This is a genomic window from Paenarthrobacter sp. 10L412 (assembly GCF_056395565.1).
On sequence record NZ_JBFTJT010000011.1, the window covers coordinates 109605 to 164591 of the forward strand.

The 54987-nt window shown below is 62.2% G+C and carries 54 protein-coding genes, 4 tRNA genes and 1 riboswitch (2 of these 59 running past the window's edge); of the genes, 35 read left to right on the top strand and 23 right to left on the bottom strand.

The annotated features are described in order from the left end of the window. On the top strand, positions 1 to 549 hold the 3' portion of the coding sequence (locus AC1DD7_RS16665; protein WP_477515852.1) for an O-methyltransferase. It extends 123 nt beyond the left edge of the window; 549 of the gene's 672 nt are visible here — the last part of the coding sequence; the start codon falls outside the window, past its left edge; the stop codon is at positions 547 to 549. A 3-nt stretch (positions 550 to 552) separates the two neighbouring features. Beyond that, complete coding sequence (locus AC1DD7_RS16670; protein ID WP_477515853.1) at positions 553 to 1056, top strand: N-acetyltransferase family protein; 504 nt, start codon at positions 553 to 555, stop codon at positions 1054 to 1056. Between the two features lie 18 nt (positions 1057 to 1074). Here the strand turns inward: AC1DD7_RS16670 and AC1DD7_RS16675 are convergent, their stop codons facing one another. Beyond that, positions 1075 to 1329: a hypothetical protein gene (locus AC1DD7_RS16675; protein ID WP_477515854.1), complete on the bottom strand. Its 255-nt coding sequence runs from the start codon at positions 1327 to 1329 to the stop codon at positions 1075 to 1077. Between the two features lie 119 nt (positions 1330 to 1448). On the opposite strand from AC1DD7_RS16675, the gene AC1DD7_RS16680 reads away from it, so the two are divergent. Then, positions 1449 to 2366, top strand: a complete 918-nt coding sequence (locus AC1DD7_RS16680; RefSeq protein ID WP_477515855.1) for a spermidine synthase — start codon at positions 1449 to 1451, stop codon at positions 2364 to 2366. Here the strand turns inward: AC1DD7_RS16680 and AC1DD7_RS16685 are convergent. Further along, complete coding sequence (locus AC1DD7_RS16685; RefSeq protein ID WP_477515856.1) at positions 2355 to 3245, bottom strand: LysR family transcriptional regulator; 891 nt, start codon at positions 3243 to 3245, stop codon at positions 2355 to 2357. The two genes, AC1DD7_RS16680 and AC1DD7_RS16685, sit on opposite strands and share 12 nt — an antisense overlap. A gap of 149 nt (positions 3246 to 3394) precedes the next feature. Here AC1DD7_RS16685 and AC1DD7_RS16690 point away from each other — a divergent pair, with 149 nt between their 5' ends. Beyond that, positions 3395 to 4783, top strand: a complete 1389-nt coding sequence (locus AC1DD7_RS16690) for an MFS transporter (RefSeq protein WP_477515857.1) — start codon at positions 3395 to 3397, stop codon at positions 4781 to 4783. Between the two features lie 4 nt (positions 4784 to 4787). Continuing rightward, the gene (locus AC1DD7_RS16695; protein WP_477515858.1) at positions 4788 to 5537 is read left to right on the top strand and encodes a 3-hydroxybutyrate dehydrogenase; all 750 of its coding nucleotides are present in this window, start codon (positions 4788 to 4790) and stop codon (positions 5535 to 5537) included. A gap of 90 nt (positions 5538 to 5627) precedes the next feature. On the opposite strand, the gene AC1DD7_RS16700 is transcribed toward AC1DD7_RS16695, so the two are convergent. After that, complete coding sequence (locus AC1DD7_RS16700) at positions 5628 to 5993, bottom strand: winged helix-turn-helix transcriptional regulator (RefSeq protein WP_091464815.1); 366 nt, start codon at positions 5991 to 5993, stop codon at positions 5628 to 5630. 106 nt (positions 5994 to 6099) lie between these two features. On the opposite strand from AC1DD7_RS16700, the gene AC1DD7_RS16705 reads away from it, so the two are divergent. Further along, positions 6100 to 6963, top strand: a complete 864-nt coding sequence (locus AC1DD7_RS16705; protein WP_477515859.1) for an SDR family oxidoreductase — start codon at positions 6100 to 6102, stop codon at positions 6961 to 6963. An 80-nt stretch (positions 6964 to 7043) separates the two neighbouring features. Here the strand turns inward: AC1DD7_RS16705 and AC1DD7_RS16710 are convergent, their stop codons facing one another. Further along, positions 7044 to 8480 (bottom strand): amino acid permease, encoded by a 1437-nt coding sequence (locus AC1DD7_RS16710; protein ID WP_477515860.1) that lies wholly within the window; start codon positions 8478 to 8480, stop codon positions 7044 to 7046. 239 nt (positions 8481 to 8719) lie between these two features. On the opposite strand from AC1DD7_RS16710, the gene AC1DD7_RS16715 reads away from it, so the two are divergent. Both AC1DD7_RS16715 and AC1DD7_RS16720 read left to right on the top strand, forming a co-directional pair. Beyond that, a complete protein-coding gene (locus tag AC1DD7_RS16715) occupies positions 8720 to 9922 on the top strand; it encodes an ALF repeat-containing protein (protein ID WP_477515861.1) in 1203 nt (400 codons plus the stop codon). Further along, the gene (locus AC1DD7_RS16720) at positions 9858 to 10793 is read left to right on the top strand and encodes a hypothetical protein (RefSeq protein ID WP_477515862.1); all 936 of its coding nucleotides are present in this window, start codon (positions 9858 to 9860) and stop codon (positions 10791 to 10793) included. The genes AC1DD7_RS16715 and AC1DD7_RS16720 overlap by 65 nt, the downstream gene beginning before the upstream one ends. A 7-nt stretch (positions 10794 to 10800) precedes the next feature. On the opposite strand, the gene AC1DD7_RS16725 is transcribed toward AC1DD7_RS16720, so the two are convergent. After that, the gene (locus AC1DD7_RS16725; RefSeq protein WP_431117688.1) at positions 10801 to 11910 is read right to left on the bottom strand and encodes an ATP-binding protein; all 1110 of its coding nucleotides are present in this window, start codon (positions 11908 to 11910) and stop codon (positions 10801 to 10803) included. A 114-nt stretch (positions 11911 to 12024) separates the two neighbouring features. Then, the gene (locus tag AC1DD7_RS16730) at positions 12025 to 12696 is read right to left on the bottom strand and encodes an alpha/beta fold hydrolase (RefSeq protein ID WP_477515863.1); all 672 of its coding nucleotides are present in this window, start codon (positions 12694 to 12696) and stop codon (positions 12025 to 12027) included. A 102-nt stretch (positions 12697 to 12798) separates the two neighbouring features. Here AC1DD7_RS16730 and AC1DD7_RS16735 point away from each other — a divergent pair, with 102 nt between their 5' ends. From AC1DD7_RS16735 to AC1DD7_RS16745, 3 genes are all read left to right on the top strand, one after another. Next, positions 12799 to 13785, top strand: coding sequence for an ABC transporter ATP-binding protein (locus tag AC1DD7_RS16735; protein ID WP_477515923.1), 987 nt, complete (start codon positions 12799 to 12801; stop codon positions 13783 to 13785). Position 13786: 1 nt separating this feature from the next. Beyond that, positions 13787 to 15409: an ABC transporter permease gene (locus AC1DD7_RS16740; RefSeq protein WP_477515864.1), complete on the top strand. Its 1623-nt coding sequence runs from the start codon at positions 13787 to 13789 to the stop codon at positions 15407 to 15409. A gap of 172 nt (positions 15410 to 15581) precedes the next feature. Then, positions 15582 to 16388 (top strand): IclR family transcriptional regulator, encoded by an 807-nt coding sequence (locus AC1DD7_RS16745; RefSeq protein ID WP_216922359.1) that lies wholly within the window; start codon positions 15582 to 15584, stop codon positions 16386 to 16388. A 23-nt stretch (positions 16389 to 16411) separates the two neighbouring features. Here the strand turns inward: AC1DD7_RS16745 and AC1DD7_RS16750 are convergent, their stop codons facing one another. Beyond that, the gene (locus tag AC1DD7_RS16750; protein ID WP_477515865.1) at positions 16412 to 16900 is read right to left on the bottom strand and encodes an SRPBCC family protein; all 489 of its coding nucleotides are present in this window, start codon (positions 16898 to 16900) and stop codon (positions 16412 to 16414) included. A gap of 208 nt (positions 16901 to 17108) precedes the next feature. Between AC1DD7_RS16750 and AC1DD7_RS16755 the strand changes: the two genes are divergently transcribed. The 3 genes from AC1DD7_RS16755 to AC1DD7_RS16765 all read left to right on the top strand — a co-directional run bounded on the left by AC1DD7_RS16755 (position 17109) and on the right by AC1DD7_RS16765 (position 20879). Continuing rightward, positions 17109 to 18836, top strand: a complete 1728-nt coding sequence (locus AC1DD7_RS16755; RefSeq protein WP_477515866.1) for a urocanate hydratase — start codon at positions 17109 to 17111, stop codon at positions 18834 to 18836. 4 nt (positions 18837 to 18840) lie between these two features. After that, positions 18841 to 20433 (top strand): histidine ammonia-lyase, encoded by a 1593-nt coding sequence (gene hutH, locus AC1DD7_RS16760; RefSeq protein ID WP_477515867.1) that lies wholly within the window; start codon positions 18841 to 18843, stop codon positions 20431 to 20433. Positions 20434 to 20630: 197 nt separating this feature from the next. Continuing rightward, positions 20631 to 20879, top strand: a complete 249-nt coding sequence (locus AC1DD7_RS16765; protein ID WP_216922354.1) for a hypothetical protein — start codon at positions 20631 to 20633, stop codon at positions 20877 to 20879. An 82-nt stretch (positions 20880 to 20961) separates the two neighbouring features. Here the strand turns inward: AC1DD7_RS16765 and AC1DD7_RS16770 are convergent, their stop codons facing one another. The 6 genes from AC1DD7_RS16770 to AC1DD7_RS16795 all read right to left on the bottom strand — a co-directional run bounded on the left by AC1DD7_RS16770 (position 20962) and on the right by AC1DD7_RS16795 (position 29526). Then, positions 20962 to 21183, bottom strand: coding sequence for a hypothetical protein (locus AC1DD7_RS16770; RefSeq protein WP_442002819.1), 222 nt, complete (start codon positions 21181 to 21183; stop codon positions 20962 to 20964). Positions 21184 to 21286: 103 nt separating this feature from the next. Then, a complete protein-coding gene (locus tag AC1DD7_RS16775; protein WP_477515868.1) occupies positions 21287 to 26221 on the bottom strand; it encodes an NAD-glutamate dehydrogenase in 4935 nt (1644 codons plus the stop codon). A gap of 109 nt (positions 26222 to 26330) precedes the next feature. Further along, positions 26331 to 26401 (bottom strand) — tRNA-Cys (locus AC1DD7_RS16780). Between the two features lie 104 nt (positions 26402 to 26505). Beyond that, positions 26506 to 26979, bottom strand: a complete 474-nt coding sequence (locus tag AC1DD7_RS16785; protein ID WP_477515869.1) for a hypothetical protein — start codon at positions 26977 to 26979, stop codon at positions 26506 to 26508. A gap of 71 nt (positions 26980 to 27050) precedes the next feature. After that, the gene (hutG, locus tag AC1DD7_RS16790) at positions 27051 to 28010 is read right to left on the bottom strand and encodes a formimidoylglutamase (RefSeq protein ID WP_477515870.1); all 960 of its coding nucleotides are present in this window, start codon (positions 28008 to 28010) and stop codon (positions 27051 to 27053) included. A 73-nt stretch (positions 28011 to 28083) separates the two neighbouring features. Next, positions 28084 to 29526 carry an NCS2 family permease gene (locus AC1DD7_RS16795; RefSeq protein ID WP_224094928.1) on the bottom strand — a complete coding sequence of 481 codons (1443 nt, stop codon included), beginning with the start codon at positions 29524 to 29526 and terminating at the stop codon, positions 28084 to 28086. A gap of 113 nt (positions 29527 to 29639) precedes the next feature. On the opposite strand from AC1DD7_RS16795, the gene AC1DD7_RS16800 reads away from it, so the two are divergent. Beyond that, positions 29640 to 30263: a copper resistance CopC family protein gene (locus AC1DD7_RS16800; protein ID WP_477515871.1), complete on the top strand. Its 624-nt coding sequence runs from the start codon at positions 29640 to 29642 to the stop codon at positions 30261 to 30263. A gap of 174 nt (positions 30264 to 30437) precedes the next feature. Then, a riboswitch (cyclic di-AMP (ydaO/yuaA leader) is annotated at positions 30438 to 30606 on the top strand. A 3-nt stretch (positions 30607 to 30609) separates the two neighbouring features. Next, complete coding sequence (locus AC1DD7_RS16805) at positions 30610 to 31374, top strand: NlpC/P60 family protein (protein ID WP_477515872.1); 765 nt, start codon at positions 30610 to 30612, stop codon at positions 31372 to 31374. 144 nt (positions 31375 to 31518) lie between these two features. Here the strand turns inward: AC1DD7_RS16805 and AC1DD7_RS16810 are convergent, their stop codons facing one another. Continuing rightward, positions 31519 to 32211 carry an FAD-binding protein gene (locus AC1DD7_RS16810; protein ID WP_477515873.1) on the bottom strand — a complete coding sequence of 231 codons (693 nt, stop codon included), beginning with the start codon at positions 32209 to 32211 and terminating at the stop codon, positions 31519 to 31521. A gap of 428 nt (positions 32212 to 32639) precedes the next feature. Here AC1DD7_RS16810 and AC1DD7_RS16815 point away from each other — a divergent pair, with 428 nt between their 5' ends. Together AC1DD7_RS16815 and AC1DD7_RS16820 are read left to right on the top strand one after the other, a co-directional pair. Then, on the top strand, positions 32640 to 33677 hold the full coding sequence (locus AC1DD7_RS16815) for a universal stress protein (RefSeq protein WP_477515874.1): 1038 nt from the start codon (positions 32640 to 32642) through the stop codon (positions 33675 to 33677). Between the two features lie 20 nt (positions 33678 to 33697). Next, positions 33698 to 36469: a PEP/pyruvate-binding domain-containing protein gene (locus tag AC1DD7_RS16820; RefSeq protein WP_477515875.1), complete on the top strand. Its 2772-nt coding sequence runs from the start codon at positions 33698 to 33700 to the stop codon at positions 36467 to 36469. Here the strand turns inward: AC1DD7_RS16820 and AC1DD7_RS16825 are convergent. Both AC1DD7_RS16825 and AC1DD7_RS16830 read right to left on the bottom strand, forming a co-directional pair. Next, positions 36466 to 37386, bottom strand: a complete 921-nt coding sequence (locus tag AC1DD7_RS16825) for a cation diffusion facilitator family transporter (RefSeq protein WP_477515876.1) — start codon at positions 37384 to 37386, stop codon at positions 36466 to 36468. The genes AC1DD7_RS16820 and AC1DD7_RS16825 overlap by 4 nt on opposite strands. A gap of 10 nt (positions 37387 to 37396) precedes the next feature. Beyond that, a complete protein-coding gene (locus tag AC1DD7_RS16830; protein WP_477515877.1) occupies positions 37397 to 37921 on the bottom strand; it encodes a metallopeptidase family protein in 525 nt (174 codons plus the stop codon). Positions 37922 to 38079: 158 nt separating this feature from the next. Here AC1DD7_RS16830 and AC1DD7_RS16835 point away from each other — a divergent pair, with 158 nt between their 5' ends. Then, complete coding sequence (locus tag AC1DD7_RS16835; protein WP_477515878.1) at positions 38080 to 39003, top strand: carbohydrate kinase family protein; 924 nt, start codon at positions 38080 to 38082, stop codon at positions 39001 to 39003. 1 nt (position 39004) lies between these two features. Here AC1DD7_RS16835 and AC1DD7_RS16840 read toward each other — a convergent pair whose 3' ends face one another. Next, positions 39005 to 39940, bottom strand: coding sequence for a DMT family transporter (locus AC1DD7_RS16840; RefSeq protein WP_477515879.1), 936 nt, complete (start codon positions 39938 to 39940; stop codon positions 39005 to 39007). A 220-nt stretch (positions 39941 to 40160) separates the two neighbouring features. Here AC1DD7_RS16840 and AC1DD7_RS16845 point away from each other — a divergent pair, with 220 nt between their 5' ends. The 5 genes from AC1DD7_RS16845 to AC1DD7_RS16865 all read left to right on the top strand — a co-directional run bounded on the left by AC1DD7_RS16845 (position 40161) and on the right by AC1DD7_RS16865 (position 41462). Then, positions 40161 to 40742, top strand: coding sequence for a hypothetical protein (locus AC1DD7_RS16845; protein ID WP_477515880.1), 582 nt, complete (start codon positions 40161 to 40163; stop codon positions 40740 to 40742). Next, positions 40742 to 40963: a helix-turn-helix domain-containing protein gene (locus tag AC1DD7_RS16850; protein WP_477515881.1), complete on the top strand. Its 222-nt coding sequence runs from the start codon at positions 40742 to 40744 to the stop codon at positions 40961 to 40963. The genes AC1DD7_RS16845 and AC1DD7_RS16850 overlap by 1 nt, the downstream gene beginning before the upstream one ends. Before the next feature lie 143 nt (positions 40964 to 41106). Then, positions 41107 to 41179 (top strand) — tRNA-Glu (locus AC1DD7_RS16855). Positions 41180 to 41264: 85 nt separating this feature from the next. After that, positions 41265 to 41338: transfer RNA gene (locus AC1DD7_RS16860), tRNA-Asp, on the top strand. Positions 41339 to 41386: 48 nt separating this feature from the next. Then, positions 41387 to 41462: transfer RNA gene (locus AC1DD7_RS16865), tRNA-Phe, on the top strand. Between the two features lie 111 nt (positions 41463 to 41573). Here AC1DD7_RS16865 and AC1DD7_RS16870 read toward each other — a convergent pair. The 3 genes from AC1DD7_RS16870 to AC1DD7_RS16880 are packed head-to-tail and all read right to left on the bottom strand — an operon-like array spanning position 41574 to position 44839. Beyond that, positions 41574 to 42941: an ABC transporter substrate-binding protein gene (locus AC1DD7_RS16870; protein WP_477515882.1), complete on the bottom strand. Its 1368-nt coding sequence runs from the start codon at positions 42939 to 42941 to the stop codon at positions 41574 to 41576. Positions 42942 to 42998: 57 nt separating this feature from the next. Beyond that, positions 42999 to 43880: a carbohydrate ABC transporter permease gene (locus tag AC1DD7_RS16875; protein ID WP_477515883.1), complete on the bottom strand. Its 882-nt coding sequence runs from the start codon at positions 43878 to 43880 to the stop codon at positions 42999 to 43001. After that, positions 43877 to 44839: a carbohydrate ABC transporter permease gene (locus AC1DD7_RS16880; RefSeq protein WP_477515884.1), complete on the bottom strand. Its 963-nt coding sequence runs from the start codon at positions 44837 to 44839 to the stop codon at positions 43877 to 43879. Before AC1DD7_RS16880 ends, AC1DD7_RS16875 begins: the two co-directional genes overlap by 4 nt. 463 nt (positions 44840 to 45302) lie before the next feature. Between AC1DD7_RS16880 and AC1DD7_RS16885 the strand changes: the two genes are divergently transcribed. Further along, positions 45303 to 46019: an MgtC/SapB family protein gene (locus AC1DD7_RS16885; protein ID WP_477515924.1), complete on the top strand. Its 717-nt coding sequence runs from the start codon at positions 45303 to 45305 to the stop codon at positions 46017 to 46019. A 9-nt stretch (positions 46020 to 46028) separates the two neighbouring features. Continuing rightward, positions 46029 to 46856 carry a glycerophosphodiester phosphodiesterase gene (locus AC1DD7_RS16890; protein WP_477515885.1) on the top strand — a complete coding sequence of 276 codons (828 nt, stop codon included), beginning with the start codon at positions 46029 to 46031 and terminating at the stop codon, positions 46854 to 46856. Positions 46857 to 46910: 54 nt separating this feature from the next. Here the strand turns inward: AC1DD7_RS16890 and AC1DD7_RS16895 are convergent, their stop codons facing one another. Both AC1DD7_RS16895 and AC1DD7_RS16900 read right to left on the bottom strand, forming a co-directional pair. Continuing rightward, positions 46911 to 47528 (bottom strand): hypothetical protein, encoded by a 618-nt coding sequence (locus tag AC1DD7_RS16895; RefSeq protein ID WP_477515886.1) that lies wholly within the window; start codon positions 47526 to 47528, stop codon positions 46911 to 46913. 337 nt (positions 47529 to 47865) lie between these two features. Next, on the bottom strand, positions 47866 to 48546 hold the full coding sequence (locus tag AC1DD7_RS16900; RefSeq protein ID WP_477515887.1) for a DUF6318 family protein: 681 nt from the start codon (positions 48544 to 48546) through the stop codon (positions 47866 to 47868). 176 nt (positions 48547 to 48722) lie between these two features. Between AC1DD7_RS16900 and AC1DD7_RS16905 the strand changes: the two genes are divergently transcribed. From AC1DD7_RS16905 to AC1DD7_RS16940, 8 genes are all read left to right on the top strand, one after another. Further along, positions 48723 to 49292 carry a hypothetical protein gene (locus AC1DD7_RS16905; protein WP_477515888.1) on the top strand — a complete coding sequence of 190 codons (570 nt, stop codon included), beginning with the start codon at positions 48723 to 48725 and terminating at the stop codon, positions 49290 to 49292. Positions 49293 to 49383: 91 nt separating this feature from the next. Then, on the top strand, positions 49384 to 49821 hold the full coding sequence (locus tag AC1DD7_RS16910) for an Asp23/Gls24 family envelope stress response protein (RefSeq protein ID WP_477515889.1): 438 nt from the start codon (positions 49384 to 49386) through the stop codon (positions 49819 to 49821). Then, entirely contained in the window at positions 49818 to 50009 is a 192-nt protein-coding gene (locus tag AC1DD7_RS16915; protein WP_216922303.1) for a hypothetical protein, read from the top strand. Before AC1DD7_RS16910 ends, AC1DD7_RS16915 begins: the two co-directional genes overlap by 4 nt. After that, positions 50006 to 50386: a hypothetical protein gene (locus tag AC1DD7_RS16920; protein ID WP_431117739.1), complete on the top strand. Its 381-nt coding sequence runs from the start codon at positions 50006 to 50008 to the stop codon at positions 50384 to 50386. Before AC1DD7_RS16915 ends, AC1DD7_RS16920 begins: the two co-directional genes overlap by 4 nt. Continuing rightward, positions 50383 to 51027: a DUF6286 domain-containing protein gene (locus AC1DD7_RS16925; protein ID WP_477515890.1), complete on the top strand. Its 645-nt coding sequence runs from the start codon at positions 50383 to 50385 to the stop codon at positions 51025 to 51027. The genes AC1DD7_RS16920 and AC1DD7_RS16925 overlap by 4 nt, the downstream gene beginning before the upstream one ends. Beyond that, positions 51024 to 51635: a hypothetical protein gene (locus AC1DD7_RS16930; protein WP_477515891.1), complete on the top strand. Its 612-nt coding sequence runs from the start codon at positions 51024 to 51026 to the stop codon at positions 51633 to 51635. Before AC1DD7_RS16925 ends, AC1DD7_RS16930 begins: the two co-directional genes overlap by 4 nt. A gap of 172 nt (positions 51636 to 51807) precedes the next feature. Beyond that, the gene (locus AC1DD7_RS16935) at positions 51808 to 52143 is read left to right on the top strand and encodes a hypothetical protein (RefSeq protein ID WP_477515892.1); all 336 of its coding nucleotides are present in this window, start codon (positions 51808 to 51810) and stop codon (positions 52141 to 52143) included. 145 nt (positions 52144 to 52288) lie between these two features. Beyond that, a complete protein-coding gene (locus AC1DD7_RS16940) occupies positions 52289 to 52999 on the top strand; it encodes a DNA alkylation repair protein (RefSeq protein WP_477515893.1) in 711 nt (236 codons plus the stop codon). On the opposite strand, the gene AC1DD7_RS16945 is transcribed toward AC1DD7_RS16940, so the two are convergent. Continuing rightward, positions 52996 to 53400 (bottom strand): helix-turn-helix domain-containing protein, encoded by a 405-nt coding sequence (locus AC1DD7_RS16945; RefSeq protein WP_477515894.1) that lies wholly within the window; start codon positions 53398 to 53400, stop codon positions 52996 to 52998. The two genes, AC1DD7_RS16940 and AC1DD7_RS16945, sit on opposite strands and share 4 nt — an antisense overlap. 275 nt (positions 53401 to 53675) lie before the next feature. Here AC1DD7_RS16945 and AC1DD7_RS16950 point away from each other — a divergent pair, with 275 nt between their 5' ends. Then, positions 53676 to 54987: the 5' portion of an ABC transporter substrate-binding protein gene (locus AC1DD7_RS16950; protein WP_477515895.1), read on the top strand. The gene runs 29 nt beyond the window's last position; the window shows 1312 of its 1341 coding nt (coding positions 1–1312); its start codon is at positions 53676 to 53678; its stop codon lies off the right edge, out of view.

The window sequence follows — 54987 nt, forward strand, 5'->3', positions numbered from 1 at the left end:
CAGATTGAAGTGGCGCCGAACGCCGGCAAGCTGCTCAAGATGCTGGTGCAGTTATCCGGTGCAAGGCACGTCCTGGAGATTGGCACCTTGGCCGGTTTCAGCAGTATCTGGATGGCGCAGGGGCTTCCCGACGACGGCAGGCTGGTGACGTGCGAGTACCTCCAAAAGCATGCTGACGTCGCGCGGGCGAATGTGGACGCGGCCGGAGTGGGGCACAAGGTGGACATCAGGGTGGGTGCCGCTTTGGACACGCTTCCCACACTGGTAAACGAGGAATCGTTCGATTTTGTGTTCATCGACGCCGACAAGGAGAACGACGCCAACTACCTTGACTGGGCCATCCGTCTTGGCCACCCGGGCACGGTGATCGTGATCGACAATGTCATCTGGGACGGCTCAATCCTGGAGCCTGAGCGGGACGAGGTAAACGCGCCGGGCATCGTCAAAGCCTTGGAAACGCTGGGCCAGGACCCGCGTCTTGATGCCACCGCAATCCAGACTGTGGGCAGCAAGGGCTGGGACGGCTTCGCTATCGCCCGAGTGCGGTAGCCGATGGATTTCACGCTGCGCCCGGCAACGGTTGACGACGCCGAAGCCATGACCATCATGCATGTCCAGTCGTGGCGGGAAAGTTATGGGCATCTGCTGCCGCCGGAATTCTTCGTAAAGCAGGAAGCTGCCCTGCCGGACAGGATCGAGAGGTACAGGGCGTCGATCGCGGCAGGCCATCCGCGGATGCTGGCCCATGATCCCGATGGTGGATTGGTAGGGATTGCGGCTTCAGGACCCGGAAGGGACGAGGACAGCCCCTGCGACGTGGAGCTGTTCATGCTCTACACCCTCCAACGGATTCATGGCCGCGGTGTGGGTCAGGCGCTGTTGGATGCGCTCCTGGGTGACGGTCCGGCATATCTGTGGGTCCTGGACGATAATCCGCGGGCCCAGGCCTTTTACCGCCGCAACGGCTTCGTGCCCGACGGCAAGCGGCAGCTTTGCGACCCCTCGTGGTACTCACTTCCGGAACATCGGATGGTGCGGCCCGCCGTCGGGATTTAACGTCTGGAGACCGAGCCGTCAGGCGTTGGGCGTTGCCCGCTCATGGTGGCGTGGCCTGGTACGCCGGGCAGCGCGTGGCTTGGCAAGGAGATGGCGTAGCCGTCCTTGCCGGGCTACTGGTGCCGGTTCCGTGTTGCCGGGTGGTTCCTCCTCGAGGGGTTCCTCCAGGAGGCTGGGCGGTTTGGGCACCCGGGCAATCAGTAGGCAGACCACGGTCAGCCAGGCGAACGCGACCGTAAACACCTCCACCCAAACCGATCCCAAAGCTTCCATGAAGAGATCTTATGGCCCAATGACACTAAATGGTAAGCACCCTTATTAAATGCTCCCGTGGAACGCGATGATGCGCTCCTCCACTAGGCTGGAACCATGACTCAGGCAGGGCGGTTTTAGTGGCCAAACCCGGTAAATCCAGCAAGGCAGGCAAGTCCGGCCGGGCGGGAAGGTCGACGGCGGGAGTCATCGAGGTGCCTCACGGCACCCGGCCTGACGGTCCGGTAGAAGGCGTCTATTACATCGACACCGGCGACTGCGAACTGCTTCCCGATCCTGACAACAACAACGGCTGGCTCCTGAAGATCAATGGCGTGCTGAGCTCGCACATTGACCTCGCCGATCCACTGTTCCTCGACTTCGAATACATGCGCTGGATTGCTGCGCTGGTGGAATCGAGATGGCCGAGGGAGGCCAAGCCAAAACTCCGTGTCCTGCACCTGGGTGGGGGAGCGTGTTCCATGGCGCGATACTTCAACGCGGCGTACCCGGATGCGCGGCAAGTGGTTGTGGAGCTCGATGGGAAGCTCGCCGAGTACGTCCGCGCCTGGTTCGAACTCCCCAAGGCGCCGCTGCTGCGGATCCGCGTCGGTGAAGCACGGGAAGTGACCGAGTCCCTGACCCCTGATACGCGGGACCTCATCATCCGGGACGTCTTCGCCGGAGCCTTCACGCCGCGCGCCCTCACCACCCGCGAGTTCAACACCCACGCCGACGCCGTCCTGGCCCCCGATGGCTTGTACGTGGTCAACTCGGGCGACGCGCCGGATCTGAAGAATGCACGCGCTGATGCTGCGACCATCGCCGATACTTTTGAGCACACCATGATCATCGCGGACCCCGCCATGCTGAAAGGCCGCCGCTACGGAAACATGATCATGGCCGGCAGCCACGTGCCATTCGGCGACGACCCAACCCTGGCCCGCAAGCTCTTGGGCGGGGCCGTCCCTGCACACATCTGGAACGACGCCCAAGTGCGGGCCTTCGCCGCCGGGACCCCGGTTCGGCACGATCCGCCGGCGGCTTCAGCCCAGTAGCTCCTCGCGCCGCCCTTCCGTCTCCTCGCGCAGAGCCTGCACGACGGCGGCTACCGCTGGGCGGCGCATCGAGTCGGGGCGGAGGACCATCCAGTAGGGGAGCAGCTCGGCGAAGTCGGATGGCAGGAGCCGCACCAAATCTGCGTGGCGATCGGCCATGAAACACGGCAGGAATCCCACGCCTGCACCCGCCCTCGTCGCCTCCACATGCACGAACACGTTGGTGGAGCTCAGGCCATCGCGCATGGACGGGACGAGCCTCCGTGGAGCGTCCAGATCATCCACCTGGAGCATGGAATCCACGAAGTAGACCAACTGATGCTGCGTCAGTTCCTCAATGCTGCCCGGCGTGCCATTGTCCGCGAGGTAGTCCCGCGAGGCGTACATTCCCAGGCGGTACTCGCCCAGGCGGATTGCCTCTGCGCGGTGAACCTGTGGCGTCCCGACCACTACCTCGATGTCCAGGCCCGAGCGTTGCTGAAGCGCCCGCCGCGTCACGGTGACAATCTCAACGCTGAGCCCAGGATGGTCGCGTCTCAGTTTCGCCACGGCAGGCGCAGCTATATAGGCGCTGAAACCATCGGTTGCCGTCATGCGGACGACGCCGGTAATGGGGTCGGGTGCGCCGTCGCTGGGTCCCAGTGCGCCCACCGCAGATTCAATGCGTTCAGCGACCAGTACGGCCTCTGCCCCCAACTCCGTCACTTCCCAGCCGCCAGCGGCGCGCGCGAGGACGCGGCCGCCCAGAGCCTTTTCCAGCGCCGCTATCCTGCGCGAAACGGTGGTGTGGTTCAGGCCCAAGGCTTGCGCCGCCGTCGTGAATTTTCCTGAGCGTGAAACGGCCAGGAGGATGAGGAGATCGTCCGGATTGGGCTTCATATCTGCAATTCTGCACACACTCGGTGCCACTTTGGTCATTGAGGCCGGATGAATCTGCAGTAATACTCAGTGGAGCATTTCGTGTTGTGGATCACAGCATGCATCAGGGCACTGTCAAAAGGGTCAACGAGGACACTGAGGAGATGGATATGAGCGTAGAGCAGCGCTCCACATCAAAGGCCGGGAACCAATCCGGCAAGGGCTCCGGCCTTAAGAAGATCGTCGCTGCGTCCATGGTGGGCACAGTGGTGGAGTGGTACGAGTTCTTCCTGTACGCCACCGCCGCGACGCTGGTTTTCGGCAAATACTTTTTCCCAAGCACCGGCAACGAATTGGACGGCATCATCCAGGCGTTCCTGACCTACGCGGTTGGCTTCGTGGCCCGCCCGCTCGGCGGAATCGTCTTCGGCCAGATCGGCGACAAACTGGGTCGCAAGCCCACGCTCCAGCTGACCATTGTGATCGTGGGCGTCTCCACGTTCCTCATGGGCTGCCTCCCTGGCTTCGCCGAGCTGGGCTACTTTGCACCGGCCATGCTGGTGGCGCTTCGCTTCATCCAGGGCTTCGCGCTCGGTGGCGAATGGGGAGGTGCCGTGCTCCTGGTAGCTGAACACAGCCCCAACAAGTCGCGCGGCTTCTGGTCATCCTGGCCGCAGGCGGCAGTGCCCGTGGGTAACCTCCTGGCCACGCTGGTCCTGTTCATCATGTCCACCACCCTGAGCAGCGAGGCATTCCTCGGCTGGGGCTGGCGGGTCGCCTTCTGGCTGTCCGCAGTGATCGTCTTCGTCGGCTACTACATCCGCACCCACGTCACGGAGGCACCCATCTTCCTCGAAGCCAAGGCCCAGGTGGAGGAATCCAAGGCCATCAGCTACGGCGTTGGCGAAGTCATCCGCAAATACCCCAAGGGCATCCTGCAGGCCATGGGTCTCCGCTTCGCCGAGAACATCATGTACTACCTGGTGGTCAGCTTCGCAATCGTCTACCTCAAGAGCGTCCATAAGTACGACACGTCATCGCTGCTGCTCGCATTGCTTATTGCGCACGTGATCCACTTCCTGGTCATCCCGCAGGTTGGACGTCTTGTTGACGCCTGGGGTCGCAAGCCCGTGTACCTGGTAGGTGCCATCGCCGGCGCAACATGGCCGTTCTTCGCATTCCCAATGTTCGATACCAAAAACGCCGTGGTGATCGTGTTGGCGGTGACCATCGGCCTATGCCTGCACGCGTTCATGTACGCAGGCCAGCCCGCAATTATGTCCGAGCTCTTCCCCACCCGCATGCGCTACTCCGGTGTTTCGCTCGGCTCACAGGTTACGTCGATCTTCGCAGGGTCCCTCGCTCCGCTGCTGGCAACGCAGTGGCTCAAGGACACCGGCTCCTGGCTCCCCACCGCGATTTACCTCGTCATCGCCTGCGCGGTCACCGTCGTCGCCGTCGTTTCGCTGAAGGAAACCAAGGGCATCGCGCTGCAGGACGTGGACGAAGCCGACGCCGTGCGACACGGTCTGACTACGTCTTCACCTTCGAAAGGCTAGTTCCATGGACAACTCCTTGAACGGGCGCAAAGCACTGGTCACCGGTGCTGCGAGCGGAATCGGCGCAGCCTGCGCCCGTGCGCTCGCAGCCCGCGGGGCGAAGGTGGTAGTGGCCGACGTCGATGCCTCCGGGGCTGCGGCTCTCGCCGACGAGCTGGGCGGCACGGCGTGGATAGTGGACCTGTTGGACGTCGATGCCCTGGCCGCCCTCAGCCTTGACTGCGACATCCTGGTCAACAACGCCGGCATCCAGAAAATAGCGCCGATCGAGGAGTTCGAACCTGCTGAATTCAGGCGGATACTCGCCCTGATGCTGGAGGCTCCTTTCCTCCTCATCCGGGCCGCACTCCCACACATGTACGCCAATGGGTTCGGCCGGATCATCAACATCTCCTCGGTTCACGGGCTCCGGGCTTCGGCCTACAAGAGTGCGTACGTCTCCGCGAAACATGGCCTCGAAGGGCTCAGCAAAGTCACTGCCTTGGAGGGCGGTGAGCGCGGAGTGACGTCCAACTGCATCAACCCCGGGTACGTCCGCACGCCCTTGGTGGAGCGACAAATCGCCGATCAAGCCCGGCTCCACGGCATCCCCGAGGCAGAGGTCCTGGCCAAGGTGATGCTGACGGAGTCGGCAGTAAAGCGGCTGGTGGAGGTTGAGGAAGTCGCGTCGTTGGCAGCCTGGATGGCCTCCGACGACGCCGGTATGGTCACCGGCGCGAGCTACACCATGGACGGCGGGTGGTCGGCCCGGTAACCCCCACCATCCCTTCGCCGAGGTGACAGTTAGTGCCAATGTTCCGCGCGAACATTGGCACTAACTGTAGTTTCGGCGCGGAGATCCAGGCTAACTTTGGCCGCCGATGATTGCCTCGGCATTATCAAAGGCCCAGGTCACCAGGGGTATAAGGAGTGCCGTGAGCTCGCGGCCGCGTTCAGTCAGGCTGTAGTCCACGCGCGGCGGGATGACGGGTTGTGCGTCGCGGCGTACCAGCCCGTCCCGTTCGAGCGTTTTCAGGGTTTGGGCCAGCATTTTTTCGCTGACGCCCTCAGCACGTCGGCGCAGTTCGCTCCATCGCTGATCGCCTTCGGAAAGCGAAAGCAGGATCAGCACTCCCCATTTGCTGGTGATGTGATCCAGTACTGTCCGGCTGGGGCAGCCGGCAGGGAAGACGCCGTCGGCGACGGTGGCCGGGAGGGTACTTACTTTCATGTCAGTACCTTACCTTAAAGTGCGTACTCTCTTTCGGGAAGTTATCTGCGGAAGCGTTGGTTGTGATCGGTGACCGTCCCATTAATTTCCTTGAAAGGAACCAGTCATGAGCATCGTCATTACCGGAGCAACAGGCCAGCTGGGCCGTCACGTCATAGAGGCCCTCCTTGAACGCAATGTTCCGGCTGACAGCATTGTCGCCACCGGGCGCTCCATCGAAAGGCTGTCCAATTTCGTTGCGCGCGGCGTTCGCGCCGCTGCAATGGACTACGACGACGCTGCGTCGGTCGCCCAGGCGCTTAAAGGTGCCACCAAGGTCCTTCTCATATCGGGAAGCGCCGTCGGCCAGCGGGTAGAGCAGCACCGCACGGTTATCGAGGCGGCAAAAGCCGAGGGTGTGGAGCTTCTCGCCTACACCAGCATTGCCAACGCAGACACCACCCGCATGAAGCTGGCTACAGAGCACCAGGCCACTGAATCCATCCTCAAAGAATCCGGCGTCCCCTTCGTCCTCCTTCGCAACAGCTGGTACATCGAGAACTACACCGACCAGTTGCCGGGAACACTGGCGCAGGGCGCGCTTGCGGGCAGTGCCGGAAACGGCAAGGTTAGCGGTGCCTCCCGCGCAGACTACGCGCAAGCTGCGGCCGCGGTTCTGGTTGCGGAGCACCAGGCCGGCAAGATCTACGAGTTGGGCGGTGACGAGGCATTTACCTTGGACGAGCTGGCCGCCGAAATTAGCGCTGCATCAGGCAAGTCCATCGAATACCGCGACCTCCCGGCAGACCAATACGCCGATCTCCTGACGGGCGCAGGGGTGCCGGAAGGCTTCGCACAGATCCTGGCCGACACCGATCTGGGCATTGGCCGCGGCGACCTTTTGGTGACCACCGGTGATCTGAGGAAACTGATCGGGCGCCCGGCAACTGCCTTGTCCGAGGCCGTGCGCTCCGCTGCTGCTGCCATCTGAGCCGAGCCCCCTCACGAGCTGACAGTTAATGCCAATGTTCCGCGCGAACATTGGCATTAACTGCAGTTTAGGCGCGGGTATCAGGCCGTCTCGTCCACGAGCTCTGCACGACGCAGGCCACCACCGCGAACCCATAGCTTGTAAGCGACGAACAGGAGGATCAGCCAGGTACCGCCGACATATAGGGCTACCCGCGTATCCTCGAAGACCCCGAGGATCACGATCACCATAGCCATGAACGCCATGGTCAGGATCGACGCTGCCGGCCACAGGGGCGAACCGAATTCCGATGCCGGAAGCCCCTTGCGCTTGATCTCCCCCTTCATGGCAACGTGCGAAGCAAGGATCATCACCCAAACCCACACTGTGGCGAACGTAGCAATCGAGGCGATCAGCACGAACACGTCTTCGGGAATCACGGCATTTAGCAGGACGCCCACCAGCAGGATTCCGCCCATCATCACCACGGTCATCCAGGGGACGCCGTGCCTGGAGATCTTGCCGAAGCTCTTCGGAGCATGACCTTGCTGGGCAAGACCGAACAGGATGCGGCCGGCTCCAAAGATGTCGCTGTTGATAGCGGAAAGGGCCGCAGTGATGACCACGGCATTAAGGATGTGCGGTGCAGCAGGGATACCCAGGCCGTCGAAGATCTGCACGAACGGGCTGCCGCTGCTGCCGATTTCGTTCCACGGGAAGATGCTCATCAACACGCCCAGGGTCAGGACGTAGAACAGCAGGACGCGGACTGGCACAGTGTTGACTGCCTGCGGGATGACCTTTTTGGGATCGGCAGCTTCGCCAGCGGTAATGCCGATTGTTTCGATCCCACCGAAAGCAAACATCACGACGGCGAACGCGGCCAGGAGCCCTTCGAAACCGTTCGGGAACAAACCGCCGTGGTTAACCAGGTTCCCCAACCCCGGTGCCACACCGCCGCCGTCGCCCGTTTGGAAGCCGAAAACGACGATTGCTGCGCCTCCGACGATCATGGCGATAATCGCCACCACCTTGATCAGCGAGAACCAGAACTCCAGTTCACCGAAGACCTTCACGCTCAACAGGTTCATGGCACCGAGGAAGAGAATGATCGCGAGGACCCAGATCCAGCGGTCCACCTGTGGGAACCAGAAGCCCATATAGATGCTGAAGGCTGTGACGTCGGCAATGGCCACAATCGCCATCTCGAACACGTACGTCCAGCCGGTAACGAAGCCGGCGAACGGTCCAAGGTACTTGCTCGCGTATTGGCCGAATGAGCCGGAGACGGGGTGTCGGACGGCCATTTCGCCAAGTGCGCGCATCACCATGAAAACGGCTGCGCCGCCGATGATGTAGGCCAAAAGGACGGCGGGGCCGGCCTTCTGTATGGCGGAAGCAGAACCGTAAAACAGTCCCGTGCCGATCGCGGATCCGAGTGCCATAAAGCGGATGTGACGGACGTTGAGGCCACGGCTCAGTGCCGTACCGGCGGCTTGGAGGACGGTGTCCTTCGAAGCCAGCATGGTTTGTTGCATGGTAAAACCTTCTCGTCTTTGGGAGGGGATCGCTATCCAGCAGATCACTTTTGGCCGCCCTGTGATTGGCCTCACGGGGGTTTGGTGTCTTTGATCGCAGACAGTGCGACAGGAGTCACAGTCGAATCTCAGATACGATGTCCGCGGACAGCTAGTCACCTCGACAGGTACTTCTTGAAGCCTCATCGCCGCCGGATGGCTCGGACACTGTCATCGCATCTTTCTTGGGGGACTCTTTGATGTCTGTTTTCGGCGCTGCTTCCATCCGTGCTGCCCGCCATCGTTGGACCGCGGCCATTGTTGCCTTGATGGCTGGGGCATCACTGCTCTTCGCAGCCCCCGCCCAGGCGCATGACGTTCCTGACTTTGAGATTCCCCTCGCCTCACAGGCTCCTGTTCCGTTCGTAGCGCGGGCTGTTAATGCGGCCGGTGTCCTTGATCTGTGGAGGACAGGTGGCCCGGCGACACGGGCGGCGGCCCAGCTTGCCTTGGTGGGCGGGCCCGCAGCCGTGCAGGCATTCCTTGACGGCGGACAGGACCTTGCGCTGGCAACGGACCGCAAGGAGCTGGTAACCAAGCCGACGAAGCGGGGAAGCGCGCACGTACGGTCTTCCGCGGAAGCGGCTCTCATCTCCGATGCCGCAACGGTTGCCTTCTTGTCCGAGGGCTGGGCGGGTGCCTGGGAACTTGATCTGAGGATCACTGCGACATGGTTCCTGGACTCGGAGGGAGCAATCCGCAAGGCCGCTTCCGACAGTTTGGACGCCGGCGGGGAAGCCATCGAGCAGTTCGTGCTTGAGGGCTGGCGGAAGATCGCCCAAGGCCAGGATCGGGAGGCGGTTTACTACCTGACTAATTCACCCGTGCCTGAGGTAACTCTCGGAGCTCAGGCGGCCCTCGATACGAACAGCCCTGATGCAATCGCTGACTTCCTGCGCTACGGGCAGTTTCTCGTCTCAGACCATCACACTGAGTCAGAGGCAATAGCCGCGCTGCTGCAGCAGGTCAAGGCAGACGTCGCAGCCAACCCGAACGGGGCTGCCGTCGCGGCTGAGAGGGCGAGGACCGCCGTCGGGCAGGCTCGGAGCACTGCAGCTGCTGCCAGATCGGCGGACTCATCGCGCCTCATCGCGGACAGGGACTTCCTTTCATCGTTGGCCTCGCCTCGGCAGACCACGGACATGGCGCTGCTGACATCCGAGGAGCCAGCAAAGGCCGCCTTCGCGAAGGCGGCCCGCGAAACTCCGGAGCTACTGGCAACCCTTACTGCACCGGGAACCGATCTCGATGCCCACATCAAGGAAGCCCGCCAAGCCACGCTGGATCTGGCGCTCACCGGCACCCCGAAGGTGAAGAAGGCCGCCGAGGCCGCTCTGCTTGGCGGGGAACCCCGCGATCAAGGCCTTCATCTCCAGTGGCTACGCGGCGGCGATCAAACTTGATGGCTCGGCTTTGGGCGCGGACCGGCAGCGTGTCTACCAGCTTCTCCACCTTGGCGCTGGGCATGTAAACGCAGCCGCCGACGCCGCTCTCAGTTCCGCCAACCACGCGGATGTCCGCTACTTCCTGGAATACGGATTCGATCAAGCGCTGCACCTGGATAGTCGGGTCCAAGCGACGTTCGCCTTGGATTCAACACCGGAGATGCGGGCAGCTTCCAGTGTCGCCCTCGACGGCAGTCGGGCCGACCTTCAGGCCTTTATGATTGGCGGAAAAGCCGCCGCCGCCGAGCGTGACAAGGCCACGGCCGCCCACGTAGCGTTGGTCAACGCGACGATCGCCGAACTCGCCGGACTGGCAGACAAAGCAGCGCTCGACGCCGGGACGGCGGCCGACGCTGCCAAGTCGGCTGAGGCGGCACGGCAGGCAGAAGCGGCACGGCAGGCGGAGGCCGCGCGGCAGGCACGAGCAGTCCAAGCTGCTGAAGGAGCGCTACCGCTTAGTGGCGTGCCGCAGGTCGCCGTTCACCAGTTGACCGGATCAGCCCCGGCCCCGGCCCCGGCGCTGGTGCCGTGGCAATCGGCACCCGCCGTCGTGATCCCCGCAACGGGCGAGACGGGTGCGTTAGCCACTGGCCTACCCGCGCTTCCCCCTCCTCCGGCTGGCAGCGCAAATCCGGGTGACATCGTGTCCGTGGAGCCGGAAGCCCAGGAAGCCGCCACAGCTTCCAACACGTCACAAGGCTTGAACGCTTGGACTATCGGGTTGATTGCGTTGCTGGTCGCTGCGGCGGCCGGTGGAATCACGCTCGTTCTGCGCCGGAAAACGTCGGCAAGTGCAGCGCTGGAGACGTCGGTCAAGGCCCAGCCTTAGGCGTGCCCTAGTGACGGGGATTCTTCCGCAGGTATTCCCGTAGCCCCGGGATGGCAAAGACAACTTTGCCGTGACCGGCTGATTCGATGAGACCAGCATCCAGCAGTCGTGTGCGGTACTTGGCCACCAACGTGGGTCGCGAGCCAGTTCTCTGCACGATGTCGGCGATCGTCGAAATGTCATCGTCGATTGCCATGGCGTGTAGGAATTCCAGGTCCTTCGAGGACGCCGACGAAAGGGCAGCTTCAATCACAACGCGTTCGTTTCGTCGGATTGCTGCTTCTGTTGCCCGGTCGACAGCAGCCGGAGTAAGGGAATCGTCGTGGTTCTCAGCCTCCCTCCAGAGAAAGTAGCCGACCAATTGAATGAGGAATGGGTAGCCACCAGTCGCAACGGCGGCGCGGTGAATCTGGTCGGGAGCGATAGCTATGTCGGCCCGAGCGAATGTCTCGGTGAACGACGCTTCGACATCCCGTATCGCGGCGGCATGGAGATCAATCTTGTCGGCCCTGCGAAGAAAAGTAGCAACTCCCTCGTTCAGAAGGTCCGACACAGCCGAGGGTAGGCCAGCAAAAATCAGAGCTATTGGCAGCCGGTCTTGGATGAAGTGCTGTACGTTTGCAGCCAACTGGGCCAGTTCGGAACGGTCGGCGGCGTGGATCTCGTCCACTGTGATGAGGAGGCCAGTTCCGTTTGCGTCCAGAAGCTGGAGGAGGTTCTCTCCCAGCTCCCTCCAGTCGACCTGCCGTTCTGGTGATAGTTGCGTCGTAACGCCAAACCCAGCGACTGTGACTGCCGTGATGCGTCGTCGCGCGTCGGGTCCGTCCCCCAATTCTTGGGTAAGGCGACGCATCTTTTCACCTATGCGCCCCATGAACGTGCCGGTCGCCGTCTCCGAAATCACAGCCCAACCATGTTCCCTGGCTACATCGTGGGCTGCCCCGAGCATAACTGTCTTGCCGATGCCGCGGGCGCCGGTAAAGATGGACAGCAGGCCAGGAGCCCCGGAACCTAGCCTGAGGCCGTATTCAAACTCGTCCAGGAGCCCTGACCTGCCGATGATCTCCGGAGGGGTTGCCCCTGCCGTAGGGCGAAATGGGTTCTCTGTTATGACCATGGCCCGATCCTACAGGTGAATCTGGGTGAATTTGGTGAATTTGGATAACTGGGTGAATTTGGTGAACATCCCGCATTGGGACCGACCTCCCGCGGGCATCTCCGGCAGTGCGGCTCAGCCCCGCAGCAGGTACTTCGCTACGCCCTCCGGGTTTGCCAAGGCCAGCAGGTGGCCGCCTGCGATGACGTCGGGCGTGAGTCCTAAGCGTTCTTTGGCCACTCGGCGCTGGAATTCCACGGGAAAGAACCGGTCGTCCCTCCCGCTGAGTACCCTTGTTGCGATGCTGGGCCACTCCGTGAAGTCGCAGACTGATTCGAAGACCGCATTGGCTTCCGGCCGCTGATACGGTTCACCCGCTGCAGCGACGTCCGGTGGAACGTCGTGCAGGAAATCTGTGGCAACGTCGAACTCGGGACTGTAACCGTGGGCCGCAGCAGCGCTCTCCCTCGCGGCGTCCCAACCTGTGTTCGCCCACCAGTCGCCAGGGGTTTCGCCCGGCATTGGGATCATCGCGTTGACGAGGACGAGCTCGCGGATGATTGACGCACGGTCGCAGACCAACGGCGCGGTAAAACCGCCCAGTGATTGGGCCACGAGCACGACGTCGGTGCGGGCGCCAATGGCGTCCAGAACCAGTCGCGTGTACTCCGGCAGGCCAGCACGTTCGTCGTCCCCAGGGAGGTCGACCGCGACGGCCTCGTGTCCGGCACGCTCCAGCAGCGGAACCACCCGGCTCCAATACCAGGCTGTCCCGCCGGCTCCCGGGATCAGGACGAACGTACTCACGGCAGTTCGGGCCGCACGCAGTGGCGAGGGTGAAACACGGTGGAATTCATGTCCCTATTGTCTTCCTTCACAGGGGCGCCGATTCTGCGTAACGTCGGCTCCATGGACCCTGTCATCCAGACCACCGATCTCCATAAGAATTTCGGCCGGGTCAAGGCACTGGACGGCCTCGACCTCGAAGTCCCCGCGGGGCAAGTCCACGGGTTCCTCGGCCCGAACGGTGCTGGGAAGTCCACTACGCTGCGTATCCTGCTGGGCCTGGCACGGGCCTCGTCCGGCAGTGCGAGAGTCCTTGGATTGCACCCATGGGCTGACGCCGTTGAACTCCACCGGCGTGTTGCCAGCGTCCCGGGCGATGTCAGCATCTGGCCGAATCTCTCAGGGGGAGAGGCCGTTGATTTCCTCTCGCGGCTTCGGGACGGCGGGACAGATCGCGCTGGGTATCGACGCAACAAGGAGCGCTTGTGCCAGCTCTTCGACTTTGACCCCACCAAGAAGGGCCGTGCCTACTCGAAGGGAAATCGCCAGAAGGTTGCGCTCATCGCAGCCTTGGTTGCCGACGCCGAGGTCTACCTTCTGGACGAGCCGACAAGCGGCCTGGATCCCCTCATGGAGGCCGTCTTTACTCGCGAGATCCGGAGGCTCGTCGCCGAGAAAGGGGCCACTGTCCTTCTTTCCAGCCACATTCTCTCCGAGGTGGAACAGCTTGCCGATAGTGTCAGCATCATCCGGGCAGGTCGGATCGTTGACGGCGGGACTCTGGACTCCCTGCGCCACCTGACCCGCACAGGGATCTCTTTCGCGCAGGACCAGGTGGACGTCCAAGCCCTCCAAAGCCTTTCCCAAGTCCACGACCTCACCTTGGCCGCAGGCCGGATCAAGTTCAATGCCGATTCGGACCGTGTCCACGAGGTCCTGCCGCTTCTTGGCCGTCTGGGAGTTCAGGGCCTGCTGGTCGCTCCACCGTCGCTGGAAGAGTTGTTCCTCCGGCACTATGGGGATGCCCTTCCGCCGCAATCAGAAGAAGTGAAGCCCGACGGCGGCACTCACCATGGGCGGAGCCGCCCGCCCGCTGGGACGGGCCCTTGAGATGAGCCGCTTTCTTGACTTGTATTGGCAGCGGCTCCGCCGCGACCGTTGGCAACTCCTGAGCTGGGTTGCTTCCATCGGTGCGCTCGCATTTTTCGCCACAACAGCAGTGGCTTCGGCATACGGCGACGATGCTTCCCGCGCCGAGATCCTGCATGTTGCCACGGCGACTCCTGCCATTTTGATCCTCCGCGGACTGGTCCGGGGCCCCGCTCTGGATGCGTTTACGTTTTTCCAGATCTTCGCCTTCTTGGGTGTCCTCGCTGGGCTGATGAACACTTTCATGGCAGTGCGGCATACGCGTGCCGAAGAGGAAGCGGGCCGGGCTGAGCTCGTCGCGTCCACGGCCGCGGGCCGTTGGATGCCGCTGACGGCGACCGTGACTCATGGGCTCGTTGGAAACGTACTGGTGGCCGCGGCAGTCACGTTCGGCTTTATCTCCGGCGGGCTCGATGCCGCGGGCTCGCTGGTTGCCGGTCTTGCGGCCGGAGCCATTGGATGGGCGTTTCTCACGGTCGGATTGCTCGCGTCCGAGTTCATGAGTACCTCGCGTGGGGCGAACGGAGCGGCGGCAGGGCTGGTGGTCGCCGCCTATCTTCTGCGTGGTTTCGGGGACGCGACCGGCGACGTCAGCCAGGACGGCCTGACGGTAACGGCAGCTTGGCCGAGCTGGGTTTCGCCCATCGGCTGGGGGCAGCAGACTTTTGCCTACACAGGAAACCGATGGTGGCCCCTGCTGCTTCCGCTGGGCCTTGGCATCGCATGCGTCTCACTGACCGCCGTCATCATGTCCAAGCGCGATGTAGGCGCGAGCGTGCTGGCCGGACGACGAGGCCGGACGAACGCCCGATCCTCGCTCCGCGGGCCCTTCGCCCTGGCACTACGACTCCAGCAGGGCGCGATCGTCAGCTGGTGCATTGGCGGGTTTATCGCAGGCCTGCTCACCGGCGCCCTGGGCGCTGCCATCCAGCAGGTCAGCATCACGAATTCCTCGGTCACGGCGATCCTTAGGGCCATGATCGAGGCGCAAGGCACATCCATGACAGAGTTGGTCATTGCTGTCCTCTTTGAGATCGGTGGCATCCTGGCGGCGGCCTGCGGACTCCAGGCCGTTCTGCGATTGCGGCAGGAGGAAGTGGCGGGCACTGCAGAACTGGTGCTCTCGCAACCACTCGGCCGCATTCGTTGGTTTGGCAGCTTTCTCGGCCTTGGGGCGGTCTCGGTGGTACTCGTCATGGTGTTCGCGGCGTTCGGTGCCTGGTATTCCTTGTTGGTCTCCGGTGAAACAGCCGTTGACGTGGGCAACGTGTGGGAGACTGCCGGTGCTCAAATCCCGGCTGCGCTGCTTTACTTGGCCTTGCCCGCTGCGGTTTTTGTAACCGTTCCGCGCGCTACTGTTCCGATCGGTTGGGCGTTGCTGGCGTTGGGCGTCGTGCTGGGTGTCTACGGCGGAATGCTGGGCTTCGACAAGACCCTCAGGGACATTTCGCCCTTCACGCACACGCCGGTGGTTACCACCACGGGAACCGATTGGAGCGGCGGCTTTTGGATGCTCGGGATTGGAGCGGCGCTAGTGGTGTTCGCGTTCGTCGCCGTACGGCGCCGGGAGGTTGGCACGGTCTGAGCCGCTCTAGACATAAGACCGGTAGTTAAGTCTGGTATTTCAGACACCGCATGGAGGGAGTGGTCTGGCGTTGCCGCACTTAACAGGGCACGCTTGAGTACGGGATACCGGACACATCGCCCCGGAGAGGCTGAACGGTGTCCGCTTCAGCAGTCTTGAGCAGTGAGGAACCATGACAACCACGCCACTGGCACCAGGCAAGGCCACGTCCAAGGTCCCTGCCGCCGAAAATACGCTGCGCATCCTGAAACTGTTGGCCTCCCGCCGGGGTCCGATGGCGGCGTCGAACATTGCGACGGCGCTCGGCTTGCCCCGCTCCAGCGTCTACCACCTGCTCGGTGTCATGGAGGCCAACGGCTTCGTCCTGCATCTGCACGAAGAGCAGCGCTACGGCCTCGGCATCAGCGCCTTTGAGCTCAGCTCGGCCTATTCGCGGCAGGAGCCCTTGTCGCGTCTCGGGCGGCCCATGTTGGCCTCGCTGGTGGACGTGATCGGCGAAAGCGCGCACCTGGCCGTGCTTCACGGTCGCGACGTCCTCTACATCGTGGAGGAACGCGCCAAGAACCGCCCAAGCCTGGTGACCGACGTCGGAGTCCGCCTGCCCAGCCACCTCACGGCGTCGGGCCGCGCAATCCTGGCCGCCCTGCCAAAGTCGCAGGTTCGCGCCCTTTACCCGAACGCCGCCGCCTTCACATCGCGCCACGAAGTGGAATTTCCGATCATGAAGTACTCCGCCCTGTCCTCCCATCTGGACCAGGTGCGGCAGCGTGGCTACGCCACGGAAAACGGCGAGATCACGCCCGGATTCGGCTCAATAGCCGCCGCTGTGACTGACCACGTTGGATGGCCGACGGCGGCAGTCGCCGTCACGTTCTTGGAGGACAAAGTGCCGGCTGAGCAATGGCCGGTACTGGCTGCGCGCATCCGCAAGGCTGCCGACGAATTATCGGTGCGCATTCACGGACGACCGGCTGGCTAGGCCGTTCGCATAGTGGATTCGCCCTAGTCGCCACGCGGCTTCGGTTCGCCGGGCTTCGGTTCGCCCGGCTCAGGTTGGCCCGGCTGCGAGGCTTCGCGCTCGACGAGTCTGCGGAAGGTCTCCAGCTCACCGCGGAAGCTGCCCCGGTAGGACCCCATGGCGAAAATCCGCCCGAAGACCGCTGAAACGAATCCTCGGGTCACGAACTCCTGCTGAATGCGCGTGCCGCCTCCCTCGGCAGTAAACCTCACATCCGACTCGCCCTTCAGGAGCGCGTTGCCGAATCGTGTGCGGATGTGCCAAGGCCGTTCGACGGCGAGGATCTCTGTGGGGCTTGCCATCCGTCCGAACCACGCCGTGTAGCGGCTGCCGGCCTGGTCGACCGAGCCAGTGCGATCGGTCACGCGGGTGACTCCGCCGATCCATTCCGGGAACCGGTCCAGATCCGTCCAGGTCGCGAAAACGCGCTCCGGCGGAGCCGCAACGAGGGTAGTCACTCGGAACGTTGCCATGGGTCCAGCATGCGCTCCTTCTCGCGCGAATACGAGGGGTTGGCCTCACTTCACCACGACGCCTGGGCGGAGGATCAGCGAAGGGCTGCATGCGTCTGTAATCCCGGACAGTACCAGTTGAAAAGCCATTCCAGGGGCCCCGTAAAGGGGCTTTAGTAGAAGCAGAAGAACTTTCCACTACACACTTCCCAAAGACGAAGGAGTCATCATGGCACCCGCCGATTTCACCACTGGTGCCCGTCCGGTTAAGGCCGCGCGGGGTACTGAGCTCACTGCCAAGTCGTGGCAGACCGAAGCGCCGCTGCGCATGTTGATGAACAACCTGGACCCCGAGGTCGCCGAGCGTCCGGATGACCTGGTGGTTTACGGCGGCACGGGGCGTGCTGTGCGGTCGTGGGCTGCGTTTGATGCGATCACCCGGACCCTGGAGTCCATGGAGAAGGACGAGACGCTGCTGGTCCAGTCGGGTAAGCCGGTGGGTGTGTTCCGTACCCATGAGTGGGCTCCGCGGGTGTTGTTGGCGAACTCGAACCTGGTGGGGGACTGGGCGACGTGGCCTGAGTTCCGCCGCCTCGAGGCCGAGGGTTTGATGATGTATGGGCAGATGACGGCCGGGTCCTGGATTTACATCGGCACGCAGGGCATCCTGCAGGGCACGTACGAAACCTTCGCAGCGGTGGGGAACAAGCTCGCCGCTGAGGGGCGCCACCCGGCCCCCACCGCAGAAGGCTCCACCGAAGGTCCGCTGGCGGGCACCCTGACCCTGACGGGTGGGTGTGGCGGCATGGGCGGTGCGCAGCCGCTGGCGGTGACGTTGAACGATGGCGCGTGCCTGATCGTGGACGTGGACGAGACCCGCCTGCGCCGTAGGGCGGGCAAGCGGTACCTGGATGAGGTCGAAACGGATCTGGATGCTGCGATCGCGAAGGTCCAGGCGGCCAAGGACGAACGCCGCGGCTGGTCCGTGGGGTATGTGGGCAACGCCGCGGAGGTGTTCCCGGAACTGCTCCGGCGGCACAAGGCCGGCGAGGTGACCTTTGATGTGGTCACCGACCAGACCAGCGCCCATGACCCGTTGTCGTATTTGCCGGAGGGCATCACGGTGGCGGAGTGGCACACGGAGGCCGCGGCGGATCCGGAAGGGTTCACGAAGAAGGCCCAGGCGTCCATGGCCCGTCAGGTGCAGGCGATGGTGGAGTTCCAGGACGCCGGCGCTGAGGTCTTTGATTACGGCAACTCGATCCGTGATGAGGCACGCAAGGGCGGGTACACCCGGGCGTTTGAGTTCCCCGGCTTCGTCCCGGCGTATATCCGTCCCTTGTTCTGCGAGGGCCTGGGCCCGTTCCGCTGGGTCGCCCTGTCGGGGGACCCGGAAGACATCGCCGTCACGGACAAGGCCATTAAGGAACTGTTCCCGGAGAACACGCACCTGCACAAGTGGCTTGACGCTGCGGCGGAGCGGGTGGAGTTCGAGGGCCTGCCGGCCCGTATTTGCTGGCTCGGGTACGGCGAACGGGCCAAGGCCGGTCTGCTGTTCAACCAGCTCGTCAAGGAGGGCAAGGTCAAGGCCCCGATCGTGATCGGCCGTGACCACCTGGACTCCGGGTCTGTGGCGTCCCCGTACCGGGAGACCGAGGCCATGGCTGACGGGTCCGACGCTGTTGCTGACTGGCCGTTGCTGAACGCCCTGCTGAACACCTCTTCGGGTGCTACCTGGGTGTCGATCCATCACGGTGGTGGTGTCGGTATTGGCCGGTCCCTGCACGCCGGGCAGGTTTCCGTCGCTGACGGCACCGACCTGGCCGCGGAGAAACTCGAACGGCTCCTGACCAACGACCCCGGCATGGGCGTCATCCGCCACGTCGACGCCGGCTACGACCGCGCCGTCGAAGTCGCCAACGAACGCGGCGTCCGCATCCCCATGAACGAGAAGTAAGAACATGACTATTACCTCAAACGAACAGCTCACCGTTACCCTCGGCTCCAGTGGGGTGACCCCGGAAGACGTCGTCGCCGTCGCACGCCACGATGCCAAGGTGACCATCTCCCAGGACGCCCTGGATAACGTCGCCAAGGTCCGCGCCCACATCGACAGCCTCGCCACGAGCGATGTCCCCGCCTACGGTATTTCCACGGGATTCGGGGCATTGGCCAACCGCCACATCCCCAATGACCTCCGTACGCAACTGCAGAAGTCCCTGATCCGCAGCCACGCAGCGGGCATGGGTCCGGCGGTTGAACGCGAAGTGGTCCGCGGCATCATGTTCCTCCGCGCCAAGACCCTCGCATCCGGCCGCACGGGTGTCCGTCCCGTGGTCCTGCAGACCATGGTGGACGTCCTCAACGCAGGCATTACCCCGCTGGTCCGCGAGTTCGGTTCGCTGGGCTGCTCCGGCGACCTCGCCCCGCTGTCCCACTGCGCCCTGGTGCTGATGGGTGAAGGCGAAGCAACCGGTCCCGACGGCGAACTGTACGGAACCGCTGGCCAGCCGCCCGTCGCTGAGCTGCTCGCGCAGCACGGCATCGAGCCGGTCACCCTCGCGGAAAAGGAGGGCCTGGCCCTCGTCAACGGCACCGAAGGCATGCTGGGAATGCTGCTGATGGCCATCGCTGACATCCGTTTGTTGCTGGCGACGGCGGACGTCACCGCCGCGCTCAGCGTCGAGGCGCTGCTGGGCACCGACCAGGTGTTCCTGCCGGAGCTCCACGCTGCCCTGCGTCCGCACCCCGGGCAGGCTGCCAGCGCGGACAACATGCTGCGCGTGCTGTCCAACTCGCCGATTGTCGCCTCCCACCGGATCAACGACACCAAGGTCCAGGACGCTTACTCCCTGCGTTGCGCCCCTCAGGTTGCCGGCGCTGTCCGCGACACCGTGGACCACGCCGCACTGGTAGCTTCCCGGGAACTTGCCGCTGCGATCGACAACCCCGTTGTCCTGCCGGACGGCCGTGTCACGTCCAACGGCAACTTCCACGGTGCGCCCGTGGCCTACGTCCTGGACTTCCTGGCCATCGCCGTCGCGGACCTCAGCTCCATCGCCGAGCGCCGCACGGACCGCATGCTGGACCCGGCCCGCTCCCACGGTCTCCCGGCCTTCCTCGCCGGGGACCCCGGCGTCGATTCCGGCCTCATGATCGCCCAGTACACCCAGGCCGGCCTGGTTTCGGACAACAAGCGCCTGGCCGTGCCGGCATCGGTGGACTCCATCCCGAGCTCCGCCATGCAGGAAGACCACGTGTCCATGGGTTGGCATGCTGCCCGGAAGCTTCGCAAGGCCGTGGAGAATCTCCGCCGCGTCCTGGCTGTGGAGCTGGTCACCAGCGCCCGCGCTATCGACATGCGCACGCAGATGTCCGACGGCGAACTGACGCCGGGCCCTGCCGGTACAGCTGTGCTCGAGGTGCTTCGCGAAGTGGTCCAGGGACCGGGAGCCGATCGGTTCCTGTCGCCCGAACTCGAAGCGGCTGACCGTCTTGTGGGCTCCGGTGCGGTCCGCGCGGCCGCCGAATCCGCCGTCGGGATCTTGGCCTGACGTCGAATAAAACGCTCATTTGATGGGCAAATTTGTCACGTCCCGGAAATTGTTCGCAACGCAATCTCCGGGGCGTGACAAATGTAGTAGAACTTATGGTGTACGTCACGTCCACGTCAACGGTGCCGTGGGCTTGACGGTCAACCGTTCATAACTCAATACACAACAGCGAACATCCACAAAGGGGTAGAAGTTCAATGAAGGCACGTGGAGCAGTCCTCTCCAGACGAAACGCACACTCAGTTACGGTTTCGGACTGGAGGCAACTCAAGGTTGGCGAGCGCGTGGAGGTAGTCAAGTATGCGCACGTGATCGCGGCCGGGCTGATCGAGGAAGTCTCCGGCAGCGGAAATGTGGTGTGGCTGGAGCACTCAGGGCCAGGCGTCACGGAGGAAGGCAAGGAATTGTTCATGAAGTCCGACGGCGTGACTCTCCGCCGGGCGTAGCTCTCCGCCGACACAGTGAAGCAAAAAGCCGGGGCTTAGGCCCCGGCTTTTTGCTTTTCTACTACAACTGCAAATACTGCTACTACGCAGCGAGCACTTCGTGGGTCTGGCCGAAGGGAACGGATTCGTCCAAGGCCACTGTGTAGGTGCCGGGCTCGTGCCGGGTCACCAGAATGCCGCAGTTGGCATCTGCTGCTGCGTTCTTGATCAAAGCATCCACGGCGCGTTCAAGTCCGTCGTGGATCTCGTCTGCCTTTGAAAAAGACAGGCGAATTTCGCGTTCTGCAGTGATTGCAGCGGTCATTTCGGGGCCTCCTATTACTTGCCGCATGCGAGGGCGACCCATCAATCATAGGACGTTTGACCCAAAATATGTAAGATGACCGGCAGCATCCATGTCCGGCGCCTCATCTCCGGACCATGGCGCGAAGCAGCTTTACCGCGACGGAGAGCGCTGCAATGTCCACTGGACCGGGCTTGATGGCCTCCTTGATGGTCTCCTGGACGCGGGCCAGTTGTTCGATGTTTCCGCGTTCCCAGTCCATGATTCGTTCCACTGGGTCCGACGCCGTGGCAGTCACCGCACCAGAGATCCGGGGCGTGTGCCGCACTACCGCTTTGGTCATGTCCGCGAGCACCAGGTACATGTCATCCCGCAAGGCCGCACGTGCCAGCGACTCCCAATGGGTGTCCCGCGGAAGCATGGTGATGTGTTCCAGCAGGGGGATCGCCGAGATCCGTTCGAAGACTGCGAAGTACACCTCAGCCACTGCCTCCACTGGCTCTTGGAGTTCCTCCGCGATAACGGAAATGTCCAGCAATCCATAGCTGACCAGGAGTTCGGATGCCCTGATACCCAGATCATGGGGCAAGCCCACCGAGTCTGTATGGGCCAGGCGTTTCTGGGTGTGGTCAGGGTTGACTCCATGAAGGAAGCTCGTGAGGTTCTCCCGCATCAAGGACATAGGCTGTTCAAGCCTGGCCAAGGCATCTGCAATGGGCTTGTCGCGGAAATCGTGGGTCACGTACCAGCGGACGGACCGGTCCAGCAATCGCCGCATGTCCAGGGCAACGGCGGCTCCATGCTCACGGGGTGTGGTGGGCGGCACTTGGGCGATGCTGCCGGTGAGGGCGTCAAAGTCCCAAATCTTCCGCATCACCACGAACGCCCGGGCCACTGCCGAGGCAGAAACCGTCGTCTCCTCCATCGCGCGGAAAGCGAAGGCTATGCCTCCCATGTTGATCATGTCGTTGGCCACCACCGTGGCTACGATCTCCCGGCGCAGGGGATGCGTGGAGAGATGTTTACCGAACCGCTCTGAGACTTGCTGGGGGAAATAGCCACGAAGGGTTTGAGAAAACCAGGGATCATCGGACAAACCGCCCTCAGTGAGTTCGCGGGCGAGTTCGATTTTGGCGTAGGCGGCCAACACGGCGAGTTCCGGAGTAGTTAGTCCTTTGCCAGTCAGGACCCGTGCCTGAAGCTCGGCGTTGCTGGGAAGGTATTCGAGTTCCCTGTCCAGATCTGTGACTGACTCGAGCCAATCCATGGTCCGTTCAAAGCTGGGACTCCATTCCAGCGCCAGTTGCTTGTCATTCAGGAGCAGGACGTTCTGGTCATCGTTGGTTTTCAGGACGAGCCGTCCAACCTCGTCCTGGAGCGAGTGCAGGAATCCGGTTCTTTCTGCCACGGACATCCTGCCTGCGGAGATCATCCGGTCCAGGAAGATCTTGATGTTCACTTCATGGTCCGAGCAATCCACGCCGGCTGAATTGTCGATCGCATCGGTATTGACCAGAACGCCTGCCAAAGCTGCTTCGATCCGGCCGCGCTGGGTTACTCCAAGGTTGCCGCCCTCGGCAATGATGTGCGCACGCAGATCCTGGGCATTGACCCGGATGGCGTCGTTTGATTTGTCCCCCACATCGGCATGGGTCTCCGTGGATGCCTTGATGTAGGTGCCGATTCCGCCGTTGTACAGGAGGTCCACCGGGGCAGCAAGGACTGCGCGGAGAAGCTCAGGCGGGCTCATCGACAGTTGCCCATTCGGATCCGTGCCGTCATCCAATCCCAAGGCCAGCCGGACTTGATCCGTGAGCGGGATGGATTTTTCCGTCCGGGCAAAGACGCCGCCGCCCTCACTCAGCTTGGTGCGGTCATAATCGGCCCAGGAGGAGCGTGGAAGTTTGAAGAGCCGTTCCCGCTCGGCGTAGGAGACCTCAGGGTCCGGCGTGGGGTCCAGGAAGATGTGCCGGTGATCGAAGGCGGCCACGAGCTTGATGTGGTGGGACAGGAGCATCCCGTTGCCAAAGACGTCGCCGCTCATGTCTCCGATGCCAACAACCGTGAAGTCCTCAGCGCGGCAATCGATCAGGAGTTCACTGAAATGGTGCCGCACGGATTCCCAGGCACCCCGGGCCGTGATCCCCATCTGCTTGTGGTCATAACCCACTGAGCCTCCGGAAGCGAAGGCGTCTCCCAGCCAGAAGCCGTACTCTGCGGCGAGGGCGTTGGCGATGTCCGAGAAGGTTGCCGTTCCTTTATCGGCGGCCACAACGAGGTAGTAGTCGTCGTCATCGTGCCGGACCGCCCGGGGCGGCGAGACTACGCGGCCGCTGCTGCCGCCGTCGGGGTCCGACACCAGGTTGTCCGTGATATCCAGCAAGCCGCGGATGAATGTCCGGTAGCTTTCCTGACCTTCCGCGAGCCAGGCCGCACGGTCCTCTGCCGGGTCCGGGAGTCGTTTGGGGAAGAATCCGCCCTTGGCTCCGGTGGGAACAATCACGGCGTTCTTGACCGTCTGGGCTTTCACGAGTCCCAGGATTTCCGTCCGGAAGTCTTCCCTCCTGTCCGACCACCGAAGGCCACCGCGGGCTATCGGACCGAAACGCAGATGGACGCCTTCAACGCGCGGCGAATAGACCCAGATCTCGAATTTCGGGCGGGGCGCAGGGGCAGCCGGGATGCTGGCGGGGTTGAGTTTGAAGCTGATGAAGGGCTTGTTGAGATAGAAGTTCGTGCGGAGCGTGGCGTCCACCAGGCTCGCCAGGGAACGCAGCAACCTGTCGGCGTCCAGGACAGGGACGGCGTCGATGGCTTCCATCAGGTTCGTCCGGGCTCTATGAACGGCCTGCGTCCTGTGGCTCAGTTCGCTGCTTCCCTCTTCGAACAGATCGCCCCTGGCCGGCCCACGCTCCCGATGACCGGAATTGAGGAGTTCCGGATCAAACAAGTCCGGAGCGAAGCGGACAGGATTGAATTTCGCCTCGAACAGTTCCAGCAGCGCACGGGTCGCTGTCGCATTGCCGCGGAGTGTGTCCGCGATGAAGCCATAGGAGTTGGTGCTCCCCAGTTGCCGGAGGTACTTGGCATACGCGCGCAGGATGGCAACCCGCCGCCAGTCGATGCCCTCCTTGATGACCAGGGCGTCCAAAGCGTCTGACTCAGCATCACCGCGCATCGCCGCACAGAACGCGCCAGCCAGCAGATCGCCCGTGCCCACAGGATCAACCCCGCGCGGATACTTCAAGCCGAGGTCGTAGAGGAAGAACTGCCGCCCGTCGGCACGCTGAACGTCGAAAGGACGCTGGTCCAGGACCTTCAAGCCCAGGTTATGGAAGAAAGGGAGGATCTCGGTCAGGCTCTGCGGGCGCGTTAAGTAAAGACGGATCCGGGCATCCTCACTGAGGACTGCCGTGCCGGGACGTTGGTAAACGGTGAGGAGGGGATCTGCTTCGCCCGCAGAATCCGCCTCTGCCGGAACTCCCGGAAAGCTTTCGAACTTGGCAATGTCCTCAACTGCGTCCTCCACCTCATAATCGGCCTTGTAGCTGGCCGGAAACGCAGTTGCCCACTGCCTGGACAACCGGGCCGCCTCCTCCCGCGGATACCTCGTTTGGAGGGCCTCGTCCAGGCCTTGCGCCCAAGACCTCGTAGCGGCGATGATCCTTTGCTCAAGGGCCGCTGCGTCCACCACCGCCGGAGCGCCGCCGTGCGATGAGTCGTGCCGTGAGGGGTCCTGTGGCAAAAGGATCCGGAAGAACACGCGAGCCATGGCGGATTCGCCCAAGCGAAGCTCGAACTCTATGGCGTCCGAACCAAACGCCTCCCGCAACTCGCGCTCGATGTTGAGCCTGACGGCCGTGCTGTACCTATACCTGGGGAGGAAAACCAGTGCTGTCATGAACCGGCCGAAGGAGTCCGGACGAAGAAAGAGCCGGGTGCTATGGCGTTCCTGGAGTCGCAGGATCTCGCGCGCACGGATGGCCAGCTGCTCGGCATCAATGTGGAACAGTTCGTCCCGCGGATACGCCTCCAACACCGAAAGGAGCTCCTTGGCGTGATGTGACGACGCCGGATAGCCGAAGGCCCGCAGTACTTCTTCCACTGTGTCCCGGATGACCGGGATCTGCTGGGCCGAGCGAGCTGTTGAACTGGGGGAGAAGAGGCCGACAAAGGTGCACCCGCTGGTGTTGGCACCGTTCCCGTGCGCTGTGGCAATGCTGATCTCGTCGAGGTAGGCACGGCGAAGGACCGTTGAGCGAAGCGTGGATTTGGTGAGGGTAAGGACGGGCACTTTGCCGGGAACATCGCCTGGCGCCGCAGTACCGGCACCATCACGGAGGAGGCCGAGCCCGCGGCGCCCGCGGAATCCCAGGAACACAAAATTCCCGTCGTCCAGCCACCGCAGCAGCTCCTGTGCTTCGCGCGCCGTCCGGTCTTTTCTGGCGGGCCCCTCCAGCGCACCGATTTCATGTACCAGTTCCTCGTGGATGGCATCGGCGTCCCCCGCCGCGGCCCGGACATCACCCAAGACCTTGTTCAGCCGGCCCACCAGCAGCTCGGCGCTCGCATTGTCCGGAATCCGGGGGATCTCGATCGCTATCCACGCCTCGGTGAGCGGTCCGTCGTCGTGCTCGTCCGGCGAAGGGACAGGTGCCGTCGCCCGCGCATGCTCCTCGGAACGTTCGACGCCGGTGGGCAGCCCCGCGCGGTGAGGTCCCCTGTGGATATCGGTCAGGCGGTGGGTGGCCGGGTCCCGCGTGACGCTGAAAGTGGGGTGCACCAGAAGTCGGATGGAAGCCGTGTCACGAGCGATCTCCGCTGTTACGGAGGGAACGAGGTAAGGCATGTCATCCGAGACAATTGCCACCAAGCTGGTATCTGTTTCGTTCAGGACGCCGATGACTGCCTGTCCAGGTTCACGGCGTTCTGCCAACGAGCGGTGATAGCGTGCCCGTTCCAACAAGGTTTCGGGAGTGTAGCTGCGGACGTCGTCGTCCGTGACGTGCTCGTAGTAGTCGGTCAGGAATCCGTCCGCCGGCTCCATAATTGGTGCCATGTCGCTGCGCCTCCGCTGCGCAAAGGAGCGGCCGTGCTGCTGCGGTCGGCAAAGTCCATGCGCCTCATTTCATGATCGCTGGCGCGGGGCCGGGGGTAAAGACCAAGAGACGTGGTGGCGGGATTCGAACCCGCGTGCGCTGCTTTGCAGGCAGCTCCCTGGCCTCTCGGGTACACCACGTGCAAATGACACTAGGCGCCCGAACCCGGGAGGATCAAAGTTCATTGCCCCGGCTTTCGCAGGGCTACGTTGGCTTTCCGGGGACTACGTTGCTTTTCCCAGGATTACCGAAAAGCTACGGAACGTTGCCCTTGGTGACGCCCCCGCCGGGCCAGCCTCGAAACGCCCGCCGCCACCAGCAGAGTGAGAATGGCGGCAGCTGCGTGGGTGTAGAGCATCAGGTCGGCAGCATGCACTTCGCCTGAACCCGGCTGACTGTCCGCAGGAACGGCCACAGGTTGCTGGGGCTGCCCGTGCAGATGGTCAAGGAACCCGACGCCGGAGAACGAGCCACCCAAGGCATCGAAGCCGAAGAACAGCAATTGCTGGGCCACGCCGGACAGCAGCAGCAACAGGATGGGCCCGTGGATCCAGCGGACAACCAGCTGCGCGGCCAGGGCAGAGAGGGCAACGAAAGCCAGCAGAACGGGCATCGCCGGGGAGCCGCCACCGGAAATGACGTGTGCGGAAAGACCCAAAGCGACAGCAATGGGTCCGGCCACCCAGGCCCACTTGTCCTGCACAGGAGTTGCGCCCATCGCCGTCCTTCCCTTCCCCACAGGTTAAACCCCCACAGGTTTAAACGCAGGACAGCGACTGGGAACAGGGGCTACGCCAACAGCGTGTTTACCAGCCGTGCTGCCACTTTTGCGGTTCGTCCATCAATATCGAACTCCGGGTTCAACTCGGCAACGTCCAGGTGCAACAGCGTCCCGCTCGCGGCTACTTGGCGGCACACAGCATTGATCACTGGCAGCGCCACCCCGTACGCAGCGGGGGCGCTGACGCCCGGCGCCACCGAAGCAGGCAGCACGTCCAGGTCGATCGTCAGGTACAGCAGGTCGATTCCAGCCACGAAGTCGGCTACGAACGTCTCGACGCGCTCCGCGGAACAGTCCTCGTCCAGCAAGTACTTCACGCCCAGGCGGTCAGCGGTGTCAAAGAGCGTGCGGGTGTTGTTGGGCTCCGAGATTCCGACGACGGCGTACCGCAGTTCGCGTCCAGCGGCGGCTTCTTCCTGGGCCATCTGGAGGAACGGGGTGCCGGAACTCGGAGTGGGCTCATCGCGCAGGTCAAAGTGGGCATCCAGGTTCAGTACCCCCAACCGCTTTCCGCTGCGCACCGCATTGGATCCGGCAACCCCCAGGTAGCTGGCAAATGCCGTCTCGTGGCCGCCGCCCAGCACCACGGTGAGGTTTCCGGCGTCGAGCAGTTCCGAGATGGCGTGTCCGGCGCGCTGCTGGCCTTCTTCCAGTGAGTCGTCCTCCACAACCACGTCGCCGGCGTCGAACACGTCACGGTCCAGGTGGAACGCCAGCGGAGCCATCGCCGAGCGGATGGCGGCCGGAGCCGCCGCGGCACCCACGCGGCCCTTGTTGCGCTGCACCCCGGCGTCGCTGCAGAAACCCAGCACGACGGCGGGACGCGAGGCGCCAGGAGCGGCAGGGGAAGTAAGGGGTGCCACGGCCTGCCACCAGCGGCGATGTTCGTCGCCGTCGCCGTCAAAGCGGCCGGTCCATGGCGTGGGAAGGACGTCTACGGAGGGGTTGGTGCTGGTGTTTGGGGCCATGCTTTAAGCACACCCCACCTGCGTGCCGAAAAACAGCCATGGGGTGCTGCAGTGTCTGAGATGCCGGACTTCGCTACTTGACGCCCAACAACTCCTCCACAGTTCCGATGCCGAAGAACAGCAGGAAGGCGGCGGCCACTGCCCACATCAGGGGGTGGACTTCACGTGCACGGCCCTGGAAAGTGCGGATCAGGACGTAGGAGATGAAGCCTGCGCCGAGGCCGTTGGCAATGGAGTACGTGAAGGGCATGAGGGCGATCGTCAGGAACGCGGGAATGCCAACGCCCCAGTCCTGCCAGTCGATCTTGCCAACTTGGGACACCATCATGAAACCCACCACCACAAGCGCAGGCGCCACGGCTTCGAACGGGACCAGGTTGATGAGCGGCGTGAAGAACATGGCCACCAGGAAGAGCAGGCCCGTGACGATGGAGGCGAGACCGGTGCGGGCACCCTCGCCAATGCCCGCGCCCGACTCAACGAAGATCTGGTTGGACGAAACGGACGCGCCGCCACCGACGATTGCGCCCAGGGCATCAACCTGCAGGACGCGGTCCACGTTGGGAATGTTGCCGTGCTCGTCCACGGTTCCTGCCTCGTTGGCCAGGCCCACCATGGTGCCCATGGCGTCGAAGAAGATGCTGAGGAGGATCACGAAGGCCAGCAGCGCAGCAGCCACAAAACCGAGATGTTCGAACGCGCCGAAGGGGTTGGCTTTGCCGATCAGGGAGAGGTCCGGTGCGCCCCATTCGGAAAGTGTGGGAGCCACCAGGGACCAGCCGCGCGGGTTGACGTTCTTTCCGTCGAAGCTGGGGCCAATGTGGAGCGTGAATTCAAGGATGGCGGCCAGGGCGGTGGACACCACGATGCCGATCAGGATTGCGCCGCGGACCTTTCGCACCACCAACGCGATGGTCAGGACCAGTCCGACAGCGAACACCAACGTCGGCCAGCCCATCAGCTTGCCATCCACGCCAAGGCCGAGCGGGACCGTGGTGCCTGCGGCGTCCGGGATACGTCGGACAAAACCTGCGTTGACCAGTCCGATCAAGGCGATGAAGAGGCCAATGCCCACCACGATCGCCGTCTTGAGGGCTTCCGGGACGGCTCTGAAAACGGCCGTGCGGAATCCGGTGAGTACCAGGATGAGCATGGTGACACCCGAAAGCACCACCAGCCCCATCATGTCCGGCCATGTCAGCTCCGGGTGGGAGGCAACCGTTACGGCGACGAATGCGTTCACTCCCAGGCCCGTTGCCACGGCGAAGGGGTGCTTGGCCCAGGCGCCCATGAGGATGGTGAGGATGCCCGCCACGAAGGCAGTGGTTGCCGCTACGGCCGTGAAACCGAGCGATGCCCCGCTTGAGTCTGCCCCGGAGAGGATCAGCGGGTTCAACACCACGATGTAGCTCATGGCGAAGAAGGTCGCGAAGCCGCCACGTATTTCCCGCGAGTATGTGGACCCGCGCTCGGAGATCTTGAAGTAGCGGTCGATTGCAGAACCTTGTTTAAGCATGAAGGTCTCCGGGGATCGGGGGAGTTTGCTCTCAAATCCTATGCCCGCTGATGTGGGGCGTTGGGACGATTCGCCTAGTCTGTAAGGAAGCCAACACTAGGAGAAACCGCCCCATGCGTACCAGCCGCCCGCTTCTGGCCGCCGTCGTAGCCGCTCTCGCTTTCGCTTCCGCGTTGCTGCTGGGAGCCGCTCCGGCCTCCGCGCATGACGTCGCCGAATCAACAACTCCGGCAAACGGTGCCCGGGTGGCTGAAGTGCCGGCGTCGGTATCCATCACGTTCAACAACCGGCCACTGGCCATCGGTTCGGGCGTGACTGTCACCGCTGGGGGCGAAAACTGGGCAGATGGCGCAGTGGAAATCATCGACAACATGGCTGTCCAGAAGCTGCGCCCGGGCGCTCCAGCCGGGGAATACACGGTGGTGTGGCGCGTGGTCAGTTCAGACTCCCACCCGATCGAGGGAACCTTCAAGTTCACAGTTTCCGGGACAAGCACGACGACGGCGAGCGGCTCAGCAGGCGCCTCCCCCTCGGCTTCGGCTGCTGTTCCGACGGCGGGAACAGCAGCCCCCGGTACGGAAAATACTGAGCCGGCTCCGGCAGCTTCCCAACCCTTCCCCTGGAGCATCGTTGGCCTCGCTGTGGTGGCGATCGGTCTCGTGATCTTCCTCGCTGTTACAGCCCGGAAGAAGCTAGCGGCTCCCAACGACGCGGATGGGGAAAATTCCCCGGAATAGCAGGGTTTTCTACATACTTGCGAAGATCTCGAAACGGTCACTGCGACACGCCAAAAACGAACTGCTCGTTACGTAAATGTGACTTTGAAGTGATCTTCCCGTACGGTTGTACCTGTGCCTGTTCCACGTAACGGGCATTTCCGGCCTGATTGCCTAGCTCTGCCGCAGTCCGGAATCCGTTCGCAGACAAACCTACGGCAGAGACGGGGAACCCATTTTGGCCCGCTTTCAGAGCGCGCCTTGGGGTGAAGTCACGAAGCTTCCGCTGCACAGCGGGGGATAGTGGCCGGGTGACTCCCATCCGAATCCGACAGCTAACCTCGCAGGCATCGGGAGAGGCTCTTTCATGTCTTCACGCATTCTTCGCGGCCGTCGTAAGGCGGACAGCGTACGTCCTAATCCGTTCATCTCCATCTCCAAGGCTGTTGCCAGCAACGCATCCGGCGCAGGTCGCCAAGCGGCTGTCATCGCAGCAGCTTCAGGCCTCGTCCTGACGGGTTCCATCGCTGCCCACGCTGCAGAGACCCCCGTTCAGCGCGACTCCAGCCCTGCTACTGTCGCCGAGACCGTCTCCGAGGGTCCCACCAAGGTTGTTACGGCCGCATCCACGGCCACCATCAACTTCGAGCGCCCCGCGGTTGCTTCCGTAGCGGCTCCCGTTATTGAAAAGCCGGCTCCCGTTGCTCCCGCTCCGGTGGCCAAGGCCGCAACGGCTACCGTCCAGGCCGCTGTAACCACTACGGCTACCGCTCCGGTGGCAGCCGCGCCTGCTGCTGCAGCTCCGGCTGTTGGTGGCGTCAACGCCGCTATGGTCGCCTCGGCTTACGCCCAGATCGGCATCATGCAGGACTGCACCGCCATGGTGGAACGGGCCCTCGGCTCCGCAGGTATCCCGGTTGGCGACCTCGCACCCATGCAGTTCCTTAACTACGGCAAGGTTGTCAGCGACCCCCAGCCCGGTGACATGATCGTCCAGTCCGGCCACGTAGCCATCTACATCGGCAACGGCCAGGCCATCAGCGGTGGCATCAACGGCAACCAGACGGGCATCCACCCGATCAGCTGGCTCACCGCAACCGGCCCCATCACGTACGTACGCGCTGGCGCCTAAGCTTCACGCTCCAACTCAAAGGCCGGTGCCTTCGAGGACTCATGTCTTCGGAGGTACCGGTCTTCAGAGTTAACTTTTGTTCGTTTTAGGAACAGGCCTCGGTTGGCTCAACGGTTTCCAAGCCAGGGTTCCAGGCAAGGGGTTCTAGGCAAGGGCGATGCCAGGCCCGGCCGGGAGGGCCACTTTGGATGAGATCGCTTGCCCCACTGCCTTGGCTTGCCGTAGTACTTCCTTGGGCGTGGGTGTAATAAGTTCCCCAACGCCCACCAAGTGCATCCCGACGGCACGCATGGCTGCCACGAAGTTCTGGCCTATGGCGATTCCCAGATCGGCAAGCATTCGGCGTAACTGGCTCTGGGCGCAGCGCGTCACCACGATGTGGTCTGCCAGGAGAACTCCGCTGGCCGTATGCACGGCCCATTGCCGTGGGGTGGATTCAAGGGGGCCATAGACGCTTAGCCCAGCCCTCAGACTGGCCGTGTTCAGGCTTGCGACGGGTCCGTATCCAAGCTGCGAGGACGAGTCGCCACCCAGGAAGTCCAGACGAACAGCGCGTGTGGTGGTGCGGACATCCAGGTGATGGCTGGCTGCGTAGTTGCGCAAATGGCGCAGGATCTCGTTGCGTTCCTGCATTGCCGCGGGGTCTGCTGCGTCGCACCGCTGGAGCATTCCCGTGTGGACCGCTGGTCCGGTGGTCGACAAAGTACCAAAGCCATCCAGCACGATGGAACCTACGCCATAGCGGCTGAGCTCGCTGGCAACAGCCAAGCCGGACAGGCCGGTGCCGATCACCACGGTGGTAGTCCGTTCCGTGACGGAATCAGGAGTGAGTGACACTGCTTGGGTTCCTCCTTGACGTGTGTGCCTTTCGGCAGCGCGTGGGATCGCGTCCGAGTTCCCCAAGCGGCCGCAAATAAATGGCCGGATTGTGTCCTGGGACACTTTTGCCGGCCATTCGGTGACTCGAACACTACCGAACTTTTTCTGCCATGGATAGCCTCCGCGACAGCGTGTTTTGGATGTTCATCCGCAGCGCAACCCGGAGGGCGGTGAGCGTGCCGAAAACCGAGCCCGGACCGTTATCCACATAGCCCATAGTCGCCTTGATTCGGCATTGCCAACCGAGAATAGTGGGCATTGGAAGGAGAACCCCGAGGGTTTCTTCGGCCCCGGCTATTGGTTGCACACCAGCAAGGGAACACCGGTACGGAGAACCTCTGGCAGAATGGCCGGAACATCAAGCAGTAGGTGGAGAGGCGGGCCCCATGGACCAGCACGGCAGACACATTGAAGAACCACAGGACGGCGAGGACCAGGCTGTGGCGCCTGGTGGAATCGTCGTTGGAGTGGACGGTTCCGAGCATGGTCAATGCGCCCTTGTATGGGCTGCGCGTGAGGCGGAACGGCGCCAACTCCCCCTGCATATAGTCACGGCCTATTCGGTGCCCATCTTCGCAGCATCCGGCCTCGACGGCGGATACGCCACTGTGGACGATTCCGTGATCCGCGAGGGCGCGGAAGCAATCGTCAAGCAGGCCATGGATAAGGTCTCGAGCTACACCCTCGACGTCGATGCGTCGGTGGAGAACGGTGATGCCGCGGGTGTCCTCCTGGACCTGTCTGCGAACGCTGCGCTCTTGGTCTTCGGCAGCCGTGGCCGTGGCGGCTTCGTCGGGCGTCTCCTGGGCTCGGTCAGCAGCGCGTTGCCGGCCCACGCCAAATGCCCCACCGTAACGGTCCCGCTGTACTGCGCCGACCGCTTGGGCGAGAACACCGAGGACAAGCACATCAAGGCTGAACACGCCAAGGCCGGGCCACGCACGGTGGAAAACGTCGTCGCCGTGGGTGTGGACGGTTCGGAGCAGGCCCGCGTCGCTGTCCTGGAGGCAGCCGAACAAGCCCAGCGGATGGGGGCAAAGCTCCGCGTCATTTGCGCAGTTCCGCAGTACAGCGGCTCCTTGGCGTGGGTGCCAGCACCTTTGGACCGCGATGCCCTGTTCGCGGACATCAAAGTCCAGTTGGACGCAGGCGTCGCCTGGCTCCGCAGCCACTTCCCGCAGCTGTCTGTGGAAACGGACCTGAGGGACGGCTCACCTGTGGATGTGTTGGTTGAGACCAGCCGGGGCGTGGAGCTGGTTGTCCTGGGTACGCGGGGCCGCGGTGGTTTCGCGGGCATGCTCCTTGGTTCCACCTCTGATGGCGTGCTCCATCACGCCAAGGGGCCTGTCCTCGTTGTTCCGGACCGAGAGGACCCGCGGCTGGCAGATCGGCCCAAATTCGGACCCATGCTCGGCGCGGCTTAGGACCATGGCGCGCACCGTCCATGGATAACCAGCAGCCTGGGAAGCATAGGCAGGAAAACAGTGGTGGCCCGGATGTAAGCGGCCCGGTGTTCATTCGGGACATTGCGGATATCCGGGCGGACATGCTCCCCGAGGTCGGTGGCAAGGCCGCCAATCTCGGCGAGCTGAATGCCGCCCGCCTTCCAGTGCCGCCCGGCTTTTGCCTCACAACGTCCGCCTACCGATACGCCGTTTCAGCGATTGGTATGGAGGAGATCTTTGCACTTCTGCAGGACGCCGGAGCGTCTGACCTTGACGAACTGAATAGCCTCGCCGCCCGGGCACGGTCCTTGGTGCTCGACGCCGGAGTACCCACTGACGTCGCTGAATGGGTTCAGGCTGCATATCGAAAGCTGGGAGACGCTGCCCCCGTCGCGGTGAGATCCTCAGCCACGGCCGAGGACCTGCCCTTCGCCAGTTTCGCCGGGCAGCAGGACACTTTCCTGAACGTAGTGGGAGCAGACGCAGTCCTGGACGCCGTGAGCCGCTGTTGGGCATCGCTCTGGACGGACCGGGCAGTGAGCTACCGGACAACCAACGGTATTGACCATGCCACGGTGACGCTGGCCGTCGTTGTCCAGGAGATGGTGGATTCCGCGACGGCCGGGGTGATGTTCACGGCCAACCCGGTTACGGGGCGGCGCCGTGAAGCTGTGATCGATGCCAGCCCTGGTCTGGGCGAAGCCGTGGTGTCAGGCGCCGTTAACCCCGATCAGTACGTAGTTGATACGCAGAGCAACTCCATCCTGAAACGGACGCTTGGTGACCGGCAGGTAGAGATCAGATCGCTTGCCGGGGGTGGCACCGAACGAATTGAGCGGGCCGATCATGCCGCGGCAGGCGAAAACCACTCCGTGCAGCCGTGCCTCAGCGATGACCAGATCCGCGCGCTGGCCGACTTGGGGAGACGCGTCGAGGCCCACTATGGTGCCCCGCAGGATACAGAATGGGCGATCGATTCGTCCGGGAAACTGTGGCTCACGCAGGCAAGACCCATTACTACCCTCTACCCGCTGACCTCGCGAGTGCCGGCTACTCCCGGCGAGCACGCGTTCCTGAACTTCAGTCTCGCCCAAGGCCTCACAAGGCCTCTGACGCCCATGGGTCTGGCGGGTATCCGCCTGATTGCCTCCAGTGTTGCCCGCAGGGCGGCTTTCGATGTCCCCGATCCACGCTCAGGACCATCGCCCTACTATGAGGCCGGGCAGAGGATCTTCTTCGACTTCACATCCGTGCTGCGCAGCAAGGTGGGCCGGGCCATTGTGCCCCGCATCTTTGACATCATGGAGGCCCGTTCTGCGGCGGTGATTCGTGGCCTTTTCGATGACCCGCGGTTCGCCGTCACCATCAAAACTCCGATAAGACTCATCCGGCACGTTGCGCCCGTTGCCGCTAAATACCGTGTTCCAGAGTCGGTGATCCGGGCTCTTTTCCGTCCCGACGCCGCAACGAAGCGCCAAGAGCAGCTCGAGGCAGAACTCCATCAGGCCCTCCAAGTGCCGGAGGGCATCAGTGCCCATCGAAGAATTGCCCACGTGCAGAGAATCCTCGGGGAGGAAGTATTCGCAACGGTTCCCCAAGTCCTGCCCCTTCCGGTTCTGGGCTTTGCGATGCTGGCTCTCGTCCGGAAAATGCTGGGCGAGCAAGCCCCCTTGGACCAACTCCAAACGGTGATTCGTGGGCTGCCCAACAATGTCACCACCGAGATGGACCTTGCACTGTGGCAGCTTGCAAGGGAAATCAGGGAAGACCCGGAGGCTTTGGCGTTCCTGAGTTATCCCCCACTCGAGGAACTCGTTCGGCAGTTCAAGGACAGGGAACTTCCCGCAGTCGCCCAATCCGGGCTTGAAGCTTTCCTGCGCACCTATGGGCACAGGGCTGTGGCTGAGATCGACCTCGGCATGCCCCGATGGTCGGATGACCCCACCCACATACTTGGCGTCGTGGTCAACTATCTGCGGCTTGAGCACACCGCCGACGCACCCGACCAGCAGTTCGGCAAAGCTGCCCGGGAGGCAGATGAACAGGTTGCCAGGTTGGTTGCGCGGGCAAGGGCCAAGAGTCCACTCCACGCCAAGCTAGTGCGTACTGCCTTGGACCGTACGCGCAGGTTTGCCGGAATGAGGGAGCTGCCCAAATACAACCTGGTCCTCGGCTTGGCCTCAGCTAGGGAACAGCTATCGCTGGTTGGAGCAGAACTGGCAGAGGCAGGGCGGATTGAGCGCGCCGAGGATATCTTCTTCCTGGACCTCAACGAAGTAGAGACTGCCCTGGCTGGCACCAAGCTCCACCAACTTGTGGCAGATCGCCGCGCTGACTACGCGCAGGAACTGAGGCGTCGGCATATTCCGCGGGTATTGCTCTCAGACGGTACAGAACCCGAAGCCACTGCCGCAGCTGGCAGAACCCCGGCTTCTCCCGGAACCCTCTCCGGCAGTCCGGCGTCGGCGGGCGTCATCACAGCCCCGGCGCGGGTAATCCTGGACCCCGTTGGCGCCCATCTGGAACCAGGGGAAATCCTTGTAGCGCCCTCCACCGACCCCGGCTGGACGCCCCTGTTCCTCACCGCCGGCGGGCTGGTCATGGAAATGGGCGGTCCCAACTCCCACGGCGCCGTGGTGGCCCGCGAATACGGCATACCGGCGGTGGTGGGCGTGCCCGACGCAACCCTGCGGATCAGCTCAGGCCAGACCATCACCGTGGATGGAGCAGCAGGAACCGTAACCACGACACCAGGTGACGCGCCCGGCTAGGCGTGCTGGTGTGACTCGTGCTCGGAGTGGCTGACAGGTTCCAGCTGGAAGGTGCAGTGCTCGGTGTCGAAATGGCGCCCCAGGCAGGATCCAAGCTGGTCCAGGATGCTGTCTGCCCCGCTGGCGTTAAGGACCTCGTCTTCCACCACAACATGGGCGGAGAACACGGGCACCCCGGAAGTGATGGTCCAGATGTGGATATCGTGGGCCTCCACTACGCCGTCCACGGCAAGGATGTGCTCGCGGATCATGTTCACGTCCACGCCCTTGGGGGTAGCTTCCAGAAGTACGTCCACAACATCGCGGAGCAGGTGCCAGGCGCGGGGGATGATCATGAGGGCGATCAGGACAGAGGCAATGGGGTCAGCGGCCGTGAAGCCCGTGGTCATGATGACGATGGCCGCCACAATGACGGCGATAGAGCCGAGAAGATCGCCAAGGACCTCAAGATAGGCCCCGCGGACGTTGAGGCTTTCCTTTTGGGCCCCCTGCAGGATCATCAGGGAAATGAGGTTGGCTACGGCGCCCAGGATCGCCGCCCACAGCATGACGTCCGTATGAATTTCCGGGGACTCCCCAAAGCGGCGGATGGCCTCGATCATGATGACGACTGCGATGACGATGAGCACAAGGGCGTTGGCCAAGGCTGCCAGGACCTCGGCCCGTTGATATCCGTAAGTCCGTTGATCGCTCGCTGGGCGGGTAGCGATCCAGGCCGCCATCAACGCGATGAATACGCCTGCGGCGTCGGACAGCATGTGGCCTGCATCGGCCAGCAGCGCCAGCGATCCGGAGATGAGCGCGCCAACCACCTGGATGCCCACCACACCTAAGGTGATGGCCAGGACTGCAATAAGCCGATTGCGATGCTTGCCGGTTGCCGTTACTCCGTGGGAGTGGTTGTGATCGTGCCCCATGCCTACAAGGCTAGCCCCAGCCGAGCTCATGCAGGCGGTCGTCGTCAATTCCGAAGTGGTGGGCGATCTCGTGGATCACCGTTATGGCCACTTCGTCGATGACTTCCTCGCGGGTGGCGCAGATGTCCAGGATGGGTTGGCGGAAAATAGTGATCCGATCCGGCAATGAGCCCGCTTCCCACCAGGAGTCGCGTTCGGTCAACGGCACGCCCTCGTACAAACCAAGTAATACGGTGTCCGGATCTTCATCTGGGCGCGGGGTGTAGTCGTCCTCGATGAAGATTGCCACGTTGTCCATGGCGCTGGCAGCTTTGGGTGGGACCAGCTGCAAAGCGTCGGTCACAGCTTCTTCGAACTCCTCCGGCGACATTTGGAACGGCGCGGCAGGAAAATCCGCGTCAACTCCGGCTAACCCAGCGCCCTCGGTGGGGGCGTGCTCGATGGGGCTATGCACTGCCTTCCGCTCGGGAAGCGGCGAGGACGGGAGATCGCCGTCGGGAACGATGGGCAGGCCGGGAGGGAGTTTCGCGGACATGATCCGACTCTAGTCCCAACAAGGAACATTGAGGCCCTGGAGCTGATACTCGCTGGTGCACTGTCCCCAGGTCATGCTGAACTGTTCGGGTGCGACCTCGTCGGACGGCATTCCGTCGGCCAGCCCCCGCATCTCACCAACGAACGAACAGGAACCGCATGACCGCCACTCCTACCTCCGCTCCTGAGCCCCTCGACGTCGTCGTCGTAGGTGAGGCGCTCATCGACATCGTGGAGTCACCCGATGGGCAGATCGAATATCCCGGAGGGTCACCGGCCAACGTCGCCTATGGACTGGGCCGCCTGGACGTGAAAGCGGGGCTGCTCACCGCCATCGGACGGGACCAGCGGGGCGACGCCATTGCCGCCCACCTTCAGGGCGCAGGCGTGGTCCTGCTGCCCGGATCAAAGTCTCTGGGCAAGACGGCAACGGCGACCGCCCGAATCGCTGCCGACGGTTCGGCTGAGTACACGTTCGAGATTGATTGGGCACTTGCTCCGCTGGCCCTGCCGTACGCCCCAAGAATCCTGCACACAGGTTCGATCGCCACGTTCCTTGAACCCGGGGCCGGCGTTGTCCGGAGCCTGTTGGAGCAAGCGCAGGGCGGCTGCATGATTACGTACGATCCCAACATCCGCACTGCCCTCCTCGGCAGCCACCACGAGGCACTTTCCCTGTTCGAAGAGTTGGTGCCATTGACGGACGTCGTGAAAATGAGCGCCCACGACGCCCGTTGGCTGTACCCGGGCAAGGAGTTGGAGGACACTGCGAGTCACCTCCTGGCCCTTGGCACTGGACTCGCGGTAGTGACCCAGGGCTCCAGCGGTTCGCTCATGGCTACCCGGCACATCCAACTCACGGTCCCCGCCGTCCCCTCGAACGTGGCCGACACCATCGGCGCCGGGGATTCATACATGTCAGCGCTCATTATGGGACTGCTTCTGCGTGGCAGCGACGGTCTGGCGCCTACCGTTCTGGAGCGGATCGGCACCATCGCGTCGATGGCGGCATCCATTACCGTTGGCCGGCCCGGCGCCAATCCGCCCACGCACCGCGAGCTCCTTGCGGGTATGGCCCGCTAGCTCACTTGCGCCGGGTCAGGGCCACGCCGATCAAGCACACCACGCCACCGATCAGTCCCCAGATGGTTGGGACTTCCTGAAGCACGGCCCAAGAGATGAGGATGGTGGTGCCGGGGACCAGGTACGTCGTGGCGGCCAGTTTGCCGGCCGAGATCAAGGACAGCGCATACGCCCATGTTGTGAAGGCGATGGCCGTAGGGAAGATGCCCAGATAGACCAAGCCGAGTGTGGCCGGCAGCGGCGCTGACTGGACTTCCGCGATCAATTGCCCTGTCCACGGGAGGCAGCAAACAGCGCCCACCATGATGCCGAACCACGTGGCTTGCCCGGCCGTAAACTTCCGCAGTACCGGCTTCTGGAGGATCGCGCTGACAGAGGCGAGCACCGCGGCCAGCAAGCACAACAACACCCCGGCCACATCCGCCGTCGAACGCTGTCCCGAGCCGAGGGCGATCATCGCCACGCCACCAAACGCAACGGCACTGCCAACCAGAAGCCACCGCGGGAAGCCTTCCTTGAGGACCACTCCGGCGAGGACTGCGATGAGGATCGGCGAGACGTTGATCAGCATGGCGCTGGTACCGGCGTCGAGCATGTGCTCCGCAGCGTTCAGCGCCACGTTGTAACCGCCGAACCACATCACTCCGTACGCCACGATGGGCAACCATTCCTTGCCCCGCGGCCAGAGTTTCAGGGTAGGCAGCACCACGATTCCAAGAACGACGGCGGCAACCGCCAACCGTCCGAGCGTCAAGGAACCGGGGGAGAAGCTCGGGCCCACAGCGCGGATGCCGACGAACGCTGAAGCCCACAGGACGACGGTGACCACGACGGCGGCGATGCCAAGTTTGCTGATGGGAGCTGCAGGCGCGGGGGTGTTGCGCGGTTGCATGCCGGGGGACGGCTGGCCGGGTTCGGCCGGGGTGGTGGTTGTCATAGAGCCAATCTAGTGCCGGGGAGGCTGGCCGGGCTGGCGGTTTTCGGACGCGTCACGGCAAGAAACTGCCAATGTTTGACGGAGCGTGTTTTCACGGGTTAGCTTATCGATATTCGATATTAACGAATGTCGATATCTACTTGGGGGAATTATGGGTTCACGAGGAAATATCGCAGAGTCGCTGGCGCGCGTGAGGGTGCTTTCGAGAGTGGATTCGGCGGTGCTCATTGTCGTCGCGGTGGCGGTGGCCATTGCCACATCGGTTTCGACTGTCTCGGCGATCATCAGCAATGGCGCCGGAGGCGTGGTCCTGCGGCTGCCCCTGGACTCTTCGGCCCGGGATTCCTCCGCCAGGGGGCCGGAAGCATTGAACCTGGGTGCGGTGGGCCGCTACTCGCAAGTGCAGGTGAGTGTCCCTGCCCTCCCGGAATATGAGGCTTCCCTGCTGGGGTGGTCGGCGGCCATGAACCTGCTGGCCGTCCTCTGTGTTGTTTCCCTCCTGGTCCTGCTGGCCCATCGGCTCACGAGCAGGGTTCTCTTCGCGCCGCACACCGCTGCCATCGTTGGACTTGCGGGCGCGCTCCTGGCCATTTCCGGAAGCGCTGCCCAGGTCCTCGATTCCACTGCAAAGCACCGCCTGGCCGAACAGCTTGGAGTCATTCCGGGGAGCGCCGGTGAAACCTTGGTGTACATCGTGGAGTTCAACCCCACTCCTTTGGTGGCTGGCGCGGCGCTGGTTTTGCTGGCGGGCGTGTTCCAGTTCGGACGGGGCCTGCAGCGGGACACGGAGGGCCTTGTCTGATGCCGGCCGAAGAGACGATCGCCATTCACTGCAGGCTGGATGAGTTGCTGGAGCTCCGCGGCATGACGCTGACGGAGCTCAGCCGTCGCGTTGGGGTGAGCCTCGTCAACCTGTCCGTCCTCAAAAATGATCGGGCCAAGGCCATCCGGTTCTCCACACTGACTGCCATCTGCGAGGCGCTTGATTGCCGGGTCGGCGACCTCCTTGAGCACGTCCCGTAGTCGCTGTTGGAGAGTCGTGCAGACCTCGATTTGGGAATATCGCCATCTATGCTCTAAAGTTTTAGAGTCCAGTTCGGACGGGTGAGAACCGAAAAGAACGCATAAAGTGTTGTTTTTCCTCGCATAATCCGAATTGAGTTCAGGCCCCCATCGTCTAGCGGCCTAGGACACCGCCCTTTCACGGCGGCGGCACGGGTTCGAATCCCGTTGGGGGTACGCAAGGCAAGTGGTAAATCGGATGAAAAATGTCTGGTAAGCTAGAAGCCTTGAAAAAAACGCGGTAGAGATACTGCAAACGCAAGGCCCTGTAGCGCAGTTGGTTAGCGCGCCGCCCTGTCACGGCGGAGGTCGCGGGTTCAAGTCCCGTCAGGGTCGCTCTGAGCACCGGAAGTAATTTCGGTTCTCAAGGTGACTTGTCACCTAGGCTCTGTAGCTCAGTTGGTAGAGCGTTCGACTGAAAATCGAAAGGTCACCGGATCGACGCCGGTCGGAGCCACCACTGGGAAGCATCAGTTCTTCGGAACTGATGCTTTTCTTCTTTAATGCATCGCCAGGTGGGTCAGCTGCGAAGCGTAGGCCCCCATGTATGCCTACGCTTCGCAACTCTGGACTAGGCCTTCAGTTTGGGCTTCACGTCCTTGTTGTAAATCCCTTCCAGTGTTCCCTTCAACTCAGTCAGCGTTGCTTGCACATCGGCCTTCTCATTCATGATCCTGGTTGCCGCCTTGGCCAGCTCCTGGTCTCCGCCGGGGAGAAACGTCCGTGCAAAGTCCTGGGTGCGGGTCACCTTGAGCTGGTCTACGACAGTTTGGAATTCCGGTGTCTGGGCAACAATCGCCGAGATATCTGCCGCCTCCGCTACCGGTAGGTAGCCGGTTGCAGCAGACAAAGTAGACGTGCTCTGCGCATTCGTCATGAACGTGATGAACTTGGCCGCTGCAAGCTGCCGTTCCGGTGACGTTTTGCTGGCGATCACCAGACCGGAACCGCCTGTGGGACAAACCTGCGAGGCCGAGGCGGACCCACCCGGCAAGAACCCGACGTCGATCCTCATGTTTGCTTCCTTCGCCGCCTTAAGGGTGGCAGCGAGGTCGGCGGACGAGCTGATCGTGGAGCTGATGGCACCGGCTTGAAGGTCGGTAATGGCATTCTTGGAGGAGACCCCCGCCCAGCCATTCTTCACAATGGAGTCCTGCACCCACTGCATCGCGGCAACAGATTGGCTTGAATTTGCCGTAATCTCCCACTCCTTGGACCAACCGCCGCCTTGGCCCCAGAGAACGTTTTGAAGCGTCCAGCCGGCATAGCCAGCGATCGCGGGGTACTGGTAGGCGTTCTGGTATCCCGAAGCTGAGGCATTTGCCGACTTAATCCTGGGTGCCCACTCGGCGAACTCTTCCCAGGTTTTTGGCGCCCGCTCGGGAACTCCGGCCGCCTTGAAATGGTCCTTATTGAAGTAGAACAACGGCGTTGACCGGGCGTAGGGGACTGCCCACAGCTGATCAGAATGCTTGTAATCGGCGATCAAACCGGACTTGTAGTCGGAGGAGCTGACGTTGACAGCTTTGAGAAGGGCATTAATCGGAAGGATGGCACCTGAGACCGCGTAACGGAACCACCACACATCCGATGCCACAACCACGTCCGGTACTTCGCTCCCGGCTTGGGAAGTTTGGAACTTTTGCGCCACTTCCTCGTAGTTTGAACCTCCGGTGATGAGGTTGACTTTGATATCCGGATTGGCCGCTTGGAAGGCCTCTATCAGCTTCTGCTCCGTATCCCGGGACTTACCGGGATGGCTGGACATGAAACTGATGCTTGGGGCAGGTTTGATCTTGGACCAATCCTCGGGGGAGAGCGTCTTTGCTGCTGTGCTTCCGGCATCCGTCGACGGACCACCACAAGCTGCAAGCGCGACGGCGGTGACTGAGGCTCCAGCCAAGCCGAGGAAATGCTTCCGGGAAAGTGATTTTGACATAGAGGAAGTGCCTTTCTAGTGATCGAGGTGCTTGAGCATCCTCGAAAGGGTGGAGTTTTAGCCGGTAACCGAGCCTTGAGTGAGCCCGGAGACGATGTACCGCTGCAGAGCGGCAAAGATGAGCAAGATCGGTAGAAGGACGATCACCGCGCCGGCCATGAGCATGCCCCAGTTCTGGGTGCTGCCATCGCTGTTGACCAGCTGCGTCAGGCCCACAGGAAGGGTCATCATGTCTGGATGGTCCGTGACGATCAGCGGCCAGATGTACTCGTTCCATTCAGAAACGATCGTCACCAAGGCCACGGTCGCGATGCTCGGCACGGACACCGGGACAACGATCTTCCAGAGCTTGCGCCAGTGGCCCGCGCCGTCGATTTCCGCGGATTCCAGGATTGCCGGCGGCAGTGTGAGGAAATGCTGCCTGAGGAGGAAGGTGCCAAACGCTGTTCCCAAGCCCGGAAGGATAATTCCCCAATACGTGTTGAGCCCTCCCATGCCTGCGATCAAAACGTAATTGGGAAGCACGGAGACCTGAGGCGGGACCATCAGCGCAACCAGAATCAGGAGGAAGATCACCCTCTTGAAGGGGAAACGGACAAACACGAGTGCGTAGGCCGTGAAGACTGCCAGTACGCACTTAACGGTGGATCCGATGACCGTGACGATCACGCTGTTGAGGAAGAACCGCGCGAAAGGCACGGTAGATGCTGCGTCTGCGTAGTTCTGAAGGCTTGGGCTCTTCGGCAGCAGAGTCAGGTTTGTTGTCACGATCTCGCCGGGCGCTTTGAGGGAAGACAACATCATCCATAGGAGGGGCACGAAGACCACCAGGGTTGCCAGCAGAAGGGGGACGTAACCCCCGGCAATCGTCTTGCCAAGGTTTTGCCAAGAGAAGGGACGGTCACGGCGTGGTGTGGCTTCAACGGTGTTGGTGCTCATGAGTAGTGAACCTTTCGCTCCACGAAGCGCAACTGCACGGCTGTCATGACGAGCAATCCGGCGAACAGCACTACCGAGATGGCCGCGGAGTATCCGGCCCTGTTGTAGGAGCCGAAGGCCTGAAGATAGGAGTCAAAGATCAGGGTGCTGGTTCCGTTGCCGGATGGAGTCATGATGCGGATGATGTCGAACGCCTGCAGGGAGCTCAGCAGTGAGGTGATCAGGAGGAAGAAAGTGGTGGGGGAAAGAAGGGGAAGCACCACCGATGTGAAGCGCCGCAGGCTACTGGCGCCATCCAACGCGGCAGCCTCCAAGAGCTGGGTGGGAATGGACTGCAGACCTGCCAGATACACCACTGCGCAATAGCCGAGGTTCTTCCACACGTACACGATGATGACCATGAGCAGAGCGAGCTTTGGATCATTGACCCACTGGGGACTCGCCTGGCCAACTGTGCGGAGAATCCATGAAAGGACGCCATAGGTCGGATCGAAAATAAACAACCACACCAAGCCGACGCCGACGCCGGAAAGGACGTAGGGCGCGAAAACCACCGCCCGGGCAAATGTTGTGCCCTTCAGTCTCTGGTTAAGAGCCAACGCCACCAGCAGGCCTAGGATCATCGCACCGCCAACGGTGGTGATAGTGAATATTGCCGTTACGCCCAGCACGCTTGAAGCGTCGGGGGAGGTAAAGAACTCCACATAGTTACCCAGCCCCACAGACGTTGCTGTGGCTGCCCCGAGTGTCCAGTCGAGGGTGGAATAGTAGAAGTTGGTGACGAGCGGACGGTAGGTAAAGAGGAGGATGAGCAGGACGTTGGGGGCCGCGAAAGCGGCAAAAACCCATGCGTCCCTGCGTGTCCTCCGATTCCACCGTCGGTTCTTCGGGGTGCTTATTGGCGGTCTGTGGACCGGTGCCCTACTGGTTTGCGCAACACTTGTGTCTAATCTGCCCATGGAAAACCCTCACGTTGACCCCCTCGTCATCGCTGTCCGGGCGACTTAGCACTTGCAAAAAAGCATTTGTTTCACATTTGACCTGACAACCTAACTTCAGGTCATTGGTCAACCTACACAGAAAGATGGCGGATCACAAGACCCGATTCGGGGACGATGAAAATGCCCTCCTGTGGCGTGTTATTGGGTTTTTTGGCCGCGATCAGTCCGCGGAAAATACCATGCTAATACGTCCTGACAAAGCTCGCCCGTCAATTTGCACGAATGTGCAGAAGCGTTGACTGGTATGTTCTGGGCTTGAAGAATTGGTTGGAGGACCGGCTCGCGTCGTGTCTACCTTGAGCTGCTTTTGCATGGAACATCCGTATCGGACTGGATCTTCCACATGAAGGACAGAAGAAGGGGGTTGATAACCGAATCGGAGCACTAAGTGATCTTCAGCGCGGATACACAGTGGTGGCAGATGTGTCTGGCCCTGGCCGCAGCACTCGTCCTATCCACAGCCATAGGGTTTGAACGCCAGAGCAAGAACAAGTCTGCGGGCATGAGAACACATGCCATGGTTGGATTGGGCGCCGCGCTGTTTATGGTCGTGAGCAAATATGGCTTTAGCGACGTCCTGACGGTGGACCTGGTGAGGCTGGATCCCTCCCGGCTGGCGGCTCAAGTAGTCTCCGGCATTGGCTTCATAGGGGCGGGCCTGGTGTTCGTGCGGCGAAACCAAGTCCGCGGATTGACGACGGCAGCCTCCATCTGGGTTACAGCAGCAGTCGGGACGTCCGCCGGGGCAGGCCTCCTGCTGCCCGCCGTATTCGTCACCGCAGCCCACTTCGTCATCGTCTACGTCTATCCCGTGGTGACTGCGAAGCTCCGCTTTGGTTTGCCAAGCCAGTGGCTGTTGAAAGTTACGTATATGGACGGTGTGGGAGCCCTGAGGGACGTGCTCCGAACGTGCACCGAGCAAGGATTCCGTGTTCAGGGCTTCGCTACGACGCGGGGTTCGGCCGAGACCAAGGGCGTGATGGACAGGTTGATGACAGCTCCAGAAACCGCTGCCACAGCTGACCTTATTGAGATAGAGCTGGAGATCGAAGGCACCATGGCGGCGTCGGACATCGTCGCCCAACTGTCTCAACTCACCACTGTTACTGAAGTTTCCCTCGTGGACGAATCGGAATAGGAAGATCAAATGATCGAGATTCAGGGCCATCGGGGCGTTCTGGCCACACGGCACGGGAATACACTGGCGAGCTTCGTCGAGGCACTTCGCCTGGGTGTGGATGCCATAGAAGTCGATGTCTGGCTCACGTCTGACATGCAACTGGTATTGAGACACGACGCCGTCATCGGAACCGCCGACATCAGGTTGGAGACCATGCTTCAGGCCGTGGTTGAGAAGCACCCGGCCACGACTACCGACGTCGATCCTGAAACACGTGCGCCGTCCCTGTCGGAGACCCTTGCGCTGTTGCGCTTCGCCAATGCCGCCGACGTCGTTCTGGACATTGAGGTCAAAACTGATGGTGCGGCCTGGGACCAGTATGGCCACCGGATAGTAACTGAATTGTCCAAGGTGCTGAAGGCTCACCAGGATGAACAGGCCTTGCGTGTGCGCAGCTTTGATCCTCAAATCATCCGGGCAATGTCCGGGATGTTGCCCGGAGTTCCGCTGGTAGCGCTGAGCAGGGAGAGCCCCGTCCGGTCGGTAGGCCTCTATCCTTCCGCAGCTAAAGAACTCGTGATGGCTGCCTTGGCAACCGGGGCTTCCGCCGTTGCGCCCGCTTTTGAAATTCTCGACGCCGGATTGGTCGCCGAAGCTCGTGACGCCGGACTCAAGGTGTTTCCTTGGACTCTGGCGACAAGTGATGAAATCAGCGCAGCCGTCCAACTGGGAATTGATGGTATCTGCGTCAACGATGTAGCTCTGGCCCGGCAAGTCCTGGGCGAATTGGGCGAGCCTCTCGCCCCGCCCCGCCCCATCACGTTGCCATTGCTGCATACGGTCTCCCCGGCGTAGGCCGGGGAACCTGGTCCGGCTCGTGCCTGACCAGCTTGTGTCTGCCCAGCTCCGCTATTTTTCAGCTTCGGGGCAGCCCCAGGATTTGGGGTTTTCCTTGCAGGTGTCGGCGACGAGTGCTTTTTCTGTTTTCCAGACCTGGATGGTTTTGGGTGATGTGGTGAGGTCCAGGGTTCCGTTGATGGGCAGAGGGGGTCCGTTGTTGACGGAGTAGGTTCCGGTGAAGCTGGTCGTGATGGTGGCGGGGTAGTTCCCCGTTGCTGTGTAGCTGTGGCTGGTGCGGGTTTCGTTGAGGAGCCAGTCGGCTTCGGGAATCGAGTAGCCGGCGACCGGGGTGGGGCCGAGGGTGGTGCCGTCGCCGAAGTTGTAGGTGAAGCTTGCCGGGGTTGCTGTCAGGTGGACTGCTTGGCCGAGGACGGTGACGTCGAAGGCTTGTTCGGTGGTGGTGGTGAAGAAGTTCGTGGGCCCGCCTTTGAGGGTGTGGGGGAAGGGTTGGGCTTCGAGGGTTCCCGGGTTGACGGGGAGTTGGCGGAAGTCGTTCAGGATCCGGGCTGCGATGTTGGCCAGGACGTTCTCGGGTTTGGCGTCATACAGGCACGTGGGTCCACTGACGGGGATCCAGTTGGTCCAGCCGGGATTGGTGATGGACTTGGGTGCTTGTTTCCAGATCACCGGTGTTCCTTCATCGCCGCCCGGTGTTGTGGCAGGGCAGCTTAAGGCCAGGCATCCAGGATCGACAGTGTCGGGACCGTCTGCCCGGCAATGGGTGTCCGCCATGTATTGGTTGGGGTCGTCTGGTTCTGAGGCTACAGACCCACTATCCAAAATGGGACTCAGTCTTCCGCTCACAGGATCAAGACGAAAGTTGTCGGACAAGTCCACGGCGCCAGTCTGATTGTTGTAGCCCGCCCAAACACCATCATCCGCCCGAGCGACTGCATGTGGCCCTGGTCCAACCAGCATGATCATGAACACAATGGCCACCCTCATGGAGAAAAAGAACGAACATCTACTTGATGATGCCAAGACTGGACACCATCCACCCTGTCGTTCCGAAAGCTGCGAACATCCCGAAGGCAGAATTCGTTCTAGCTTCCGAGGGCCGGCCAATGGTTCCATCGGCATTGAAGTAGTCTGCTTGATCTTGGATGACCTGCACTTTCGCCTGCTGTACCTTCGCTCCCTCCGTCCAAAGTGGTTCGACGACCGGGATGGAAATAGTCCCTCCTGACGTCCAGCGGCCATTGATATAGCTGTCGTGGAGGCCTTTCTCGATCCGTTTGCACGTAAGGCATTCCTCTGTGCTGAGAATTGACCAAATCGACTGGTCGCCTGTCTCTATCGCGTAATTCTGTTGCGCATACCAATACCGGATAAACGCCTCCAGCCCCTCCTTCGTGTTCTCCTTCGCCAACTCGGGCATGACGGGCACAGGCACATTCTGTGCTTTGCCCTTCGCGTCGGCAGCCTTATACACACCGGAAGGTGTGGCGCTCCCGGAAGGACTTGCAGGAGCGACTGAGCCGCTCGCGCCCGGGGTGGGGGACGCCGTCGTCGAGCTTGTTTCTGAAGGTGGGCTGCCCGGTGAACTGCCGCCCTGACAGCCGGTGAGCAGCAGCGAAACACCGAGCGCAGCAGCTGCAATGCGGACGGTGAGAACGGTAAAAGAGACAAACGAAAGGCGCGGCATGACAGGCTCCCCAGCGGCTGTTTGGTGATGTGTCGGCCAGTCTAGGTGGCGGGGGCTCCAAGGACCCTCTCGAAGAGAACTGCCTGTGGATAACTCAACCTCTATTCACTGCACCAAGCCGGGCGTAGTCTTGCCCTCGCCGGTTCGTCATTGCAGGCAATCCAACGGGGGACACCATGATCGAAACCACACGCTTCAGCACGTCAAGGCTTCTTGGCGGAAATCGCAGGAAAGGTGCTGGCCGGCGAGGGAACACCTCGCTGCTGCTCGGCAGTCTTCTCACCGCAATACTGGCGCTCAGCGCCTGCTCCTTCCCGCTGCCGGTCGCGCAGCCTACGCCCATAGCGTCGTCATCGAACGCGCCAACATCCAGCAACGCCCCAACGTCCAGCACTGAACCGTCTGCTGAGATCAGTGCAAGCCCGGACGCTACCACAGGCACAGGCGGTGTCTACGGCGAGTTCACGTCCCTGTCCGAAGCGTGCATATCCGTGAGTGCCGCGATGTTGAGCGTGACCATCCTGCCGTTGGCGGCCGTGGTGGGCGGCGACCCGGAAGATATCAAGAAGGCCAAGGAGGAGCTGTCCCGGATGCAGGACAAAGTGCCCGAGGAACTGAAGCCGAGCTTTGAGAAGCTGAGGGCGTATACGGAGTCGGCCGGCACGGATTTCCGCAAGTACGGGGAGCCCGAGTTCGAGGAACTTATGAAGCCGATCCAGGACTGGATGGATAAGAACTGCAAGTAGGCGCCGCGCGGGTTTCCTTCACTCTGGATGCCTCTCACAAAGCGTCGGAGCTAGACGCTAGGGTGGTACTCAAGAGAAGGGGAGTGCTTCGATGTCAGACCAGAACTTGCAGATCGACCCCGTGCCTGAGGGCGAGGTCCTCGGTACCGGACGCACCATCATCTCCGAGGCGGCTGTGGCAAAAGTAGCGGGCATCGCTGCGCGCACGGTTCCAGGTGTCTACTCCCTGGGCTCAGGTCCATCCCGCGCGCTTGGCGCTATCCGCGACGCTGTGGGCAGTTCGGACCATGCCGCGGGCGTTCGCGCCGAAGTGGGCGAGACCCAAGTGGCGGTGGACATCAATCTCGTGGCTGTCTACGGGCATCCCTTGCACGGCGTCGCCAACCAGGTCCGCGCTGCTGTTTATCGGGCTGTTGAGGAACTCGTCGGGCTCCAGGTCATCGAGGTCAACATCGAGATCAACGATGTTTATGTTGCCCCGCCACCCAAGCCCAAAACCGTCGTGGTCGAAAGGGAGGCACTGCAATGAGCATGACCGTCGTGGGAATCGCGATTGGCGCCTTCGTGGCGTTCATGTCCTTCCAGTTCGGGCTGTGGGGCTTCCTTATCTCGCTGCTTTTTATGGGCATTGGCGCCCTTCTGGGCCGTGCAGCTGAAGGCAAGCTTGATCTCCGCAGCGTCCTGGACGCCATTACGGGCCGGCGCTCTTCGTCATGAGCGTGGCTGAGGCTGTGGAACCTACCACCAGCCTGGCCGGCCATAACCGGATCAGTACCCAGGCTTTGACATCGCTGGCACAGGCCGCGGCCGCCGAGGCTCTCGGCGTGGAACCCGGCGACATCCGCGCCGATTGGTCGGACGACGACGGCCTGCTGGCTTTGTCCATCGTGGCACCTATCAGCATCCCCGCCCTCAGCGAGGTGCTGCGCAATCCACAGCGCGTCCAGGGCTTCGGCGGCTCTATCTGGGACCGTGCTGTGGCCGCAAAGGCAACAGTGTTGGAGCGTGTCACACGGCTCAGTGGTTTCCGCATAAGCAGGGTGGATATCAGGATCAGTGGAGCCCACGTTTCAGAGGGAGGCCGCGTCCGGTGACACAGCACCAGGAAACAGCCATTGAACCTTCTGACGCGGGCTCCGGAGCCAGCCCCATCGCCGGCGAGGACCCGGCCATGAGCCGTATCCTGCGCAGGGAAACGCACTCGTCCCGGGCAGGAGCAGCCAGCATCGCGGCCGTGCTGGTGATCATTCTCTGTGTCATTGCACTTCTGGAATCTGTGCTCCGGGCCATCGGGCAACCGCCATGGCTTGTTGACCCAAGCACAGCAGCCGAGCGTGTCATCGCATTTCCGGCGGGCATCCCGCCCCTTCTGCTTGGCGCCAGCGGTGCTGTCATTGCCATGGTCGGACTGTTTTTTCTCCTTCACGCCGTATTACCAGGAAGACGGGCCCGGCATTTGCTGCGGGACCCACGGACTGCAGTCGTCGTTGATGACGAAGTGCTGGCCTCGGCACTTGCGCGTCGCGCGCGGACTGCCGCCAACGTGACACCGGAACAGGTCATGGTGATTGTGTCCAGGCAATCGGTGGTGGTCAACGTCCGGCCCACATCCGGCAGCAGGGTCAGTGAAGAAGCCGTCCTCAAGGCAGTGCAGTCCGAGCTCGATGAAATGTCCCCCCTTCCCATGCCCGCTGTTCGGGTGAACCTCTCTACGTCGGGGGTGATCGGCGCGTGAACGAAACACCGCGCGCCCTTAACCGGGTGCTTCTCTTCATCATTGGCGTGAAACTCCTGGCCGTTGGGCTACTTCTTCTCCTGCTGGCGACTGTCCCGGCCGTAGCAACGTGGTGGCACGGCTGGGCCGCGGATATGTGGGCTCGTGCGGAGGATGCATTCCAGCAAACCCGGTTCCCCGGCCGTGAGGAAAGTTGGCTGTGGATCGTGGCCGGCGTGGTTTTGGTGGCCATCATTATTGCCATGGTCGCGTGGCTGTCGCAACAGGGTAAAGGCAGGGCCAATCTTCTGGTGGCCAGCGACGACGAGAGCCATGTGGAGGGTGAGGTCCAGATCGGTGGCGGCGTCGCAGAACAGGCGCTCCGGGCAGCTTTGGCGGATCGGCCGGACCTCGCGGGCGCGTCTGTGGCCACGTATGAGGTCAAAGGCCAGCCCGGATTGAGGGTGCGCATCCAGCCCCGGCAGGGAGTGGCGCCGCACCTCCTCGCTGCCGAAATTTCACGCCTGGTTGAAGCCTTGGACCTGGTGATCGGCAAGAAGACCCCCGTATTGGTCCATATGGCATCAGGGGCTCGTGCGAAATTTACAAAAGCTGAGCGGGTTCGCTGACGGTCCTGGCTAATTTTGCCGAATGTTTCACTCCGGGTGTTTTGCGTTGCTTAACCCGCGCGTATGCCAATAGTTTGAAAGTAGAGGGGGAAAACTCCCTGATGCGATTGATTGCTTTGCAGGATAAATCCCGAGAGCGATCAGCGTTCCAACCGTTACGAAGGAGAGCACCATGAGTGAAGAAACCACGGGAGCGGAAGCAGTAGAAGGCGCTGCGGGCAATGCCAAGGAAGTAGCTGGCGAGGCGCTTGAAAATGCGAAGGAATTTGCCGGCGAGGCTGCGGAAAATGTCAAGGAGTTCGCCGGCACGGCAGCAGAAAACGTCAAGGAATTCGCCGGAGATGCAGCAGAAAACGTCAAGGAATTCTTCTCGGGTGACGTCGGGGAAAATGCCAAGGAACTTGCTGGTGACGTTGCGGAGAAGTCCAAGGAAATCGCCGGAGATGTTACGGAAAATGTGAAGGGTCTCGGCTCCAAGATCGCAGGCCTGTTCAAGGGCGGGAAGTAGCCCTAGCCGCACGGCGCGAGGATGGCAGTTCAGGAACGTGCGGGACCACCCCCCATGAGCTGCCATCCCGCCATCGGTTAGACACCGATCCATCGCGCCCAGGCCTAGTAGGCTGAGCTTCACACGCGATGGACGGGAGGCTGCAGTGGCCGGGAAAACTGCGACAAGCACGGTTGCCACTGGGACGACGTTGGCTGAGGTGATGGCCGAGTTGGCCGCATTGGAAGACCCGAGGTCTCGCGAGGTGAACGAGAAACACGGTGACGACCACGGTGTAAACCTCAGTAAGTTGCGGGCGATTGCGAAGCGGTTGAAGACACAGCAGGAGCTTTCACTCGAGCTTTGGAAGACGGATGACACCACGGCGAAGCTGCTGGCGCTGCTGATCTGCCGGCCTAAGTCGTACGGACCCGACGAGCTTGACACCATGCTGCGCGAGGCCCGAACGCCCAAAGTCCATGACTGGCTGGTGAACTACGTGGTCAAGAAGAATCCGCACGTCGAAGAGCTGCGGGTCGCCTGGTTTGCGGACAAGGATCCCTTGGTGGCGAGTGCCGGTTGGGCGCTGACGTCGGAGCGCGTCGTGAAGGATCCGGCTGGCCTGGACCTCGCCGGGCTGCTGGACGTCATCGAGGCCGGGATGAAGGAATCCCCGTACCGCCTGCAGTGGGCGATGAACACCTGCCTTGCCCAGATCGGCATCGAGCACCCGGAGTATCGCGCCCGCGCCTTGAGTATTGGTGAGCGCCTGGAGGTGCTGAAGGATTACCCAACTCCGCCTAACTGCACCTCTCCGTTCGCGCCCGACTGGATCAACGAGATGGTGCGCCGGCAGCAACTGTCAGCAACCAGCTAGCCCCTGTTGCGGTGCATCATCCGGTACGTCAGCTCGGCGAGCAGTTCCTCGTCTGAAAGATGTGAGGCACGGGCTATAGGGGCTGCCGGTACCGTGACGCGAGGCCCCGAGGACTGCCGCGGCTCGTCGCTGCTGCGCATGTCGTCCGGAGTGATTTGGTCTGGAGCGAAGCTGGATTTTCCCTTGAGGACTTCAGACATTGATCCAGCGCGCCACCCCAGGGCGTGCTCGAGCTTGCGCTGATTGATTTCCTGGGTGCGCCGCGTACCGGATTCCAGCGTCCGTACGGTCTTGATTGCCGTTCCAGCCTGCTTGGCCAACTGCACCTGGCTCAGCCCCTGGGCCAGCCGTTCTTCTTTGATCAGGCGGCCGATAGTCTGGAGTGCTTCAAGTTCATCCACGCTTCCCACTGTTGCATAGGCAATACTGGGCAACCAAATCTCATGACGTGCCTACCGGGCGGTGCCTTCCTTGCGGCGGTACAGCATGGGCTTCCTGCCGACGTCGAGTGGTTCCGTCTCAGCCTAGTCGATCCAGCGCGATGCAAAGGCTACTTTGTATCGTTGTGGTTACGTTAGGTGTAAGCGCTTGCATTCCTGCCCTGATCATGGCTAGTGTGAGGGCCACCACATCAATCGCGCCACGATTTTCTTGTACTCAGCGAGGAGTCTTCAGCATGAAAAAAACCAAGTACCTGCTCCCGGTCGCAGCGGCCGGCGTTCTGGCACTTACCATGTCCGCATGTAGCGGAAACAGCGGCGGCGGCGGAAGCACCGCGTCGGACGACTGTTCCGCATACGGTACCTACGGCAAGCACGATGGCAAGACCGTCTCCGTCTACTCCACCATCGTCGACGTCGAAGCGACAAACCTCGAGGAATCCTGGGCACAGTTCGAAAAGTGCACGGGCATTACCGTCAAGTACGAGGGCAGCAAGGAGTTCGAGACCCAGATCGGTGTCCGGGCCCAGTCCGGTACGGCCCCTGACGTCGCGATCTTCCCGCAGCCCGGTCTTCTGGCCACACAGGCCCGCGCCGGCTACTTGAAGGCCGCTCCGAAGACTGTGTCCGATCTTGTGGACAAGAACTGGTCCGCGGACTGGAAGAAGTACGGCACGGTGGATGGCACGTTCTACGCCGCCCCGATGCTTGCGAACGTCAAGGGCTACGTCTGGTACTCGCCCAAGACCTTCAAGGACAAGGGTTGGACAGTCCCCAAGACGTGGGACGAAATGATGGACCTGACCAAGAAGATCGCAGACGACAAGACCATGAAGCCATGGTGTGCTGGATTTGAATCGGGCGAAGCCACGGGTTGGCCGGGTACTGACTGGATCGAGGACGTTGTCCTGCGTGCCGAAGGCCCGGAAGTCTATGACAAGTGGATCACGCACCAGATTCCGTTCAATGACCCCAAGATCGTCAACTCCTTCAACAAGGTGGGCGACATCCTCCTCAACCCGGATTACGTCAACGGCGGCTTCGGTGACCCACGCTCGATCTTGAGCACCGCGTTTGCCCAGGCTGGTCAGCCGGTTCTGGACGGACAATGCGGCATGTACCATCAGGCGACGTTCCAGGCGTCTTACTGGCCGGCCGGTACCAACGTTGCCGAGGACGGCGATGTGTGGGCATTCATGACGCCTCCCGTGGATGAATCCAAGGGTACGGCCATCACCGGTGGTGGCGAGATGGTTGGCGCTTACAAGGACACGCCTGAGGTCCAGGCATACCTTGCCTTCATGGCTAGCGCGGACTTCGCCAACAACCGCGTGAAGCTCGGCGGTGCCATCAGTGCAAACAAGGGCCTTGACCCGAACAACGCACAGTCCGCCCTGGATAAGCAGTCCATCAAGCTCCTTCAGGACCCCAAGACTGTCTTCCGTTTTGACGGTTCGGACCTGATGCCTAGCGCCGTGGGTTCCAACTCGTTCTGGAAGGGCATCGTTGCTTGGATTAACGGCAGCTCTGCCCAGCAGGTAACTGACA

Bases quoted from the DNA above. Each gene is read 5' to 3' on its own strand.
- AC1DD7_RS16835 (WP_477515878.1), top strand. From the start codon at position 38,080: ATGACCGCCACTCCTACCTCCGCTCCTGAGCCCCTCGACGTCGTCGTC.
- AC1DD7_RS16675 (WP_477515854.1), bottom strand. From the start codon at position 1,329: ATGGAAGCTTTGGGATCGGTTTGGGTGGAGGTGTTTACGGTCGCGTTC.
- AC1DD7_RS16710 (WP_477515860.1), bottom strand. From the start codon at position 8,480: ATGCAACAAACCATGCTGGCTTCGAAGGACACCGTCCTCCAAGCCGCC.
- AC1DD7_RS16715 (WP_477515861.1), top strand. From the start codon at position 8,720: ATGTCTGTTTTCGGCGCTGCTTCCATCCGTGCTGCCCGCCATCGTTGG.
- AC1DD7_RS16770 (WP_442002819.1), bottom strand. From the start codon at position 21,183: ATGACCGCTGCAATCACTGCAGAACGCGAAATTCGCCTGTCTTTTTCA.
- AC1DD7_RS16745 (WP_216922359.1), top strand. From the start codon at position 15,582: ATGACAACCACGCCACTGGCACCAGGCAAGGCCACGTCCAAGGTCCCT.
- AC1DD7_RS16740 (WP_477515864.1), top strand. From the start codon at position 13,787: ATGAGCCGCTTTCTTGACTTGTATTGGCAGCGGCTCCGCCGCGACCGT.
- AC1DD7_RS16870 (WP_477515882.1), bottom strand. From the start codon at position 42,941: ATGTCAAAATCACTTTCCCGGAAGCATTTCCTCGGCTTGGCTGGAGCC.
- AC1DD7_RS16775 (WP_477515868.1), bottom strand. From the start codon at position 26,221: ATGGCACCAATTATGGAGCCGGCGGACGGATTCCTGACCGACTACTAC.
- AC1DD7_RS16905 (WP_477515888.1), top strand. From the start codon at position 48,723: ATGATCGAAACCACACGCTTCAGCACGTCAAGGCTTCTTGGCGGAAAT.
- AC1DD7_RS16765 (WP_216922354.1), top strand. From the start codon at position 20,631: ATGAAGGCACGTGGAGCAGTCCTCTCCAGACGAAACGCACACTCAGTT.
- AC1DD7_RS16700 (WP_091464815.1), bottom strand. From the start codon at position 5,993: ATGAAAGTAAGTACCCTCCCGGCCACCGTCGCCGACGGCGTCTTCCCT.
- AC1DD7_RS16830 (WP_477515877.1), bottom strand. From the start codon at position 37,921: ATGTCCGCGAAACTCCCTCCCGGCCTGCCCATCGTTCCCGACGGCGAT.
- AC1DD7_RS16750 (WP_477515865.1), bottom strand. From the start codon at position 16,900: ATGGCAACGTTCCGAGTGACTACCCTCGTTGCGGCTCCGCCGGAGCGC.
- hutG (WP_477515870.1), bottom strand. From the start codon at position 28,010: ATGGCCCCAAACACCAGCACCAACCCCTCCGTAGACGTCCTTCCCACG.
- AC1DD7_RS16735 (WP_477515923.1), top strand. From the start codon at position 12,799: ATGGACCCTGTCATCCAGACCACCGATCTCCATAAGAATTTCGGCCGG.
- AC1DD7_RS16815 (WP_477515874.1), top strand. From the start codon at position 32,640: ATGGACCAGCACGGCAGACACATTGAAGAACCACAGGACGGCGAGGAC.
- AC1DD7_RS16900 (WP_477515887.1), bottom strand. From the start codon at position 48,546: ATGCCGCGCCTTTCGTTTGTCTCTTTTACCGTTCTCACCGTCCGCATT.
- AC1DD7_RS16800 (WP_477515871.1), top strand. From the start codon at position 29,640: ATGCGTACCAGCCGCCCGCTTCTGGCCGCCGTCGTAGCCGCTCTCGCT.
- AC1DD7_RS16725 (WP_431117688.1), bottom strand. From the start codon at position 11,910: ATGGTCATAACAGAGAACCCATTTCGCCCTACGGCAGGGGCAACCCCT.
- AC1DD7_RS16795 (WP_224094928.1), bottom strand. From the start codon at position 29,526: ATGCTTAAACAAGGTTCTGCAATCGACCGCTACTTCAAGATCTCCGAG.
- AC1DD7_RS16690 (WP_477515857.1), top strand. From the start codon at position 3,395: ATGAGCGTAGAGCAGCGCTCCACATCAAAGGCCGGGAACCAATCCGGC.
- hutH (WP_477515867.1), top strand. From the start codon at position 18,841: ATGACTATTACCTCAAACGAACAGCTCACCGTTACCCTCGGCTCCAGT.
- AC1DD7_RS16890 (WP_477515885.1), top strand. From the start codon at position 46,029: ATGATCGAGATTCAGGGCCATCGGGGCGTTCTGGCCACACGGCACGGG.
- AC1DD7_RS16885 (WP_477515924.1), top strand. From the start codon at position 45,303: ATGTGTCTGGCCCTGGCCGCAGCACTCGTCCTATCCACAGCCATAGGG.
- AC1DD7_RS16695 (WP_477515858.1), top strand. From the start codon at position 4,788: ATGGACAACTCCTTGAACGGGCGCAAAGCACTGGTCACCGGTGCTGCG.
- AC1DD7_RS16910 (WP_477515889.1), top strand. From the start codon at position 49,384: ATGTCAGACCAGAACTTGCAGATCGACCCCGTGCCTGAGGGCGAGGTC.
- AC1DD7_RS16820 (WP_477515875.1), top strand. From the start codon at position 33,698: ATGGATAACCAGCAGCCTGGGAAGCATAGGCAGGAAAACAGTGGTGGC.
- AC1DD7_RS16685 (WP_477515856.1), bottom strand. From the start codon at position 3,245: ATGAAGCCCAATCCGGACGATCTCCTCATCCTCCTGGCCGTTTCACGC.
- AC1DD7_RS16670 (WP_477515853.1), top strand. From the start codon at position 553: ATGGATTTCACGCTGCGCCCGGCAACGGTTGACGACGCCGAAGCCATG.
- AC1DD7_RS16920 (WP_431117739.1), top strand. From the start codon at position 50,006: ATGAGCGTGGCTGAGGCTGTGGAACCTACCACCAGCCTGGCCGGCCAT.
- AC1DD7_RS16705 (WP_477515859.1), top strand. From the start codon at position 6,100: ATGAGCATCGTCATTACCGGAGCAACAGGCCAGCTGGGCCGTCACGTC.
- AC1DD7_RS16755 (WP_477515866.1), top strand. From the start codon at position 17,109: ATGGCACCCGCCGATTTCACCACTGGTGCCCGTCCGGTTAAGGCCGCG.
- AC1DD7_RS16915 (WP_216922303.1), top strand. From the start codon at position 49,818: ATGAGCATGACCGTCGTGGGAATCGCGATTGGCGCCTTCGTGGCGTTC.
- AC1DD7_RS16850 (WP_477515881.1), top strand. From the start codon at position 40,742: ATGCCGGCCGAAGAGACGATCGCCATTCACTGCAGGCTGGATGAGTTG.
- AC1DD7_RS16785 (WP_477515869.1), bottom strand. From the start codon at position 26,979: ATGGGCGCAACTCCTGTGCAGGACAAGTGGGCCTGGGTGGCCGGACCC.
- AC1DD7_RS16840 (WP_477515879.1), bottom strand. From the start codon at position 39,940: ATGACAACCACCACCCCGGCCGAACCCGGCCAGCCGTCCCCCGGCATG.
- AC1DD7_RS16805 (WP_477515872.1), top strand. From the start codon at position 30,610: ATGTCTTCACGCATTCTTCGCGGCCGTCGTAAGGCGGACAGCGTACGT.
- AC1DD7_RS16935 (WP_477515892.1), top strand. From the start codon at position 51,808: ATGAGTGAAGAAACCACGGGAGCGGAAGCAGTAGAAGGCGCTGCGGGC.
- AC1DD7_RS16825 (WP_477515876.1), bottom strand. From the start codon at position 37,386: ATGGGGCACGATCACAACCACTCCCACGGAGTAACGGCAACCGGCAAG.
- AC1DD7_RS16880 (WP_477515884.1), bottom strand. From the start codon at position 44,839: ATGGGCAGATTAGACACAAGTGTTGCGCAAACCAGTAGGGCACCGGTC.
- AC1DD7_RS16875 (WP_477515883.1), bottom strand. From the start codon at position 43,880: ATGAGCACCAACACCGTTGAAGCCACACCACGCCGTGACCGTCCCTTC.